Source organism: Saccharopolyspora sp. NPDC050389, assembly GCF_040655595.1.
In the GTDB taxonomy this organism is placed as follows: domain Bacteria; phylum Actinomycetota; class Actinomycetes; order Mycobacteriales; family Pseudonocardiaceae; genus Saccharopolyspora.
This window is the reverse complement of sequence record NZ_JBFAKG010000001.1, coordinates 35495-93165: the sequence shown is the minus strand read 5'-3', so window position 1 is coordinate 93165 and position 57671 is coordinate 35495. Positions and strand designations below refer to the sequence as shown.

Below are 57671 nucleotides of genomic sequence, written 5' to 3'. Positions count from 1 at the left end.
TTCTGCGTGAGCATCGCCGTCCGCTCGTCCTCGGACATGATCATCGGCGCCTTCGGGCGCTGCCCGGAGAGCACCCGCACCAGGTCGGCCCGCATCTCCGCGGCCGACTGGTAGCGGTTCGCCGGGTTCTTGCTCAGCGCCTTGAGCACCACGGCGTCCAGCGAGGCCGGCGTCGTCGGGGTGACGTCGGAGGGCTTGCGCGGTTCCTCCCGGACGTGCTGGTAGGCGACCGCGACCGGCGAGTCACCGGTGAACGGCGGCTCCCCGGTGAGCAGCTCGAACAGCACGCAGCCGGAGGCGTAGACGTCGCTTCGCGCATCCACCGCCTCGCCGCGGGCCTGCTCCGGCGACAGGTACTGCGCGGTTCCTATCACCGCGGCGGTCTGCGTCACCGCAGCCTGCCCGTCGGCCAGCGCGCGGGCGATGCCGAAGTCCATCACCTTCACGGCGCCGCCGCGGGTGATCATGATGTTGGCGGGCTTGACGTCCCGGTGCACGATGCCGTGCCGGTGGCTGAAGTCCAGCGCGGCCGACGCGTCCGCCATGACCTCCATGGCCCGGCGCGGCGTCAGCGGACCCTCGGTCTTGACGATGTCGCGCAGCGTCCGGCCGTCGACGTACTCCATCACGATGTACGGCAGCGGCCCGCTCTCGGACTCGGTCTCGCCGGTGTCGTAGACGGCCACGATCGCCGGGTGGTTCAGCGCCGCCGCGTTCTGCGCCTCGCGGCGGAACCGCAGCTGGAACGTGGGGTCGCGGGCGAGGTCGGCGCGGAGGATCTTCACCGCCACGTCGCGGCTCAACCGGGTGTCGCGGCCGCGGTGCACCTCGGACATACCGCCGTAGCCGAGAGTCTCACCGAGCTCGTAGCGGTTGGACAGAAGTCGAGGTGAACTCATCGAAGCGTCGTTCCGATCCTTGTCAATGATCGTCCCATCATGCCGAGTCGGCCCATCCGGTCGATGCCAGGCGGGCGACCGGCGGTGTTCCCCCGAGGTTCGTGTCCGGCCAACCCGCCGGCGCCGCCCCGATCCCGGGCGCGAGCCGTAGCGAAGTCTGGCCCAAAGCCGCTGCCGAATCCAGGTTGTGCGTTGTCACATTGCCGGATCCGACCAATCCCTCGTCGCGGTTGACCACCCAGTACGTGGCCACGCCGACGGCGACCAGCAAGGCTATCGCGAGCACCGCCACCAGTAGCCAGACGACGATCTTGTTCGTGCGCGGCGCCGCCGCCTGCGGAGGTGGCAGTTGCGGGGCCGGTGCCTGCGGCGGGATCAGCCCCGGTGGGTAAGTGTTGCCCATCGGCGGCAGTTGCGCGGGCATCTGGTGCACGCCCGTGTTCGGCACGGCGACGTTCAGCTGCTGCTGCCGCTGCTGCGGCACCACCAGCGAGGACGGCGTGGGCAGCGGCCGGCCGGCGCGCACCGCGGCGACGGCGTTGGCGAACTCGCCGCCGTCGGCGTAGCGCCGCCGCGGGTCCTTCGCCAGCGTCGCCTCGATCAGCGCCCGCACGCCCGGCGGCACGTCCGGCGGTAGCGGCGGCGCGATCTCGCGGATGTGCATCATCGCGACCGTCACCGCGTTCTCGGACAGGAACGGGCGGTGTCCCATCAGGCACTCGTAGCCGACCACGGCCAGCGAGTACACGTCGCTGGACGGCGTCGCGTCGTCACCGAGCGCCTGCTCCGGCGCGATGTAGTGCGCGGTGCCCATCACCATTCCCGAGCGGGTCACCGGTGCCGCGTCGGCCGCCTTCGCGATGCCGAAGTCGGTCAGCTTCACCTTGCCCTCGGGCGTGATCAGGATGTTGCCCGGCTTGACGTCCCGGTGCACCAGGCCGCGTTCGTGCGCGGCCTGCAGCGCCCGCCCGGCCTGCTCCAGCATGTCCAGCGTGTGGTCGGTGTTTATCCGGCGCTCGCGGGCCAGGATCGCGGCCAGCGGCTCGCCCTCGACCAGCTCCATCACCAGGTACGCGGTGTCCTCCGGACCATCCGGGATGGCGGCGGTCTCACCGTAGTCGTGCACCGCGGCGATCCCCGGGTGGTTCAGCGACGCGGTGGTGCGGGCCTCGGTGCGGAAGCGGTGCAGGAACTCGGCGTCGCCGCACAGCTCCGCCTTGAGCACCTTTATGGCGACGGTCCGGTCCAGCCGGACGTCCACCGCCTGCCACACCTCGCCCATCCCGCCGACGGCGATCCGCTGGCCGAGCCGGTACCGGTCGGCGAGTAACTGGCCGGTGGTCAGCACGGGTCAGCCACCCCCCTGCAGACCGGCCCGGATGACCGCGCGGCCGATCGGGGCGGCGATCGAGCCACCCGTGGCCTCGGTGCCCTCGTCGCCGCCGTTCTCGACGATCACCGCGACGGCGATGGACGGGTTCTCCGCCGGGGCGAACGCGACGTACCAGCCGTGCGGCTGGTCCTTGGCGTCGCCGTGCTGGGCGGTACCGGTCTTCGAGGCGATCTCGACGCCGGAGATCTTGCCGTCGCCCTTGGTGTTCTTCTCCGACTGGATCATCATGTCGCGCAGCATCGCGGCGACCTCCGGCGAGACGGCCTCGCTCATCTCTTCCGGCTTGAGGGTGTCCAGCTCGGACATGTCCGGGGCGCGGGTCGCCTTCACCAGCTGCGGCTTCATCAGCTTGCCGCCGTTGGCGATCGCGGCGGCCATCATCGCGTTCTGCATCGGCGTGACGCGGACGTCGCGCTGTCCGATGCCGCTCTGGTACAGCGAGGCCGAGTCGGCCATCGGGCCGAGGTCCGACTTGGCGACGGTCATCGGGATCTGCAGGTCCTGACCGAAGCCGAACGCGGCGGCGGTTTCGCGCATCTTGTCCGGCCCGAGCTCCCCGGCGATCTTGGCGAACGCGGTGTTGCAGGAGTGCGCCAGCGCCTTGGTCAGGGTGTTGCCCGCGCACTGCTTGCCGCCGTAGTTCGGCAGCTGCGTGCTGCTCTGGGGCAGCGTGATCGACGCGGCGTCCTCGACCGTGCTGTTCGGGTTGTACCCGTTCTCCAGCGCGGCGGCCGTGGTGATCAGCTTGAACGTCGAACCGGGCGGGTAGATCTCGGACACCGACCGGTTCGCCATCGGCCGGTCCTTGTCGGCGTCCAGCTTGTTCCACTCCGAGGCGACGGCGTTGTTGTCCACCGCGGCCAGCGGGTTCGGGTCGTAGGACGGCGCGTTGACCATCGCCAGGATCTCGCCGGTCGACGGGTTCAGCGCCACGACCGAGCCCTGGAAGCCCTTCTTGGTCAGCTGGTCGTAGGCGACCTGCTGCATCGCCGGGTTGATGGTCAGCTCCACGCTGCCGCCGCGCGGCTCGCGCCCGGTGATCATGTCGGACAGCCGGCCGAACGCCATGCTGTCGTCCGTGCCGTTGAGGATCTTGTCCTCGGCGCGCTCGATGCCGTTGGAGCCGTAGTAGAACGAGTAGAACCCGGTCACCGGCGCGTACACCGGCCCGTTCGGGTAGGTGCGCAGGAACTTGAAGCGGTCGTGCTCGTTGGCGACCGAACTGACCAGCGACTGGCCGTGGGCGGTGATCTGCCCGCGCTCCCGCGCGTACTCCTCGTACAGCGTCCGCTTGTTGAGCGCGTGGTCGCGCAGCTCATCGGCCTGGATGACCTGCACGTACGTCGCGTTGCCCATCAGCAGCACGACCATCACCATCATCGCCAGCGCCACCCGGCGCAGCGGCTTGTTCATCGGGGACGCTCCACCAATTCGGTATGTGCCTCCGCGATCGGGGCCTGCTTGGGCTTCGGCTTCGCGGGCGCCTGCGGGCGACGCGCGGCGTCGGAGACCCGCAGCAGCAGCGCGATCAGCATGTAGTTGGCCAGCATCGACGAACCGCCCGAGGCGAGGAACGGTGCGGTGAGACCGGTCATCGGGATCAGCCCGGTGGAACCGCCGGTGACCACGAACAGCTGCAGCGCCATGGTGAACGACAGGCCGCCGGCGAACAGCTTGCCGAACGAGTCGCGCACCGCCAGCGCGCTGCGCAGCCCGCGCATCATCAGCAGCAGGTACAGCATCAGCAGCGCCATCAGCCCGGTCAGGCCGAGCTCCTCGGCCAGCGACGGGATGATGAAGTCGCTGAACGACAACGGGGTCAGGTTCGGCATGCCCGAGCCCAGCCCGGAGCCGCCGATCCCGCCGTTGGCCATGCCGAACAGGCCGGAACGCAGCTGGTCGTTCGCCGGCCCCTCGGACAGCGGGTCCAGCCAGGTGTTCACCCGGGCCTGGACGTGGTCGAACAGGTTGAAGGCGATGACGCAGCCGAGCGCGAACATCGACAGGCCCAGGAACACCCACACCGCGCGCTCGGTGGCGATGTAGATCATCACCAGCACGATGCCGAAGAACAGCAGCGAGGTGCCCAGGTCCTTCTCCAGCACGACGATGCCGATGGACAGCAACCACGCCGCGATGACCGGAGCCAGGTCCCGCGGGCGCGGCCAGTCCACGCCGAGGAACCGCTTGCCTGCCGTGGTGAACAGCTCCCGCTTGGACACCAGGAACGAGGCGAAGAACACCAGCAGCAGGAGCTTGGCGAACTCGTTCGGCTGGATGGACACGAAGCCCAGGTTGATCCACAGCTTCGCGCCGTTGGCCTCGGAGATGCTCGCCGGCAGCAGGCCGGGCAGCGCCAGCAGCGCCAACCCGACGAAACCGCAGGTGTAGCCGTACTGCGCCAGCGTCCGGTGGTCCTTGACGAACACCAGCACCAGGATGAACAGCACCACGCCCGCCGTGGTGAACACGATCTGCTTGGGCGTGTACGGGGCGCCCACCACCGGTGCCAGGTCGAGCCGGTGCAGCATCACCAGGCCCATCCCGTTGATCAGCGACACCAGCGGCAGGATCAGCGGGTCCGCGTACGGCGCCCAGCGGCGCACGCCGAAGTGCGCCGCGCCGTAGAGCGCGAGGAACGCGAACCCGTAGTAGAAGAGCTCCCGGGAGATCGTCTGCTCCTGCGCGAGTTCCACGAGGATCAGCGCGAAGGTGACGATCACCGCCGAGCAAACCAGCATGAACAGCTCGGTGCCCCGCCGAGTATCGACTCGGGGGGCCCCGCTGGCAGCTCCGGTCGTAGCGGCCGGTTGTGCCATCAACTCACCATCCGGCAGGTCACGCCCGGTTTCTGCTCCTCCGTCTGCAGCGGGGTGGCGTCCGGAGTGGACTCGGGCGGCCGAGGCTGGCCCGGCTGCCCCGGCGGCGGCTGCGTCACCGGTGGCGGCGGCGGCGACGGGGGTTCCGGCTGCTGGCATTCCGGCAGCAGCGCCGTCATCCGAAGCCGCCGCATCGCGTCGCGGGCCTCCTGCAGCCCGTTGACCTCAGTGATGCCGTTGCGGACGTCCGGCCGCTGCGCTTCCTGCAGGTCGGTCACCTTGATCGGCGTGCAGTCCTGTGCCGAATCCGACGGGCAGGACGTCTCGACCTGCCAGTTCAGCGAAACGCCCAGCATGCTGCCCTGCACGCCTTGGTAGATCACCACCTCGTCGGCGCGGTTCGCGCCGATGTAGTACTGGTTGAGCACCCACCAACGCCCGACCAGTGCGATTGCCGCCAACACGATGAGCACGCCGCACATCACCAACAGCGAACGCAGCCAGCGACGCTTGCGCGGCTGCTCCGGAGGGGGTGAGGTGGGCTCGAAACGCTGCGGCTGCGGCCGCGGCATGGTCACCGCGGATGCGCGCGCCGCCGACGAATCGGGTTGCGGATGCTCATCGCCATTTCCCGCCGCGCCCCCGACGATCGGGGCGTCGTCGCCGAACTCGACGTCGACGACGTCGGCGATGATCACGGTCACGTTGTCCGGACCACCGCCCTTGAGGGCGAGCTCGATCATTCGGTCCGCGCATTGCTGCGGGTCCGGGATGCGCAGCGCCTCCGCCATCGTCTCGGTGCTCACCGGCCCGGTCAGGCCGTCCGAGCAGAGTAGGTAGCGGTCGCCGGCGCGGGCTTCCCGGATCGCCAGGCTCGGTTCCACCTCGTGGCCGGTCAACGCGTGCAGCAACAGCGAGCGCTGCGGGTGGTTGGCGGCCTCCTCCTCGGTGATCCGGCCTTCGTCGATCAGCGACTGCACGAAGGTGTCGTCGTGGGTTATCTGGGTCAGCTCGCCGCCGCGGACCAGATAGGCCCGGGAGTCGCCGATGTGCACCAAGCCCAGCTTGCTGCCTGCGAACAGCACAGCGGTGAGCGTGGTGCCCATCCCCTCCAGGTCCGGGTCGTTGGCCACCAGCTCGGCGATCGCACCGTTGCCGGCCAGCACCGCACCGCGGAGCTGCCCGAGCAGGTCATCGCTCGGCTCGTCGTCGTCCAACGGCGCCAACGCCGCGATGACGACCTTGCTGGCGACCTCACCGGCGGCATGTCCACCCATGCCGTCCGCGAGGGCGAGTAGTCGTGGGCCGGCATAGACCGAGTCCTGGTTGTTGGAGCGCACCAGGCCGCGGTCGCTGCGGGCTGCGTAGTGAAGGACGAGGGTCATGAGCGCAGCTCGATCACCGTCTTGCCGATTCTGATCGGAACGCCGAGCGGGACCTTGGTCGGCCCCGTGACCTTCGCCCGATCGAGGTATGTGCCGTTAGTGGAGCCTAGATCCTCCACGTACCAATCGGAGCCTCGAAGTGACAATCTCGCGTGTCGTGTCGACGCGTAGTCGTCGTCGAGGACCAACGTGGAGTCGTCGGCGCGGCCGATCAGGATCGGCCGGCCGTCCAGGGAGATGCGCGTGCCGGCCAGAGCGCCGTGCGTCACCACCATCTGGCGGGGCGCCTTGCTCTTGCCCCGGGCCTGCTTGCCCGGGAGCCGACTCGCACCTGGAATCGGGACCCGCATCCCGGACGCCGAGTAAAGATCCGAGCGAACCACGCGAAGCGCAGCCAGCACGAACAACCAGAGCAGGGCGAGAAACCCTGCTCTGGTCAGCTGAATCACCAGCTCTGGCACTTGTTGTGAACGCTCCTACTCGTGTCCGGACGCGGATTCCGCGCTCAGGCCTGCTGAGCCCGGAAGATCAGGGACGAGTGGCCCACCCTGATCACGTCGCCGTCTGCCAACTGCCAAGTTTGCACCGGCGTGCCGTTCACCGTGGTGCCATTCGTCGAACCGAGATCGGCCAACATCGCGCTCTGGCCGTCCCAGGTGATCTCGATGTGCTTGCGCGACACACCGGTGTCCGGCAGGCGGAACTGACCCTCCTGGCCCCGGCCGATGATGTTCGAGCCGTGCTGCAGCGTGTACGAGCGGTTCGAACCGTCGTCGAGGTGCAGCGTCGCGGTCATCTGCGCGCGCGGGCCGCCCGCGGCGAAACCGCCGCTCTGCGGGAAGGCACCGCCGGGCTGCTGGCCGTAGCCCTGGTCCGGGAAGCCGCCGGACTGCGGGTACGCCCCGCCCGGCTGCTGGCCGTAGCCCTGGTCGAAACCGGGCTGCGCGTAGCCCTGGTCGTAACCCTGCTGCGGCGGCTGGCCGTAGCCCTGGTCGTAGCCCTGCTGCGGCGGCTGACCGTAACCCTGGTCATAAGCGGCGGGCTGGCCATAGCCGCCCTGGTCGTAGCCCTGCTGAGGCGGCTGGCCGTAACCCTGGTCATAGCCCTGAGGCTGCTGGCCATAGCCCTGGTCGTAACCGGCGGGCTGGCCGTAGCCGCCCTGGTCGTAACCGGGCTGCTGCTGGCCGTAGCCCTGGTCGTAGCCCTGCTGAGGCGGCTGGCCGTAACCCTGGTCATAGCCCTGCTGCGGCTGCTGGCCGTAGCCGCCCTGGTCGTAACCGGGCTGCTGCTGGCCGTAACCCTGGTCATAACCGGGCTGCTGCTGCGGCTGCTGGCCATAGCCGTAGTTGGGGTCTTGGCCTTGGCCGTAACCCTGGTCGTAGCCGTACTGCCCCTGCTGGTTGTACGGATCTCCCTGGGGGTAGTGGCCTGGTGGCTGGCTCATGGGTCGGTCTCCTGCGGTACGCGGTTGTGCCGGCCGTCGAGTCACGTCGGGGTCGACGGTCGAGCTGATTCGAAACTGTCCCGTGTGCAGCGTCTCAGAGCGCTCCAGGGAGACTACGACGTCACCATATGTGTCCCACCCCTGCTCGGTGAGATGCTCCTGAACGCAGTCGGCGAGGAGGTCGGTCACCCGGGCCTCATCACCAGTGAGTCGATCGTGGTCGGACGGGCTCAGTTGCACAACGTAGTGGTTACAAGCGAGCAACCGTCCCCCGGCGAGCTCCCGAACCTGCAGCTCGGCTTCCCGCTGCAGAGCCTGGGCGACCTCCTGAGGGACGACCTTTCCGCCGAACACGCGCGCAAAGCCGTTACCGACGATGCCTTCGAGTCGGCGCTCAAAGCGCTGCACGAGGCCCACGGCAAAATCCCTTCACGCGTACGACTCCTAGCGACCATCGTATCTGGGCCAACGGGTCAAGACACCGCCCTGTTCCCAACTCGTCCAACCCCCCGCCGAACCCCCTCGTCAGCCCGTGCTAATCTTCTTCTCGCCAACAGGGCAGCGGGAAGCGAAAGCGACCCCGGTGCCAAGGGCCGGAAGTGAGCAAGGTAAGCTTCCAGCCAGCCACGGGCGAGTGGCGGAATGGCAGACGCGCACGGTTCAGGTCCGTGTGTCCGAAAGGACGTGAGGGTTCAACTCCCTCCTCGCCCACTCGGAAGGCCCCTCCCGGCTCATGCTTCGCCGGGAGGGGCCTTCCTTATTATTTTGCGGGGGCCGAGCCCCCGCAGACCCCCACGGTGCGGTGGGCGCTTCTCGTGGTGCTCCTCCCTTTCCGGGCGTTCCCGGCCTGCTCAGCGACCAGCCTGTGGGGTACGTCGCTTCCTTCCTCCTTATTCGGCTCTTCGCTTGGCTCTTCGCTTGGCTCCTTGCCTGGCTTCGTGTCTCGGTCCTTGCTGCTCTTCGTCGTTTCTCTCCGGTGGCTTGCCTTCTTCGCCTCGTTTTCCTCGTCGCGTGCTTCGCGCTCCTCGGCTGGCCGGCTTCTCGCTGCTTGCTTGTCGGGTTCTTTGGTGGCGGGTTTTGTGGCGCTTCTTTCCTTTCTTGGTGCTCTGCTGGTCCTGCCGGTGCCGGGTCGTGAGTGTTTTGGGCTGCTGTAGCGCTCCAAAGCGCTCACGGCCCCGTGACCAGCGGAAACTTCGCCTTTCTGTGCTCGGGGTGTGGTGAAGGTCGCTTTTCCTGCTCGTTGTTGGGTTTTTCGTTCGTCGGCCCTCTCTTCTGCGGGTGGTTTGGGGGGTTTGGGGCTTTGGGGTCGGGTTCTTCTTCAGCGGACAGCGAACAGGTTTCTTCGTTGCGCTCGGTTGTACGGTTTCCGTGTGGTCGGTCCGGTTCTGGGGCTTGATGAGGTTGCTTCCGTTGCCGCTCGCGCACATCTCGGGCAGGTCGACAAGGCCGGGCGGCCTTACGTCGAGCACTTGGCCGCCGTTGCCTCCGGTGTTCAGGCCCGGGGCGGCAGTGATGCGCAGGTCGCCGCGGCCTGGTTGCACGATGCCGTCGAGGACGACGCTCTTTCCGAGGAGTGGTTGCTGGCCGCTCCGCTGTTGCCCGAGACCAAGGCGATCGTGCTGGCTGTGACGAAGCGGGCCGGCGAGGATCCCGGCGACTACGCGGCCCGGATCTTGGGAACTCCTGGAGCGTTGCTGGTGAAGGAGGCCGATCTGGCGCACAACGCCGATCCCGCGCGGTTGGCCGTGCTGGACGCGGCGACGCGGGAGCGGCTCGAACGGAAGTACGCGCGGATGCGGTCGCTGCTCGGGTTGTGAGCTGACGGGAGGACTTCCGTGACTCGGTGGGAACAACTCGGCCTGGAGTGGCAGGAGACCGGGCATCCCGACGCTCCCGTTCTCGTGCTGTCCAACGCCCTCGGCTGCACCTGGGAGATGTGGGATCCGCAGCTCGACGCGCTCAACAGCGCGTACCGCGTGGTTCGGTACAACCAGCGCGGGCACGGCGAATCCCCGGTGCTGCCCGGCCCCTACACGCCCGCCGGCCTCGGTGCCGACGTTCTCGCGCTGCTCGACCACCTGGCGGTGCCGAGGGCTTCGTTCATGGGTTCCTCGCTCGGCGGGATGATCGGGTTGTGGCTGGGTGCGCACGCCGGCGACCGCATCGAGGCGTTGACCATCTGCTGCAGCTCAGCCTGGTTGGGGCAGAAGCAGGTCGAGCTCGACCGGGCCACCGCCGCCCGCGAGCACGGCACCAACGAGCTGGTCTCGCCGACCATCGAGCGGTGGTTCACCTCGTACTTCCGCGAGTGGCACGTCGAAACCGCCATCTACTCCGCGATGATCGCCAGCACCGACGACGAGGCGTACGCGCTGTGCTCGGAGCTGATCGGCCGCGTTGATCTGCGCGCCGACCTGCCCGCCATCACCGCGCCGACGCTCGTCGTCGCCGGGGCCGAAGATCCCGCCACGCCGCCGGAGCACAGCGCCGCGATCGTCGCCGGGATCGGCGCCAACGCCCGGCTGGAAGTGCTTCCGCACGCCGCGCACCTGGCGAACGTCGAACAGGCCGAGGCGTTCACCGAGCTGCTCGGCCTCGCCTGATGATCGCTGGCGATACCTCGTCGGTGCGACGTAAAACAGATCTTGGCGACAGCCGCCGACTGTGCTGGGCTTTGCGCATCGTCCGGGTCGAAACCGGAGGCGGGCATGTGGATGTCCTCGCAGCCGCCCAGCCCGCCCTCGCAGCTTGCTCCGCTACGGCACCGCGACGCAGAAGAGTTCGGCGACAGCACCTGCACTGGAGGAAGTCATGGCGGGCAATAGCCGGGATCCTGGCCGGTCGGTCACGGCTCGGGCGCTCAGCGTCCTCACCGCCTTCGACATCGACCACACCCGGCTCACCCTCACCGCCATCGCCCGGCGCGCGGAGATCCCGCTGGCCACCGCGCACCGGCTGGTCCGCGAGCTGGAGATGTGGGGCGCGCTGGAGCGCGACGGCGAAGGCCGCTACGCGATAGGCCTGCGGCTGTGGGAGATCGGGCTGCTGGCTCCGGTGAACAGCCGGCTCCGCGAGATCGCCCTGCCGTACATGCAGGAGCTGTGCCAGAACACCCACGACAACGTCCACCTCGCGGTCCGCGACGGGATGGAGGTCGTGTACGTCGAGAAGCTCACCACGCCGCGGGCGGTGCCGATCATCTCGCGCAGCGGCGGCCGGCTGCCGCTGCACTCGACCGGCGTCGGCAAGGTGCTCCTCGCGCATGCGCCGAGCGCGGTGATGCACCAGTACTGCGAACGCGGGATGTCCCGGTACACCGCTTACACCATCACCGAGCCTGGTCGGCTGGGCCGCGAGCTGCAGACCGTGCGAAGCCGCGGATTCGCGCAGGCCAACGAGGAGATGACGCTCGGGAACTGCTCCGTCGCGGTCCCGGTGCACGACGCCGACGGCGTGGTCGTCGCGGCGCTCGGGGTGGTGGCGCACAGCGTCCGCGCCGAGGTTTCGAAGCTGGTCAAGCCGCTGCTGCCGGCCGCGGAAGGCATCCGCCAGCGGCTCGTCGAGCAGGATCGGATCAACCTCGACCTGCTGTCGCACTGACGGTCACACCGGCCGACCCACTTACTGCTCCACTGGCTGGTCCAGTAGCGGGCTCCGCTGGTCGTTTTGCGAAGGTGGCCGAAATGGGCTTGGCTGGTCGCGGAAAACCCGATTGGCAGGCGCCGTACCGGCATCACCTGAATGGCGGCATCGCTGGGCTGAAGTCCTGATGTCATTCGTCGACCAGTCACCGACCGATGCCCGCCGCCGGTCGCAGGGACCCCCGTTGAGCAGCGCAAAACCCGCTCCGAGCTGTTTAAGTCGGCAGTGGCCCCGTTGTCGGAGGCCGCGGAGTGCAAGCGCAGTGCGTGAGGGAGGCGGAACGCCGTGACCGGAATGCCGGGACGTGCCTGGACCGAGGACGAGCTCCGAGCCTGCTCGACGACGCAGCTTCGGTCCCCGCTGGGGCTCGCCGCTTCCATGGGCCGGCTCGCCCAGCGGTCGGTGGACACGTTGGGTTGGGCGGGCAGCGTGCTGCCGCCCGTGAAGCTGCTCGGGCGGCAGATCATCGCGACCGCCGAACTGCTCCCCGACGCGCACGCCGAGCGGCTGTGCTTCGGCAGCGGGCCGGTGCTGGACCGCGCCGAGATCGCCACCTGGGTGTGGCCGGAGATGGACGGGCGGGTTCCGCCGCCCGCGGCCCGGGTCACCGGCGTGCTCGCCCCGGCCCGGCACTGGCGCAGCGCGCTGACCGCCGCCGTGCCGTTCGCCCGGTTCGCCAGCGCCGCCATCGTGGTGCCGCGCAACGTCGCGGTGGCCCCGGACTTCACCTCGACCTGCCTGATCCGTGCCCGCCAGTTCGGCATCGCGGTGCTCAGCGCGGACGGCGACGACGTGCAGGTGGAGCTGGACGGGCGGTGCTTCGACGACGCTCCGCCGGTCGAGCACACCGCGGTGTCCCGCTGGGTGAACGAGATCGTGTACCAGCAGCTGCTCGCGACGGAGGCCCCCGCTCCGTCCCGCCGTTGAACCCCGAAGCCAGCCCCTGGGGTCGGGTCGTGAGTGCGTAGCGCAATCGGGCGCGCCACCCGGCTACGCACTCACGACCGACGAGCCGAGTTGTCCACAGCCTGTGGCCAGTTGTCCACAGGCTGTGCGGGCGCGTGTGGCCTACGTTGGACGTCATGCGAATCGTGATTGCCGGGGCGCACGGGAAGATCGCGCGGCACCTCGGGGCGATGCTCGTCGAACGCGGCGATGCCGTGCTCGGGCTCATCCGGAACCCCGACCACGCCGCCGATCTCCGCGCCGATGGAGTGCAGCCGCAGCCGGCCGATCTGGAGCAGCTCGACGCCGCCGAGCTCGCCGCTCTGCTGTCCGATGTGGACGCCGCGGTGTTCGCCGCCGGGGCCGGGCCGGGCAGCGGCGCGCAGCGCAAGGACACCGTGGACCGCGCGGCCTCAGCGCTGCTGGCGGATGCCTGCGAGCGGGCCGGAATTCGCCGCTTCCTGCAGGTCAGCTCGCTGGGCACGACGCGGCCGAACCCGCCGGACGTGGACCCGGTGTTCGGCGCGTACCTGGACGCCAAGCGGGCGGCCGAGCAGGACCTCCGGCCGCGGCCGCTGGACTGGACGATCCTGCGGCCGGGCCTGCTGACCGACGATCCGCCCACCGGCCGCGTCACGCTGGCCGCGTCGGTCGACCGGGCCGAGGTGACCCGCGCCGACGTCGCCGCGGTGCTGCTCGCGCTGCTCGACGAGCCGGCCGCGTCCAGGCGTGCCCTGGAGGTCGTCAACGGCGAAACTCCGATCCCCGAAGCCGTCCGTTCGGCCCTCACCTGACGCGGAGTTATCCACAGGCGTCGAGAACCCGGTCCAGGTACGGATTGCGGAAGACCCCGGTGGGGTCGACCTCGGCGCGCACCCGGCGGAAGTCGTCGAAGCGCGGGTAGCGCTCGCGCAGCGCCGTGGCGTCGAGCCGGTGCATCTTGCCCCAGTGCGGCCGCCCGCCGGTGGCACCGGCGATGTCCTCGAACGCGTCGAACCAGCGCCGGTGCGGCATTCCGCGGAACTGGTGGATCGCGATGTAGGCCGACGGGCGCTGGTACGCGGTCGACAGCCACACGTCGTCGGCCGCCGCGACCCGCACCTCCACCGGGAACATCACCGGATCGTCGAGCCGGCCGACCGCGGCCCGCAGCTCCTGGAGCACCTCGCGCAGCGCCTCCCGCGGCACGGCGTACTCGCATTCGACGAACCGGACGTTGCGCTGCGTCGTGAAAACCCGGTGCGAGCTGTCGCTGTAGGAACGCGCGGACCAGGTCGCGGCGCAGAACCGGTTGAGCGGCCGCACCGACGCGGGCACCGCGCGCCCCAGCCGGCAGACCGCGCCGAACAGCCGGTTCTCCAGCACCTCGTACTCCAGGAAGTGCCGGATCGGGTGCAGCGGCCGCGGCGATTGCCCGGCAGGCAGCCGGTTGTTCCGCTTGACCAGCGTGTTCGAGGCGTGCGGGAACCAGTAGAACTCGACGTGGTCGTTGTCGGCGGCGAGCTGGTCGAAGCCGTCCAGCACGTCGTCCAGCCGCGCCGGCCCTTCCTCGGCGACCAGCGAGAACGCCGGTACGCAGCGCAGCGTCACGGTCGTGATCACCCCGAGCGCGCCGAGCCCGAGCCGGGCGGCGGCGAACAGCTCCGGGTTCTCCGTGGCGGAGCAACGCTTCTCGGTGCCGTCGGCGAGCAGCAGTTCCAGCTCCTCGACCTGGGTCGCCAGGCCGCCGAGCCCGGCGCCGGTGCCGTGGGTGCCGGTCGAAATGGCGCCGGCGATGGTCTGCCGGTCGATGTCGCCGAGGTTCGCCATCGCCAGGCCGAGCCCGTCTAGCTCGGCGTTGAACCGGTGCAGCGGCGTGCCGGCGCGCACCTTGACCAGGCCGGTGTGCGGGTCGGCGTGCACGATCCCGGACCAGTGCGAGAGGTCCAGGGCGCAGCCGGTGTCCGGTGAGCCGATGCCGGAGAACGAGTGTCCGGTGCCCAGCGGCCGGACTGTGCCGCCGCCGCGCGCCGCGTCGCGGATCGCCGCCGCGGCCTCCTCGGTGTCGCGCGGTGCCACCAGGGCGCTTGGGGTGGCGGTGGCAGTGCCCGCCCAGTTGGTCCAACGCTGCATCGCCAACCCTCCTTCGGGTGTCGTCGCGGAGAAATTATGTGAATGAGATTCACATAACAAGAGTTTTCGGCCTACTGTTGTCGCCGTGCGCCGTTTCGACGAGATCACCAACGAGCTCGACCCACCATTCGCGGTGGTCGACCTCGACGCGTTCGACGACAACGCCGCCGACCTGGCGAGGCGGGCCGCCGGGCGGCCGATCCGGGTGGCCACCAAGTCGGTGCGCTGCCGCGAACTCCTGCACCGGGTACTGCGAGTTCCGGGCTTCGCCGGGCTGATGTGCTACAGCCTGGCCGAGGCGATCTGGCTGCACCGCGAAGGCCTCAGCGACGACATCCTCGTCGCCTACCCGACAGTCGACCGCGCGGCGCTGCGCGACCTCGCGGCCGACCCGGCCGCCGCCGCGTCGATCTCGCTCATGGTCGACTCCGTCGACCACCTCGACCTCATCGACGCCGCGCTCGGCCCCGACCGGCCCGTCATCCGGCTCTGCCTGGAGGTCGACGCGGCCTGGCGGCCGCTGCCCGGCCTGCACGTCGGCACCCGGCGTTCTCCGGTGCACACCGTCGCGCAGGCTCGCCGGCTCGCCGAATCCGTGTTGCGCCGCAAGGGTTTTCGCCTGGTCGGACTGATGGCCTACGAGGGCCAGATCGCCGGGCTCGGCGACGCGCCGCACGGCCGGCCGATGAAGGCCGCCGCGCTGCGCTGGATGCAGCGCCGGTCGGCCGCCGAGCTCGCCGAACGCCGGGCCGCCGTGGTGCGCGCGGTGCGGTCGTTGGCTCCGCTGGAGTTCGTCAACGGCGGTGGCACCGGAAGTCTGGAGGGCACCGCCGCGGAACGAGCCGTCACCGAGGTGGCCGCCGGCTCCGGGCTGATCGGCCCGACGCTGTTCGACGGCTACCGCGCCTTCCGGCCTCGGCCGGCGGTGTTCTACGCGCTGCCCGTCGTGCACCGCCCCACCGCGCGGATCGCGACGTTGTTCGGCGGTGGCTACCTCGCTTCCGGCCCGGTCGGCGCGGATCGGGTGCCCGTGCCGCACTCGCCGGGCGGCCTCCGGCTGCTCGCGACCGAGGGCGCCGGCGAGGTGCAGACGCCGGTGGTCGGGGCGGCGGCCGGGCGGCTCCGGCTCGGCGACCGGGTGTGGTTCCGGCACGCCAAGGCCGGTGAGCCTGCCGAGCGGTTCGCCCACTACCACCTGGTGGCGGCCGATCGGCTGACCGCCACCGTGCCGACCTATCGCGGCGAAGGCAGATCCTTCGGCTGACCTTCGGGCATCCGGTTGGACAGGTAGCCGCGCACCAGTTCCTTCGCCTCCGCGACGAGCGTCGGCTCGCCGGCGGGATCACGCCGGAAAGCCAGGTGCAGCACCGCATCCGCCGCCTCGACCGCGACCGCCAGCGGCAGCAGCAGATCCGCAGGGTCGAGCCTGAACTCCTCGGCGATCAGCCCGGTGAGCTTCTCCGCGATCACCGCGTTGTTGTCCTTGCTCGGATCCAGCAGTCGCAGGTCGACCACGTCGCCGAAGTGCAGCCTGCTGAACGCCGGGACTTCGCGGTGCATCGTCAGGTAGACGTCGAAGACCGCGTCCACCGCGTCCCACCAGTGCGCCAGCTCCAGCTGGTCGAACCGGGCCGACACGGTGCGCACGAAGCGATCCAGGTTGCGCAGCGTGAGTTCCTGGACCACGGCGCGCTTGTCCGGGAAGAACTGGTACAGCGAGCCGACCGCGACGCCGGCCCGCTCGGCGATGAGCGTGGTTGTTAAACCGTCATAGCCCACCTCGTCGATCAGCTCGGCGCAGGCCGAGAGCATCTTCTCCACACGTTGTGCGCTGCGTTGCTGGACCGGCTTCCGGCGCAACGGGGCTACTTCGGCAGGCAAGGCGACTCCTTGATCATGTTCACTGACCATCTTGCCGACCACGACCGTTGATTCTCTTTCAGGGGAGCCCTGGGGGAGATGGTGCCGAGTTCGACTCGGCGGTCTGGTTCACCGGCTGGTCGCGGGGGTTTTCCCCGGCACCGGCGATGTCCACAGTTTCCCGGCCCGCGGGCGGTCGTGCGCTCCGGACATGCCGGGGACGGTATCAGTCGTTCGGGTGATTTCTTTGTTGATGGCTTGACCAGACCCCCTCGGTTGGTCATTGGGGGCTTCTCGGGTACGTCTCTGACCTGCGAATCTTTTCGCGTTACACCGTTGGTATATGCAGTGAGTCATGTTGTCAGCGCGCGCGGTCGCTATCTAGTGTGATCCGAGTCGTCATTCTCAGTGACAGAAAGGTCATCGTGGGTTACTGCCCGGCCGCCCCTCGTTTTCCCGCCGTGCCACGTGCTCTTCTTTCCAGGTGGACATCGACTGGGGGAAGAGCCGGGTGCGGTGGCACACCTGCCGCCGGTACCCGTGTCTGTTCGGCTGCCACGCGCACGACGCGCACCGCAGCCCCGTGACCGCGCGACTGACCCCGGAGCTCGCCGCCCCGGCGGGCCCGCCCCGCACGGCCGCGGACGTGCCGCCCGGGCTGTGGCACCCGCTGACCATTCCGGCCGCGAACGACCTGCTCTCCGCCGGCGGCTACGGCCTGCGGGTCGAGCGGTCGGCCCGGGGATCGCTGCAGCTCAGCGGTGCCGGGGCCGGCGCGGGGCTCCCGCTGGGGCACGACCCGAACTGGTCCGATCTCTACCGCGCCCTGGTCCGGCTGCGTCGCACCCGCCGGGTGTTCGACCCGGCGTGGCTGCACCGGCTGACCCGGTCGCTGGCCGCCGACCGAGACACCGGCGGATCGGTGCCGCTGCCCGCCGACCGCGCGGACCTGCTGACCTCGACCCGGCGGCAGCTCGCCGAAGACTGCCTCACCGCGGTGCTCGGCCCGAACCGCAGCGTGCCGTTCCCGGCGGAGCGGATCACCGTCAGCGGGCCGGAACGCACCGTGCAGCTGCAGGCCGCCGGTCCCCGCGAGCGCGCCCTGCGCCAGCTGCGCGGTTGGGAACGACTTTCGTCCATTGTGGAATCCGATCCGGACCTGCGGATGCACTGCGCCACCCAGCCGGTGCCCGCGGCCGTGGTGGACACCGGCACCGGTTCGGCCGCTCTGACCCGCATCGCCGAGCCCGCGCCGGCCCACCCGACGCATCCCGGCGGCACCATCGCGGCCGATCTGGCCACGCTGCTGCAGCCGGTGGACGACGGCACCCCGGGACTGCTGCGCGTGGTGCTCGACAACCGCTTCGAGCGGCGCGAGGGCGAACTCGAGTACTTCCTGGAGCACTTCGTCCGACCGCTGCTGCGCACCTTCCGGCTGGCCCTCGACGCGCACGGGATCGGGCTGTTCGCCCTGGGCGGGGCCGGGATCGCTTTCGAGCTCTCGCCGGAACTGCAGGCCACCGGCCGGATCGTGGTGACCGACTACCTGCGGGTGAGCCACGAGCCGACCCGCGCCGAGGTGTCGGCGGGAGTGCGCGCGCTGGTGGAGACCCTCGACGAGCTCAGCGCCGGATTCAGCCGCCTCGAATCCGAGCGGCGGGAGAGCCGGGTGCGGCGGGCCGTCGACCGGGTGATCGCGGAGGAACTGCGCTTCCTGGCGCCGCGCACCGCGGAACTGCTCTCCGGCGAACAACCGCTGCAGTGCTACGTCCACACCGTGCCGGAAGCGCAGGACGCGGTGCTGAAATCGGTGCTGGACCGGGTCCAGCAGCGCACCCGCCGGCGCCGCTGGGACGACCGGTTGCCGCAGCCGGCGGTCGTGATCGACGTCGACCTTTGCGGGCTCGTGCCGCTGCAGCGGATCCTGGACGCCGCCCGTTCGGTTTCGGGGCCGCGACCGGGTGCGCCGGGCGGCATCCTGGAGCTGGCCGGGCCCGGCACGCTGCCGGTTCTGCCGACCCACGCCGCCGCCACCTGGCACAACTTCGTGACGCTCAGCGGGCTGCGCGAGCGCTACCCGTCGGTCGACTGGGAGGAGGTGCGCGCCGACTTCACCCGCGCGTTCCTGGCCCGGCTGCGGGAAAAGCTGCGCACCGACAGCGTGAACGCCGGGCTGGCCCGGTTCGTCTGGGACGTGCAGGACGCCGGCGGGCGGGTCGTGTTCTGCACCGGCCGGCGCGAGCGGTTCCGCGAGCACACCGAGGAGGTGCTGGCCGCCGCCGGAGTGCCGGACGCGACTCTGCTGTGCTTGTCCGAGGACGGCGGCCGACCGCGCTCCGAGCTGAAGGTGGAGAAGCTCCGCGAGCTCGGCGAGGTCGACGTCGTGGCGGTCTTCGACGACGAGCTGGCGAACCGCATCGCCATGACCAAGGAGTTCGGTGGGGCGCTCCCGGTCGCCGTCGAGATTCCCGGCCTGGCAGCCGAACGCCTCCCGACGCAGCCGGTGGTCGACGCCGCCGCGGTGATCGCCACCTTCGAGACCACGCCGCGCCCCGGAACGCGCAGCGGTCAGCGGCTGTCCAACACGCACTCGCTGGAAGAACTGCAGATCGGCGCGCTGCGCAAGAACCGCCTGGCGCAGCGCTGGGCCGTGCACCTGACAGAGCAGGAGTCGTTATCCATTGTGGACTCGGTGCTGTCCGACGCGGACCGGGCGGCGGCGCGGACCGGGCGCAGCGCGGTCGCGAAGTTCGGCATCGACGAACGCAGCGAACCCGAGCAGGTCCTGGCGGCGCTGCACCACGTGTTCACCCGCAAGCAGTTCATCAAGGGCTCCCGCGCCAACTACCAACCGGCCGACCTGCGGCGTGACGCCGAACCGTTCGTGCGCCGCGGCGAGCCCATCGAGGTGGTGCTGCTCGGCTTCCCGGTCAAGCAGTGCCTGAACCGGCTCAAGGCCGGCGGCCCGCTGCCGGACTTCGCCGAACTCGGTGCCATGGCGCGGCTGCGGGAGCTCCAGCGGGCGGTCAGCGCAGTGCACCGGCCAGGCCTGCACTTCAACATCCTCACCGACGGCAGGCACTTCCGGACCCGCCCGCACGCGATCACCGAGGCGTACCAGAAGAAGCTGCGCGAGTACGTCGACCTGGTCGGCATCGGCGACCGGACCACCGTCGGGGAGATCGACGCGGTCGCCGAGCAGCGGCTGGGCCTGCCCGGCCTGAAGGCCGAGCACGCCGCGCGGGTCGCCCGCTACCGCCGGCTGCTCGCCGAGTCGCTGCGGTCCTTCGACATCACCGACAACCCGCTGCGGACCCTGGAACTCGTGCACCTGCGCACCGCCGCGATGGGCGAGTTCGCGCCGCACGTCATCGGGCTGTTCCGGGAAATCCTGATGTCGCTGGTGTATTCGGTGCCGGTCGTGGTGCCCGCGGGCACGGACCGGCTGGAGTGGTCCACGGCGGTCTACGCGGACATCTACAACGTGACCGACCAGAGCGTGTCGGCCGAGGTGCGCCAGGCGCGCTGCGCGGTGCTGCGCCGGGCGTGGCACACGGTGCTCCGCTACATGGCGACGATGCAGGTCGACGAGGAGTTCGGCTACGAGCAGATGTTCCCGAACCGGGTGCGGCTGACGCTCAGCGCGGTCCGCAAGGGCTGCCTCGGGTTCACCTACCTCGGCGGATCCGGCCTGCTGCCCTGGCAGGGCACCGGAGTGCTCGACGACCGCGGCAATGTGGCGGTGGATTTCGCGATCTCGCTGCTGGACCAGGGCTTCGTGCCGGTGTACTCGCCGCTGCTCGGCCCCCGCCAGCCGTGGCTGATGGTCCCGTCCCAGCGAACCCATCTGACGGGCGCGATCGGCGCGGCGGTCCCGGCCCCGAGAGGAACGCGGACCCCGCCGGGAATCCGGCTCGACCCGGACTTCGCCGCGAAGGCCCGCCTCCGCCGGAAGTGACCGAACGCGGCAGCGTTTCTGCAGGCACGGGGCCGTGAGTCTTTTGGGCTGCCATAGCAACCCAAAGGACTCACGGCTCGTCGGAGTCGGGCCCTGCGCGCGAGGCGTGCCAGTGGCCGGTGGTGTCGAGACTGCGGGTGGCGGTGGCGGCGGCGCGGTCAACGTCGCCGGCGCGGAGCGCGTCCAGGAGGTCTTCGTGGCCGTGGGGGTCGGCGCCGTCGAATCCCGGGTCTGACCAGTGGTGGCCATCGAGCGCTGCAGCGCTGGGCCGAGGGCGGTGTCCTTCGTCGAACTCCAGCGAACAGTCCAACTGGACGACTTGGAGGCGGACGCAATCACCAGCGACCTGCGGCAGCGCATTGGAAAGGCCCTGGGCTCGGTCGGGGAATCGAGCTCCAGGGCCTTTCCAGACTCCGGGGCCGTCCGGGGAAACGGCGTGACCGGAGTGGTTGGAGTCCGCGGACCGGTACCGGTCGGGGGGAGGGGAGTGCGTCAGCACCGGCCCGCGGAACTTGGGGTGACCGCGCTGGCTTTCCAGCCGGTCCGATGTGGAGTTTTCGCGGCGGCGGCCGGTGATCGAGTGGTCGAGGTCGGGGAATCACGACCAGACGCTCATCGGCCGCCGCCTGGCGGTTTCTCGGTGACCCGGGTCGGGGAGGAGGTAATGCTGTCCGGGGCCGAGTCCGCCGGCTTACGGCACCGGCGCGGCCGGGCGCAGAGCGTGCGCCGGGCGCTGGTGCCGTGCGGGACGGGGTGCCAAGGCACCTGCCACCAGGTGCTCATAAGCCGTGCGCCACACCGAGCACGGTGCTTTCTGCGGGCGCCAACGGCTTGAGCACTCCGGGCAGTTGCCCTTTTCGTCGGCGTCGTGCGCGGTGAGCAGCGTCCGCCATCCCTCGGTGAGCCGGGGGAGTTCGGAACGCGCAACGGAGAGCAGGGAAGGGGCGTCCGCGCGGTTCGCCAGCTCGCTCAACACGTCGAGCCGCTCTCGCACCGCACTTCGCAGCACCTGCCCCAGGATCTCATCCACCGAAACGTCACCGTCACTTTCTCGCCTGCACAGCGGCATCCCGCAACGCGACCGACAACTGGCCGAGGCCGTTGGCCGACAGCGCCGCGGAGTGGCCGGGCGGTCCGACGAGCACCACCCTGTCCCGGTTGACCAGCACGTCCAGGAATCGGTGCGAGTTCGCCACGTCTCGGCAGTCCACTCGCCACCACCGGCGGCGGTCCGCGGGTGCTGAGGGGAAGCCGGCGGACCGGCCGTTCCCGCTCTGTGCTGCCCGCATCTCGTCACCGTTCCCGTTCGTGCTCGGTTGCCTGTGCTGACTAGATTGGAACGGGTCGGGGCGCCGCGCCTAGTGCGTAGGCGATAACCGGGCCAACGGCAACGACGAGCGGTCGGTGGACTTCACCGCCGCCGATCACCTCTACCGATACGCGCTTCACCGGGATGCAGCAGTGCCCTTACTCTGCGACCAACGCCCGAGCAGAGCGTCAGGGGGTCTAAATGAACATCATCGGTTCTGGCGGCTCTCCCGTTACACCCGACGTTTGGAACGAGCGGGACATGCGGGATGCACTGGCCCGGCGGGACGTCAGTGAGATCTACCGGCAGCTACGCCGGCACGGCGTTTCGCAGCGACAGATTGCAGCCTCGACGGGGCAGTCGCAATCCGAGGTGTCCGAGATCCTCAAGGGGCGGCAGGTCATGGCTTATGACGTGCTCGCCCGAATAGCCGACGGGCTGGGTATCCCGCGGGGCTACATGGGCCTCGCGTACGACGGGGCGACCGCGATGCGGGTCGCGAAGGCGACCAACGCCCCCGACGCTGAGGAGGACGAGTCGGTGAAGCGCAGGAAGTTCCTGTCCCACGCCGCGGCGGTGACCATGGGCGCCGCGGTTTTCGGCACCGAGACCAGTTCCTGGTTGCCGGCCAACGCCCAGACCCCGGCGCCGACGCGGATCGGCATGACCGACGTGCAGCAGATCCACGCCGCCACCAAGGCCCTGCGCGACCTCGACTACCGCTACGGCGGCGGAACCTGCCGGGATGCCGTCGTGGCCCAGCTGTCCTGGGCGCAGCAGCTCCTCGAGTCCAGTGCCGCCGATCCCGTGCGCAAGCAGCTGTTCGTGGCGCTGGCGGACATGCACAGCCTGGCCGGCTGGACCTCGTTCGACGTCGGCCTGCTCGACCCCGCCCGCGGGCACTTCGGCAAGGCGCTGGAGTTCGCGAAGCAGGCGGAGGACGACGGCCTGGTGGCCAGCGTGCTGTACCGGATGGGCCGCGTCTACCTGCACTACGAGGAGCCCAACGAGGCGCTGAAGCTGTTCCAGCTGGGCCAGATCGCCGCGCAGGACTCCGGTTCCGCGCTGACCGTGGCCGTGCTGTGCGCCAACGAGGCCTGGGCCTACGGCATGCTGAACAAGCCGGACCAGGTGCAGAAGATGGTCGGCCGCACGAAGGACGAGTTCGCCCGCGCCCGCGCCGACGAGGCGCCGGACTGGGTGCGCTTCTTCACCGAGAACGACCTGCACGGCATGATCGGCTCCGCGCACGACGCGCTGTCGGTGTTCGACCCGAAGAAGCACGCGTCGATCGCCGTCGCCGAGACCATCAAGTGCAACGAGGCCTACGGCGCGGACATGGCGCGCACCCACGTGTTCGGCCTGAGCCTGCAGGCCACCAACCACATCCGGGCCGGCGACCTGCAGGAAGGCGTCAAGGTCGGGCGGCGGGCGCTGGAGTTCGGCGAGCGGGTCAAGTCCGCGCGCGTCGCCGACCGGCTCAAGCCGCTGGAGCTGGAATCGGGCAAACACCGGATGAATTCCGACGTCCGCGACCTGTTCGAGGCGGTCCGGCGGTTCCGCCGGGTGTGAGCTCGGCGCGCCGGGACAGCAGTGCCGGTGCTGTCGGTTCGAAACGATGAGCATGAAGACACAACCACTGGAACAGGGTCGGTGCATCCCGCCGGAGCTGGAGCTGGCACTGACCGAGATCTGCGCTGCCGTCGGCCTCGATCCGACCGGCGCGCGATTGCTCCGAATCGTCAACAACGGGGTTTTCCTGCTTCGCGACCAGCACGTGGTCGTCCGCGTCGTGCTTTCCCCGTCGTTCACCTATCGAGCTTTCAACGCCGTGGAAGCCGCGCGTTGGCTGGCCGCGCACGGAGTTCCCGCCGTGCGCCTGCTGCCGGGTCTCGAGCAGCCGGTCCAGGTGGGCGAACACCTGGCGACCTTCTGGGAGTACGTGCCCGAGACCGGGCCGATGCCCGGCGGCGCCGACCTCGGCGTGCTGTTGCGCCGGATGCACTCGAAGCTGCCGTCCCCGACGTTCCTGGACTGGCAGCCGATGGCGGACATCCGGCGTCGGCTGACCGATGCGGTGGACATCGATCCGGACGATCACCGGTTTCTCGCGCAGCGCTGCGACGCGCTGGAAGAACGCCTGGCGGCGCTGCGGTTCCCGCTGGCGCGCAGCGTGATCCACGCGGATGCGCACCTGGGCAACGTGATCGGCGGCCCGGACGGACCGCTGCTGTGCGACCTGGATTCGCTGTGCATGGGCCCGCCGGAGTGGGATCTGACGCCGATCGCGGTGGGGCGCCTGCGGATGGGGCACCCGCCGGGCTGGCACGACGACCTGGCCCGGGCCTACGGATTCGACATCACGCGCTGGGAAGGCTTTCCCGTGCTGCGCGAACTGCGCGAGCTGAAGATCACCACCGGGGTGCTCCCGATCCTGCGCAGCAATCCCGGGGTTCGCGAGCAACTGCACCAGCGGTTGCGCACGATCAGGGACGGAGATCTCTTCACGCAATGGGTGCCGTACAGCTGATCCGGCCTATTGCTAGGCCGAACGGGCGATGTTGGGTCGATCACCGCGTTCGTTCGGCCATTTCTGGTGACGAGCGTTCGCTGGAAGGGGTAAACCATACGGGCGAACTGGTGCATCGGTGCGTTGCTACGGGACGGGCTGTCGATGAGGATCGCGAAGTTCTTGCCGCGGATGCCGCGTTGGCGCCGAGCGTGCGCGTTGCGCGCTGCGCAGGTGCTCGACGAGGTGGTGGACAGCCAGGCCGGATCGCTGCCCCGGCTGCCCGAAGACCTCCGGCTCCGCCACGCCGATCACCTGGCGGAGCTGGTCCTGCTGGCCCAGGCATACCGCCATTACGCCGCCGGCTGGATCACCCGGAGAGAGCTGGAGCGGTGCGGCCGGGTCGCGGTGCAGCGGTTGGAGGGGGACTGTTGCGTCCCGCTCGTGCAGCTCGCCGATGGTGAATGACCACTCGGCGACGGGCGCGTCATCGGCGGGCCGTTCCCGTGTCTGCTCGCTGACGCGCCGGTTGAACTGGGGGTTCGACGATCGGTGCGGGCCGTTTCGGTCGGGGCGAATTCGACGTTTTCCCTGCTAGCAGCCGATATTCCCGGCGTCGCGAGCCGGTATTGCCCGCGGTGCCGGTGTTTCTTGCCCGAGCGGCTGGTGCGAATGCTCGGGCGCGATCGCTGAATTCTCTTTCTGTCCGCTCGCGTAGGCGAGCGGGCTTCGTGGTGCGTGCGTTTTTTCCGGAATTGTTGGATTGGAGATGGTTTTGTGCGATCCGGATGTCCGGGCGGAGCGGCTACGGGAATTGCTGGGCGAGGATGCGCTGCTTCGGCTCTACTGCGTAGCGGCGGCCGAGACCGGCGAGCACCGGGCGGTGGGAGAGCTGTCCGCGGCGCGGAACGCGATCCCCCTGGGTGAGTTGGCGCGCTGGGAATTCCCCGGCGATGTGCTGCCGTTGAAGCGGATCGTGGCCGGCCGACCGCCGGTCTGGACGGCGCCGGAGCACCTCGCCGAATTCGTGGTCCGGCCGCTGCTGATCACGTTCCGCGGGCTGCTGGCGCGGGGTTTCCTGCCGGTCGGCGAGCTCGGCGTCGAACTCGACTCGGCGGCGACGGCCACCGGGCGCATCGTGCTCGGCGGGATTCGCCGTGCGCGGTCCGCGGTGCCGGACGTGATTGCCGCGCTGGACAAGCAGTTGGACGAGCTGGCGGCCGCGTGCGTGCTCATTAGCGGCGACGAGCAGGCCCGGGTTCGGGCCGCCTTCGACCGCGTCATCGCCCAGGAACTGCGCCACTTGGCCGAGTCGACCGCGGCCGCGTTCGCCGGCGACCACCCGTGGCGGCGTTTCGTGCACGTCGTCGCAACGGAGCAGCACGAGATCCTCAGCCGGGTCATCCGGTTGGTCCGGGCGCGCAACGCGCGGTGCCGGCACGATCCCGGCCTGCCGCGTCCGCTGGTCGTCGTGGATCTCGACTTCTGCGCCTTGCACCCGAAGCACCGGGTCGGCGAGGCGTTGCGCCGGTTGGGCGAAACGCACGGCATCGACGAGTTCGCCGATCCGGCGCGGCTGGACGTGCTGCCCGGGCTGTACCGGCCGGGCTGGCGCCCGTTCCTGGCGGCCAACGGGCTTCTGGCGAGGTATCCCGAACTCGAATGGGACGCGTTGTACGCCGAGTACCGCCGGAACGTCCCGTGGCACCGGGAAGCCCTGTCGACCGACGACCTGGCGCCTGGACTGGTCGGATTCGTCCGGGACCTGGAACAGGCCGGCGGCCGGGTCGTCTGGCTGACCGGTCGCCGCCACCGGATGCGGGCCGCCACCGAAGAGGTCCTGGCCCGCCACGGGCTCGGCCACCTCGATCTGCGCACCACCGATGACGGGCCGGTGACCGGCATCGCGGGTCAGAAGGTCGCGGCGCTGCACGACATGCCGGGGCACGAGCTCGTCGCCGCCTTCGACGACTCGGCCGCCAATCGCGACGCGCTGCAGGCGGCGTTCCCCGCTGCCGTGGTGGTCGCGGTGCGCCCACCTGGGTTCACTGTGGACGGTGCGGATCGAACCGGTTGCGGTATAACGACGTTCGAGTCGCTGCCGCAGCCGCTGCCGTTGGGCCGCGGGCACCGGGCCGGTGCGCCGCAGCTGTCGCACGTGACGTCGCTGAGCAGGCTGCGGATCCGGGAGCTCAGCACCCGCCCCACGATCTGGTCGCACGGCGTCGAATTGACCGGGCAGGAGCAGTCGCGGATCGTCGAGTCGCTGGCCGCGACCGCGGTGGCGAGCGGGCGGCGGCTCGGCCGCGAGATCGGTTCCCGGGCCGATCCGGCGGCGATCTGCCGGGCGTTGTGGCGGGTCGTCACGGCGAAACCGTTCGGCGCGGTCAAATCGGCGTATCCGCCCGAAGCGGCCGAACGGGACATGCTCGCCTCGATCGAGGTCGGTGACCGCATCCCGTTCGTCGTGGTGGGGCCGTCGCTCAAGCAGGACGGCTCCCGGCTGAAGGCGCTCGGCGGCCTGCCCGACCTCGCCGAGCTGGCCATGCTGATCCGGCTGCGGCAGCTCGACGAGGCCGTCCGGCAGATCCACCCGCCAGGCATCGCCGTGCGGGCGCTCACCGACGCCAGCCACTTCAGGTTCCGGGAACCGCGCCGCTACGCGGGCTACCACCGGGAGCTGGCGGAACAGGTGGAAAGCGCCGGGCTGCGGCACGTGGTGTCGGTCGAGGACTTCGACGACGCCGCCGACGCGCATCCGCGGTGCGGCGACCGCACGCAGCGGCCGGAGCTGCTGGCGAAGCACCGCGACAGGTACGAGACCGCGTTCGCCGGGCTCGACGTCCGCCGCGATCCGCGGGCGGCGCTGGGCGAAGCCGACGCCCGGGATCCGGCAGGGCCGGGCCGGCCGCGGTTCGCCGAGCTGTTCCGCTCCGTGCTGCAAGCCGTCGACATCCCCTGCCCCGGCGGCGATCCGTTCGCGTGGTCGCAGCGGATCTACGCGGATCCGTTCGAGCTGACCGATCCGGCGGTGCCGGCCGAGATCCGCCGGGCGCGCGGCGATCTGCTGGCGACGGCCTGGCGGGAAACGATCACCTACCTGGCGAACAAGCACGTCGACGAGGAACTCGACTACTCGGTGCTGTGGCGGGAGAACTGCGTGCGGATGAGCCTGTCCATCCGCCCGGCACCGGGCAGGCTGCGGTTCGTCCCGCTCGGCGGCGCCGGGGTGATGCCGTGGCACGGCACGGCCGCGCTCAACGACCTGTGCGAGGTATCGGTCGACTACGCGATTTCGCTGGTGGACCAGGGTTTCGTGCCGGTGCGCGCGGCGCGGGAGAGCGGCCAGCCGTGGTTCATGGTCCCGGCCCGGGCCGTGGACCGCGCCGGGACGCTCGACCCGGCGGTCTTCGAACGCATCCGGTTGCGCGGCAAATAGCGAGGCGCCCCCGGCCGAGTCGCTCGGCCGGGGGCGCCTCCGTGTTGCGTCAGTTCTTCGGCTTGCCCAGGCGCAGGGCGAGGACCAGGCCGAGGGCGACGACGATCACCGCGCCCACGATCCACGGCCAGATCGGCGCGCCGCCGGACTCCGCCGACTCCGCCTGCTGGCCGGGCTGCTCCGCGTTCTGCGGGGCTGGGGCGGGGGTGCCCTTGCCCGGCGCGGTCAGCGTGAAGGTGACCTTGCCCGGCACCGGGTGGCCGTCGTTGGACAGCACCCGGTAGCCGACCGTGTAGACACCCGCCGGGCCGAGCTCCCGGACCGGCACGACGACCGAGTTGCCCTCGACCCGCACCTCCCCGTCGGTCCAGTACGTCCCGTCCGGGCCGACCACGTTGACCGTGTTGTAGCCCTCGCCGGTGCGCACCGGCTGGTCGAAGGTCAACCGGACCTCACGGGGCCCGGTGGCCAGCTGCGCGCCTTCCGGCGGGTCGCTGCTGACCAGCACGTTGTGCGCGAGCGCGGTGCCCGCGCCGCCGAGCAGCGCGGCCAACGCCAGCACCGCGATCGCCATCAACCGCTTCACGACTCGTCCTTCCCGGATTCCTGCTTCCCGGATTCCTGCTGCGTCGCAGCCTGTCCGGCGTTCCGGCTGCGCGCGAGGGCACCGGCCCCGACGCCGAGGCCGAGGGCGCCGACCAGGAGTCCGGCGCCGCCCAGCCAGCGGGCCGTGTCGTCACCGGTGCCGGCGGCCTGCTCGCCGGCCTCCTGGCCGTTCGAGCTCCCGCCGTGCGAGTGCCCCTCCTCGGCCTCCTCGGCCTCCTCGGCCTCCTCGGCCTCCTCGGCCTCCTCGGCCTCCTCGACCAGCTTGAGCGTCGGGGCCGGGTGCTCGGGCTCCTCGCCGTTCGCCGGCGTCGGAGCGTCCCAGTTCACGACGTCGCCGTTGTCGTAGGTCTGGATGGTGGGCAGCAGCAGTTCGTCGGTGTTGGTCGGCAGGGCGCCGAGCGTCGCCTCGAACTCGTTGAACTCGTTCGGCCCGATCCGGTTGCCCGGCTGCGCGGTCCACGTGATGCTGCGCACGGTTTCGGTGACCTGCGAGCCCGCCACCTCGACCGGCGCGATCTTGACCCGCTCCACCTGGACGGTCCAGCCCGGCATCGGCTTGGTGCGCACCGAGCTCAGCGGGTACTGCTCCGGCAGGTTCACCTTGACCTGCACGGTTCCGGCGTTCGGCCGCTCGTTCGGCACCCGGAAGGCGACCTTGGCGTAGCCGCCCTTGGCGGCCTCGCCGGGCTGTGCGGAAACGTGCGCGGACGCCGTTCCGGCACCCAGCAGCGCAACAATCCCGCAAGCGGCGGTCAGCGCCGCGGATCGCACCGCGAATCGATTTGTCGACATGTTCACTTGAATCTCCTGCGTTCGTGTTTTTGCGCGCGCAAATACGCGGCGAAATGACGAAGCGGCAACGATCAGGTGGCGAATTCCACTTGATCGCGGCCTGCGACAAGAGATTCCGGCGGCCCGCGACGGGCATGGATGCGCTGGTAGATCAGCTGCGCGAGGGGACGCACCGTGACCACGGAGACGCACACCGTGCGCGGCTGCGCAACCACCGGTAGCGGAGTCGACCTGCGGGGCAGGATGGATCCGAGGAGGCGGGCGACTACGAAGAGTGCCCGCTCGGCGCGGGCCATCACGAGCCCGGTCAGCAGCACCACGGCGGCGTGTCCGAGCGTCATGACCAGTGGCGAGAACCGCATCCCGGCATAGCCGGCGCCGTCCTGGTGAGACGCCACGAGCTGGAGAAATACGTGAAGTGCGAGCTGGCTGACGCTCAAGGCCCCTAGAATGCCCCACGACCCGCGCTTGCGATCAGCGAGTGCCACACCGGCACCGGCCAACAGGCTGGTGATCACCAAGGTCGTACCCGGATCGGGTAACGATCCCCCGGCGGCCGCGTGTGCGGCCACGGACAGTGACGCCGACGTGGTGGCCAAACCGGCACCGCGCAGGACGCGCAATGCGCCCTGCGTAGGTGCGAGTTTGGCTGCCACGGCAGCCAAGTCTAGGTGTCGGTTCGGCCACGCTGACCGCAGGTGAGCTTGCCTTGTTCACCCGATTGGGTCACGGTTTACGGGTTGCAGACGGTCCGGAGCTACCACCTGCACACATGCCGGCCGCTTAGTTCCAGATCGTCGTGACTGACGACGGAGAGGAGGGGGCGTCGCCGAAAGTCGGCGCCGAAACCTGTGTCGACCGAAACAAAACAAAGTGGTGACCCCACTGAGGGTCACCATACAACTGGATTGACTGGAAGCCCCGAGTTCCTCGGGAAACCGCGTACGGACTGGGTCGTGTTCGGAGTCACCGCGGCCATCATGTTCGCCGTGGTGCTCTGGGGTGCGGTGGGTACCGACTCGCTGAGCACGGCGTCGAAGGCGGCGCTGGACTGGCTGCTGACCAACACGGGCTGGGGCTTCGTGCTGGCGGCCACCGCCTTCGTCATCTTCGCCCTGTACCTGGCCTTCAGTAAGTTCGGCCGGATCCCGCTCGGCAAGGACGGGGAGCAGCCGGAGTTCCGGACGATCTCCTGGATCGCCATGATGTTCAGCGCCGGTATGGGCATCGGTTTGATGTTCTTCGGCGTTAGCGAGCCCCTGGGCCACTTCGTCGATCCGCCACCGGGGACGTCCCCCGCGGAGAGCGAAGAGGCCATCAAGACGGCCATGGCGACCTCGCTGTTCCACTGGACGCTGCACCCGTGGGCGATCTACGCCGTGGCGGGTCTGGCGATCGCGTACAGCACCTTCCGCCGCGGGCGTCGCCAGACGATCAGCGCCGTTTTCATCCCGCTGATCGGCAAGCGCAACGCGGAGGGGTGGATCGGCAAGCTGATCGACATCCTCGCGCTGTTCGCGACGCTGTTCGGCTCCGCCGCCTCGCTGGGCATCGGCACCCTGCAGATCCGCAGTGGTCTGGAGAACGCCGAATGGCTGCCCAAGGACGCGGCCGGGAGCACCGTGCTGGTGGGGATCATCGCCATCCTGACGGTGTGCTTCATCCTGTCCGCGGTGTCGGGCGTGGAGAAGGGCATCCAGTGGCTGTCCAACATCAACATGGTGTTGGCGGGCGTGCTGGCGCTGTTCGTGTTCGTCGTGGGCCCGACGGTGTTCATCCTCGACCTGCTGCCCACCTCGGTGGGGTCCTACATCAGCGAGTTCGGTGAGATGGCCTCGCGCGCCGGCGCCACCGGCGGCGACGAGATGCAGAGCTGGCTGGCCAGCTGGACGATCTTCTACTGGGCGTGGTGGATCTCGTGGACGCCGTTCGTGGGCATGTTCATCGCCCGCATCAGCCGCGGCCGCACCATCCGGCAGTTCGTGGCCGGCGTGCTGCTGGTGCCCAGCGGCGTCAGCCTCGTCTGGTTCGCGATCTTCGGCGGCGCTGCGATCGACGCCCAGAAGGCGGGTGCCAACGTCTACGGCGAGGGCTCGGCGGAGGCGCAGACCTTCGACGTGCTGGGAACCATGCCGTGGGCGACGGTCACCTCGGTGCTGGTGATGGTCCTGGTGGCGATCTTCTTCGTCTCCGGTGCCGACGCCGCGTCGATCGTGATGGGCACGCTGTCCCAGCGGGGCGCCATCGAGCCGAGCAAGTGGGTGGTGGTCTTCTGGGGTGCCGCGACCGGTGCCGTGGCCGCGATCATGCTGGTCATCGGCAGCGCCGGCGGTGATGAGGAGAAGGCGCTGGACGGCATCCAGAACCTGACCTTCATCGGGGCACTCCCGTTCGCCATCGTCATGGTGTTCATGTGCGTGGCCATGCTCAAGGACCTGCGCAGCGACGACGTGACGCTGCGCGACGCCAAGGGCGCCGAGGTGCTGGAGCAGGCCGTCATCGCGGGCACCGAGGAGCACGACGGCGAGTTCCAGCTGGTGACCACGCCGGCCGAGGCCGAAGAGGTCGACGAGGCCGACGCCACCGCGAAGGCACCTGCCGGCGGAAAAGAGTAAGAAGCGTGAACTTCCTGGACTACGTCGCATCCAGGTGGCAATCGCTGCTGGTGGACTCCTACCAGCACGCCAGCATGGTGGTGCAGTGCATCGTGCTGGCGACGATCGTCGGCGTCCTGGTCGGGGTTGCGGTCTACCGCAGCCCCGCCGGGGCGGCGATCGCCACCGCACTCTCCAGTGCGATCCTGACCGTCCCGTCGTTCGCCCTGTTCGGCCTGCTCATCCCCGTGCTGGGGCTGGGCGTGGCGCCGTCGGTGGTGACGCTGGTGCTGTACGCGCTGCTGCCGATCATCCGCAACACCATCGTCGGGTTGTCTACAGTCGACCAGCCGATCTTGGACGCGGCCCGCGGCATCGGCATGAGCCGGTTCGGCGTGCTGACCCGCGTCGAGCTGCGGCTGGCCTGGCCCGCGATCCTCGCGGGCATGCGGGTGAGCACCCAGATGCTGATGGGCATCGCCGCCATCGCCGCCTACGCCAAGGGCCCCGGCCTCGGCAACCTGATCTTCAGCGGGCTGAGCCAGCTGGGCGGCGCGAACGCGCTGAACATGGCCGTCGCCGGCACCGTTGGCGTGATCATCCTGGCGCTGCTGCTGGACGCCCTCTTCGTGCTGTTCGGGCGGTTGACGACATCGAGAGGTATTCGTGGCTGACGACAAGAACACCCCGGCCAACGGGCACGGCGTCGAGATCTGCCTGGAAGAGGTCTCCAAGCGCTACCCCGGGCAGAAGCTTCCCGCGGTGGAGTCGGTGACCATGACCGTCCCGGCCGGTGAGACGGTGGTGCTGGTCGGGCCGTCCGGCAGCGGCAAGACCACCACCATGCGGATGATCAACCGGCTGATCGAGCCGACGTCCGGCAAGATCACCATCGGTGGGCAGGACGTCCTCGGCCTCGACCCCGACAAGCTGCGCCGCGAGATCGGCTACTCGATCCAGCAGGCCGGCCTGTTCCCGCACCTGACCGTCGGTGAGAACGTCGGCATGGTGCCCGGCCTGGTCGGCTGGGACAAGAAGCGCATCCGCGAGCGGGTCGACGAGATGCTCGACCTGGTCAACCTGGACCCGGGCGAGTACCGCGGCCGCTACCCGCGGCAGCTCTCCGGCGGTCAGCAGCAGCGCGTCGGCGTGGCGCGGGCGCTGGCGGCCAACCCGCCGGTGCTGCTGATGGACGAGCCCTTCGGAGCCGTGGACCCGATCACCCGCGGGGTCCTGCAGGACGAGCTGATGCGCCTGCAGGCGGAGCTGGGCAAGACGATCGTGTTCGTGACGCACGACTTCGACGAGGCCGTCAAGCTCGGCGACCGGATCGCGGTGCTGGGCGAGCGCTCCAAGATCCTGCAGTACGACACGCCGGAGGCCATCTTGGCCAATCCGGCGGACGACACCGTGGCCGGCTTCGTCGGCGCCGGTGCCGCGCTCAAGCAGCTCACCCTGCGGCGGGTCCGCGAGATCGAGGTGGGCCAGGTGCCGACGGCGACCGTCGACGAGTCGCCCTCGGTGCTGAAGGAGCGCTTGGGCACCCGCCGCGGCGCGATCGGCCTGGTGCTCGACAAGCGCAACCGCCCGCTTCGCTGGGCGACCGCCCGCGAGGCCGGTGCGGTGTCCACCTTGGAGCGGGCCGGGCGGCCCGTGGAGGACAGCGTGGCGCTGGCCTCGACGCTGCAGGACGCCCTGGAAGCGATCCTCACCGACGACGACGGCGTCGCGGTGGTCACCGGCAACCGCGGCGAGTACGTCGGCGTGGTCGACATCGACACGGTGATGAACACGATCAAGGCGCTGCGCGAGGAGCACGCCGACGACGAGCCGACCGGGGACCAGTCATGAGCAGCCAGTTCGCTTCGGACTCCGGGTCCCGCAGGGCGGAGCGGTTGCGGCTGCTGGCGCAGCCGATCGCGGTCGTGGCGCTGGTCGCCGGGGTGCTGGGCTGGGCGTTCAGCCAGGACAACGACGAGGTGACCGCGCGCAGCATCAACTCGACCACGATCCTGAGCCTGACCTGGACGCACTTCCTGCTCAGCCTCGCGGTCGCGGTGATCGTGGTCGTGGTGGCGGTGCCGCTGGGCGTGGTGCTCAGCCGCGGCTGGGCGCGCAAAGCGGTGCCGCTGGTCATCGGCCTCGCCAACATCGGCCAGGCCGCGCCCTCGGTGGGTCTGCTGGTGCTGTTCTTCCTGATCACCGGCGGTTCGACCGGGTTCTGGATCGCGGTGCTGCCGATCGCCTTCTACGCGCTGCTGCCGGTCCTGCGCAACACGATCGTCGGCCTGCAGCAGGTCGATCCCTCGCTGATCGACGCGGGCCGCGGCATCGGCATGTCGGCGACGGGCGTGCTGGCGCGCATCGAGCTGCCGCTGGCGGTGCCCTACATCCTGGCCGGCCTGCGCACCGCGCTGGTGCTGGCCGTCGGCACCGCCACGCTGGCGCTGTTCGTCGGCGCGGGCGGGCTCGGCGAGATGATCAACACCGGGTACAAGCTGAACGACTGGACCGTCATGGTCGTCGGCGCGGTGCTGGCGATGTCGCTGGCGCTGCTGGTCGACTGGCTGGGCGCGCTGGCCGAGACGTACCTGTCGCCGAGGGGGTTGCGATGAACCGGAAGATGTCGCGCCGCGGCGCGCTCAAGCTGGCCTCGGTGGCGGTGACCGGCGTGCTGCTGACCGGCTGCGGGCTCAGCTCCGGCGGCTCGGTGCCGCTGGCGGTGGAACCCGGCGCCATCCGGCCGGTGCCGGAGCTGCAGGGCGTCACGATCACCGTCGGCTCCAAGGACTTCACGGAGCAGCTGGTGCTCGGCTACATCGCCGAGTTCGCGCTCTCCGCGGCCGGCGCCGACGTCCGGGACCTGACCAGCATCGTCGGCTCCGCCAGCGCCCGGAAGGCGCTGGAGAGCAACCAGATCGACATCCTGTGGGACTACACCGGGTCGTCCTGGATCAGCTACAACGGCAACACCGATCCGATCCCGGACGCCCGCGCCCAGTACGAGGCCGTCAAGCAGCTGGACCTGGAGCGCAACGGCGTCGCCTGGACGGCGATCACCTACAACGTGGACAACACGTACGCGTTCGCGGTCAACCAGGACGCGGCTCGGCGGCTGGGCGTCGAGAAGCTCTCCGACATCCCGAAGATCATGGCGGAGAAGCCGGACGAAGCCTCGTTCTGCGTGGACACCGAGTTCGCCAGCCGCAACGACGGAATGCCCGGCGTGGAGAAGGAGTACGGCTTCACCGCGGACCGGTCGAAGACGGAGGTGCTGACCGAGGGCAGCATCTACCAGGCCACCCAGAACGGGACCTGCACCTTCGGCGAGGTGTTCACCACCGACGGGCGGATCCAGGCGCTGAACCTGAAGGTCCTGGCGGACGACCGCCAGTTCTTCCCGAGGTACAACGTCGGCATCACGACCCGCGACGAGCTCCTCAAGCGCTACCCGCAGATCACCTCGGTCTTCGAGCCGGTGTCGGCGAAGCTGACGAACGAGGAACTGCTGAAGATGAACGCCCAGGTCGACGTCTACGGCCGGGACCCGGCGGACGTGGCCAGGGAGTGGATGGTCCAGCAGGGCCTGGTGAAGCTCCCGGGCGGCGAAGCCGCTGGCCGCTGAGGCTCAGAAGCCGAGGGCGCCCTCGACCGGATCGGCCGAGGGCGCCCCTCGCTATCTGCGCCTGGCGACGCCGAAGCGGCTGAGCAGGTCGTCCTCGATCCGCCCGAGCTCCGCGTCGACCGCGCGGTGCGCGGACTTCCGCCGCTGCGCGGGCATCCGCTCCGCGGCCCGCACCGCGCTGGTCAGCTGCGCCAGCCGCGCCGCCGTCCGCTCCGCGTACTGCTCCGCGACGGCAGCCTCCTCGCCGCTCGCCGACTGCTCGCGAAGCTCGCGCAGCGCGCCGGCGTCGCCGGCGATCCGCGCGTGCAGCGCCGCGCCCCGGCCGGTGAAGCTGCCCAGCTGGTCCACCGGCACCCCGAGCCGATGCGCGCGCATCCGCTCGTAGCGCTCGCGCGCCACCGACACCGCGTGGATCGCGAACGGCGCGAGCACCGGGCCGACCACCTTGGCCACTCCGATGATCTTCTTGGCGTTGCCCGGGGTGATGCGCCCGTGCTCGCCCTTCTTGAGGGCCTTGGCGGCCTTCTTGTCCGCCTTCTTCGCCGCCTTGACGACCTTGCGGGAGCCGTTCGGGCCCGTTTTCCGGATCTTGCGTCCGGTCGTGCGTTTCCTCACCGCGGCCGACACCTCCCTGTCCTGCGGTTGGCGTTTCGATCACCTTAAGACCGGACCGCGGGCGGCACGACATCGAGCGGCGCCCGTTCGAGCACGGTGCGTAGTCGCGTCGGGGCCGTGTCACCGGGGTGATGGGCGCGTCTGTCGGAGCGACGGCATACGCTTCACACGTGAAGGAGAAGGTGCTGCTCGACGCGGGCGTCGTAACACGGTGCCGTCGACGCGTGCACCTCGAGAACGATCCGGCGCAGGATGAACCGCCTGCGCAGCTGGATCTGGGCATCGAGCAGCGCATCGCCGACGCCGCGGAACATCGCCGGTATGTCGTGAAACTGCTGGGCAACACGCTCGGCGAGGACTGGGCGGAGATCCCGCGCGGTGCCGTGGCGAGCCGCGAGGAGCTGACGCTCGACGCGATGCGCGCCGGCACGCCGTACATCTCCTCCGCCCAGCTGCCCGCCGACGCTTCCGGCGGCCGGCGCGGTTCGGTCGACCTGCTGGTGCGCAGCGGCGACGGTTACGTTCCGGTGCTGGTGGTGCGGCACAAGATCACCGATCCGGGCAACGGCGCCCGGGTGTCGCCGATCGACCGGCCGGTGCCGGCGGCCGCGCGGCTCGACCAGACCCGCAAGGTGCGGGCGCAGCCCCGCGACCAGTTGCGCCTGGCGCACGCCTTGCGGCTGCTGCAGGCGTGCGGGATGGGCGCGGCGCCGAACCTCGGCGGCGTGGTCGGCGTCGAGGCCGACGTGGTGCTCTGGCACGACCTGAACGTGCCGAACTGGCCCGGCGGCCGCACGGCGCTCGCCGAGTACGAGGCGCGGTTCGCCGATCGCCTGGCGGTGGCCTCGGCGGCCGCCGAGGGCGCGGAACCGCTCGCGCTGCCTTCCCGGATCACCGAGTGCAAGGGCTGCCCGTGGTGGCCGACCTGCGAATCACAGCTGCGCGAGAGCCGGGACGTCAGCCTGGTGGTGCGCGGCGAGGACGCGGTGGCGTTGCGCGAGGTCGGCGTGTCCACAGTGGATGAGCTGGCCGCGATGCCGCTGGCGGAAGCCGAATCGCTGCCGCTGACCGGCGTCCGCAACACCGACGCGATCCTGCTGGCCAAGGCGTGGCTGCGGAACCTGCCGCTGGTGCGGCGCGTCCGCGACCTGTCGGTGCCGCGCGCGGACGTGGAAGTCGACGTGGACATGGAGAGCTACGCCGACGCCGGGGCTTACCTGTGGGGCTGCTGGCTGTCCGGCGTGGACATCGGCGAGGAGCCCGGCTACCGGGCGTTCGTCAGCTGGGAGCCGCTGCCGTCCGACGACGAGGCGCGGTCCTTCGCGGAGTTCTGGACGTGGTTCTGCTCGGTGCGCCGCCGCGCGTACGAGCGAGGCCTGAGCTTCCGCGCCTACTGCTACAACGAGCTCGCGGAGAACCGCTGGATGCTCGCCTCGGCCGAGCGGTTCGCCGGCAAACCGGGCGTGCCGTCGGTGGCGGAGGTGCGCGAGTTCATCGGCTCCGCCGAGTGGGTCGACCTGTTCGCATCGGTGCGGGAGCAGTTCCTGTGCCCGAACGGCAAGGGCCTGAAGGTGATCGCGCCGAGCGCCGGGTTCGGCTGGCGGGACGCCGAGGCCAGCGGCGAGAACTCGATGCGCTGGTACCGAGACGCGGTGGGCCTCGGCGGCGGCGTGCCGGTGCTGTCCCAGCGAGACCGGATCCTCGACTACAACGAGGACGACGTCCGAGCGACCTGGACGATCCGCCGCTGGATGACCTCCGAAGCGTCCAACGAAATCCCCTACGCCGCCGACCTCTAACACCTACAGCGCATCCGACGAGCCTGGTTACCGGGGGTGGCCGGGCGCCGGGTCGGGGGCGAAGCGCCCGGCCACCATGCGGTCCGGCGAGGGGGAGGGGGATCCGCCGGACCAGGTCTCGCGGTCAGATGCGCAGCCGCGCAAGGGTTTCGGTGTTCAGGCAGTGCCGCCCGGTGGACTCCGTTTCCCGTTGTCGCTCGGCTTCGACGTCTTCGATCAGCTGCCACACGCTCAATGCGCCATCCCCTGCGCCGGTGTGCTGCGCGCGCGGAGCGCGGACCAGCAGCATGCTCGCGATCAGCACGTTGACCAGAACCAGAGTGCTCACCTGAAGCCAGAACATTGTTGTCTCCCTATCCGTTGAAGTTGACGTTTCCGCTGGTCAGAGCCCGTGCGTACTTTGTGTCGCTATAGCAGCAATAAGTGCTCACGGGCCTGTGGCCCACCGGGCGCTGATGCGCCGCCAGCAGTCCATGCAGGTGTCCTCGTCGATCCATTCGAGCTCCCGCGGCAGCCGCTGCACCTGCCACGCACCCACCTCCACGCCGCAGAACGACGTCACCGACGCATACGGCTCCGCCCGCTTCGCGGCCATGCCGAACGCATGCCGCCCAACCCCCACCGGCCGCCAAAACCAATCCACCTGGGCAAACTCCGACATCGCATCCTCCGAATCAAAGGACCGACAACCGCTTCTCGAGGTCCGATCATGGCATTGAAGAACGGTCATGGTTACCGGTAGCCAATACTGTTCGTCACATTGTGTGATCCACTGATCGGGACCGGTGCGGCAAGATTCGATCCATGTCTGAGAGCCCGACAGCACGTCGCCGAGCCCAGGGCCAAGCCCTGCGCGAACTTCGAGAGGCCGCCGGAAAGTCCGCAAAGGACGCTGCCGACGAGCTGGAGTGCTCCGAGTCGAAGATCAGGAAGATCGAGCTCGGAGACGTGCCGACCAAGCGGGCCGAACTCGATGCGCTGCTGCGGTTCTACGAGGCATCGCAAGAAGACGTCGACGAGGTCAGAACACTTGCGAAGGGCGCGAATCAGCGCGGTTGGTGGCAGGCCTACCGGGGCGCCGTGCCGCGATGGTTCCGCCGCTACGTCGGACTTGAATCAGCAGCCGTCGAGATCCGAACTTTCGAAACCGAGCTCATTCCAGGGCTGCTGCAAACCGAGGCCTACGCAACGGCCATCATCGAGGCCTTGAACCCGGAACTCTCCGACGACGAACGCGATCGCCAGGTCAAAGTCCGCGCGGAGCGGCAAGAACGGTTGCTGGCCGACGGGCAGACCCGGCTTTTGGCGGTCATCAGCGAAGGAGCGATCCGACGTGTCGTCGGCGGCCCCGAGATCATGGGCGAACAGCTTCGCTTCCTGCTCGAAGTCAGGCGGCCCGCGCAACTTGAGGTCCAAGTCGTCCCGCACGAAGCAGGTGCTCACCCGGCAACCGGTTTCCCGTTCGTTCTGCTCAGGTTTCCGAACGACGCAGCGCCGACGCTGGCGTACACGGAGAGCCTCACATCCGCCGCTTATCACGATCGCCAAGCGGACGTTGACACTTATACCCTCACCTTTGACCGCTTGCGGGCCGCGGCCTTGAGCCCAGCCGACAGCTCAGCTCGCATCGAGCAGGCGGTTAGGGAGTTGCAGAGCGACTAGTGGAAAGGGGCGCGGCATGGACGAGTTAGACCGCGTCGTTTGGCGGAAGAGCAGCCGAAGCGGCGGGAACGGTGGTAATTGCGTCGAGGTGGGATTCGCGCCGGGGGCGATCGGTGTTCGGGACTCGAAAGACCGCGACGGCGGGCGGTTGACCCTCGCTCCCACTCAGTGGCGCGCCTTCCTGGTCGCGCTCGCCGCCGATCGGATCGGTTGATGTGCGAGGGGAGCCTCCTGCTCGGAGGTGCCCCTCGCCGCATCCGCCTACGGGACGATGACCGCGCGGCCCTTGATCTGGCCGTGGTGGAAGCGCTCGTAGACCTCGGGCGTCTCGTCGAGGCCGAACGTCTCCACGTGCGCTCGCAGCGCGCCCGACCGCGCCAGGTCGAAGACCTCGAGCAGCTCCGCTCGGGAGCCCCAGTACGGGCACGCCACCGAAACCTCGTGCGGCAGCAACCCGAAACCGACCGGCAGCGGCGCTCCCGCGATTCCGACGATGGTGATGTCGCCTTCCACCGCGACCGACTGCGCCGCGATCTGCACCGTCGGCGCGATGCCGACGAAGTCCAGCACCACGTCCGCGCACAGCCCGCCGGTCAGCTCGCGCACGCGCTGCGCCGCGTTCTCGTCCGAGCGGGCCACGTCGTGCGCGCCGACCTCGCGGGCCAGCGCCAGCTTGTCGTCCGCCACGTCCAGCGCGATCACCCGCGCCCCGGTAGTGGCGCGCAGGATCTGCACCGCGAGGTGCCCGAGGCCGCCGGCGCCGATGACCACCGCGGTGCTGCCGCCAACCAGCTTCGGCAGCGATCGCTTGATCGCGTGGTACGGCGTGAGCCCGGCGTCGGTCAGCGGCGCGGCCTGCACCGGGTCCAGCCCGTTCAGCGGGACCAGGTGGCGGACGTCGTCGACCAGCAGATATTCGGCCATCGCGCCGGGGCTGCCGAGGCCGGGCGGACGGATGCCCAGCTCGGCGGCGCGGGTGCAGTAGTTCTCCTTGCCCTGCGCGCACTTCCAGCACACGCCGCAGCCCCACGGCCCGTACACCGCGACGGAGTCGCCCTCGGCGACGCCTCGCACGCCGGGCCCGAGCTCGGCGACGGTGCCGACGCCTTCGTGCCCGAGGGTGAGCGGCAGCTCGAACGGCAGCTGTTCGGCGGGCCAGCTCATCACCCCGATGTCGGAGTGGCACATCCCGGCGGCGGTCACCTTCAGCAGCACCTGTCCAGGCCTTCATGACCCCGCCCATGATCGAGCTCCCTTCGACGTTCACCTGAATCGGTGCTCATCCTCCGGCGGATCGCCACCCGGCGCAGCATGTGATCGGCGGCGTTTTGCCAGGTGAATGCCCGTGCGTACTTTGTGTCGCTATAGCAGCACAAAGTACGCACGGGTCCTGAGCGGTCAAAACCCGCTCCCGCATCCGAAAGTCCCGGCGGGGGAGCGGTTTTCGGAATTACCGCGGCGCCATCCGCAGTGCGCCGTCCATCCGGATGACCTCGCCGTTGAGGTAGTCGTGCTCGACGATGTCCAGCGCGAGTTGCGCGAAGTCCTCGGGCGTGGCCAGCCGCTTCGGGAACGGCACGCTCTCGGCCAGCCCGGCGCGGAACTCCTCGTTGATGGTCGCCAGCATCGGCGTGTCCACGATGCCCGGCGCGATGGTCATCACCCGGATGCCGGAGGACGCCAGATCGCGCGCGGCCGGCAGCGTCAGGCTCGCCACGCCGCCCTTGGACGCCGAGTACGCGGCCTGGCCGATCTGCCCGTCGAAGGCGGCGACCGAGGCGGTGTTGATCACCACGCCGCGCTGCCCGTGCTCGCCGGGCTCGGTCTGGCCGATCGCCGCAGCGGCCAGCCGCAGCACGTTGAAGGTGCCGATCAGGTTGACCTCGATGACCTTGCGGAACAGGTCGAAGTCGTGCGGGCCCTTGCGCCCGACGATCCGCGCCGACGGCCCGATGCCCGCGCAGTTCACCACGATCCGCAGCGGATTCGCGGCGCCGGCCGCCTGCTCGACGGCGGTCTGCACCTGGTCCGCGTCGGTGACGTCGGCGGCCGTGTAGGTGACCCCGTCAACGACCGGCGCGTTGGCCACCGAGTCCGGCAAGTCGACCGCGAACACCTGCGCGCCGCGCGACGCTAGCGCTCGTGCCGTGGCCGCGCCAAGGCCGGAAGCCCCGCCGGTGACGATCGCCGCGGTGTCGGTGATCAGCATCTGCTCGTTCCTTTGCGTTCGTTGCTGGTGTCCCGGCATGTCTAACACCTGGGAACGGTCGTGCCCAGCACCTGACGCGGAACGGGCAGGCGGCGAACCTGCGCTCAATGATGGCGGCGCACCCGTCGTTGCGAAGTCACCTCGACGAACGCAAGCAGCGCGACCAGCGGCAGCGCGGCCAGCAACGCGAGGCCGGCGAACATTGCGGCGATCCCGATCAGCTCCATGTTCAGAGCCTGGTCCGCGTAGCCGGTCCGCCGCGTCGGCCACCGGTGCAATTCTCCGGTCCGTCCGAGCGAAAGCGCCGTCACCGACCGTGCTCGCGCGGCCCGCGGCGCCTAGCGCTGGGTGGGCGGGCAGATCGCGTCGATGGCGTCCAGGTCGGCTTGGGTGGGGCGCCATTCGCCCGCCGCCGCGTTCGCCTGCACCTGCTCCGGCGTGGTGGCGCCGGTGATCACCGAGCCCACCACCTCCTGCGCCGCCAGCCAGCCGACCGCCACCGCGGTCATCGGGATGCCACGCTGCTCCGCGAAGGTGCGCAGCTGCTCTATGCGTTCCCACGGGGCGTCGGCGAGCATCTGGTTCCGGTTCGCCAGCCGGCTGCCCGCCGGCGGCTCCTGGTCCTGCCGGTACTTGCCGGTGAGCAGGCCGTTGGCCAGCGGGAAGTACGGGATGATCCCGACGCCGAATCGCTTGCAGGCCGGCACGACCTCGCGTTCGGCCTCCCGCGCCAGCAGCGAGTAGTGGTTCTGCGCCGACACCGGCGTGTTCAGCCCGGACGAGGACGCCGTCCACGACGTGTCGGCGAGCTCCCAGCCCGCGAGGTTGCAGTGCCCGACGTAGCGGATCTTGCCCTCGCGAACCAGGTCGTCCAGCACCGAGAGGGTTTCCTCGATCGGCGTCAACCGGTCCGGCCGGTGCAGCTGGTACAGGTCGATCCAGTCGGTGCCCAGCCGCCGCAGCGACGACTCGACCGCGCGCCGCACGTAGCGGCGGGAACCGCGCGCGGCGAAGTCGGGCCCGTTGCCGCCCTGCATGTCCATGCCGAACTTGGTGGCGATGATCGCGTGCTCGCGGCGGCCGGACAGCGCCTGCCCCAGCAGCTCCTCGCTGCGCCCGCGCGGCGAGCCGTACACGTCCGCCACGTCGAAGAAGGTGATCCCGGCGTCGAGCGCGGTGTCCACCACGGCTCGAACGCCGGACAGGGATTCGGTGGACGTGCCGGGGCGGCCGAGGTTGTTGCAACCCAGACCGACCGCGCTGACCACCAGACCGGATTCGCCCAAACGTCGCTGCTCCACGGCCGGTGAGCCTAAACGCCGGTTCACCGGTGCGTCACGCAGGACGTACGGCGCGTGAACAGTTGGCGATGCAGGTTCCGCTGTGCGGGCGATGTGCCACGATGCCCAAAGGGGGTGCGACCGAACGGTCGTGCGAGGTGAAGGGGTGTGGGGACTGGTGTTCGCCCGTCGAATCGTCGTAGTTGGCACCGGGTACGTCGGGTTGACGACCGGGGCGTGCCTGGCGTCGCTGGGGCACCGGGTGGTGTGCAGCGACGTGAACGCCGCGAAGGTCGAACAGCTCTCTCACGGCGAGGTGCGGATCCACGAACCCGGGCTGGCCGAGCTGGTGCAGGAGGGCATCGCGGCCGGGCGGCTGGAGTTCGTGGTCGGTTCGGCGGCCGCCGTCGCCGAGGCCGAGGTGGTCTTCCTGTGCGTGCCGACGCCGATGGGGGCCGGCGGCAAGGCGGACCTGGCCGTGGTGGAGGCCGTGGCGCAGGAGGTTCGCGAACTGCTGCCCGCGGGATGCGTGCTGGTCACGAAGTCGACGGTGCCGGTGGGCACGTCGGCGCGACTGCGCGAGCTGGTCGGGCGCGAGGACGTCGCGGTGGTCAGCAACCCGGAGTTCCTGCGCGAGGGCTCGGCGGTGCACGACTTCCTGAACCCGGACCGCATCGTGGTCGGCTCGGACACCCAGGACGCGGCCGAGCGGGTGGCCGCCCTGTACGCGCGCCTCGGCGCGCCGACGGTGCTCACGGACGCGGCGAGCGCGGAAATGGTGAAGTACGCGGCGAACTGCTTCCTGGCGACCAAGCTCTCCTACGTGAACGCGATCGCGGAGCTCTGCGAGCGGCTGGGCGCGGACATCTCGGACGTCACCGAGGGAATGGGCTACGACCGCCGGATCGGGCAGTCGTTCCTACAGCCGGGCCCGGGCTGGGGCGGCTCGTGCCTGCCGAAGGACACCGCGGCGCTGCTGCAGGTGGCGGAGGCCGTGGACTTCGAATTCCCGCTGCTGCAGGCGACCATCTCGTCGAACACCCGCCAGCGCGAGCGGATGGTCGCGAAGGTCGTCGAGGCCTGCGGCGGCTCCCTCGCCGGGGTGCGGCTCGGGCTGCTGGGCCTGACGTTCAAGGCGGGCACCGACGACCTGCGCGATTCGCCGGCGCTGGAGGTGGCGCGGCTGCTGGCGGCGCGCGGCGCGGAGCTGGTCGCCTACGACCCGGGGCTGCGCGGCGACGAGCCGGCGCTGCCGCCGGAGGTGGCGCTGGTGGACGACCCGTACCAGGCGGCGAAGGAGGCCGCGGCGCTGGTGCTGCTGACGGAGTGGCAGGAGTTCCGGACGCTGGACTGGAACCGGGTGGCCGAGGTGCTGCGCGGCCCGGTGGTGGTCGACACCCGCAACCACCTCGACCCGGACGTCCTGCGCCGCGCGGGCCTGTCCTGGCGCGGCGTCGGCCGGACCCCGGTGGCGGGCACCCCCGCCTGAGCTGCGCGCGGTTCGCAGTTTTGGGCAAAACCGGGCCCCTCCCCGCCGGGCATGACCTTCCGCCGGGCTGGTGCTGGGCGTGGGGGATGCCTTCGCTTCGGCTATCGCTCGGACGGGTGATGGCGGCCTAAGGTAGTTGACGTGTTTACGACTCGCCCGGAACTCGCCGGCACGCATGGGATGGTCGCCTCCACGCACTGGCTCGCCTCCGCGGCGGGCATGGCGGTGCTGGAGGACGACGGGAACGCCTTCGACGCCGCGGTCGCCGCCGGGTTCGTCCTGCAGGTCGTGGAACCCCACCTCAACGGCCCCGGCGGCGAGGTCCCGGCGCTGTTCACCACCGCCGACGACCCGCGGCCCCGCGCGCTCTGCGGTCAGGGCCCGGCGCCCGCCGCGGCGACCATCGGCCACTACCGCGACGAGCTCGGCCTCGACCTGGTGCCCGGCACCGGATTCCTGGCCACCACGGTGCCGGGCGCCTGGGACGGCTGGCTGTTGCTGCTGCGCGATCACGGCACCAAGACGCTGCACGAGGTGCTGAAGTACGCCATCGGCTACGCCCGCGACGGGTTCCCGATCGTGGAGCGGATCAGCACGACCATCGACACGGTCCGCGCGATGTTCGCCGAGCACTGGCCCAGTTCGGCCCGGCTCTGGCTGACCGACGGCGCCGCGCCGAAGCCCGGCAGCGTGCTCAAGAACCCGGCGCTGGCCGACACCTGGGAGCGGCTGCTGGCCGAGGGCGAGGCGGCCGGGCCCGGTCGCGAAGCGCAGATCGACGCGGCCCGCCGCGCCTGGTCGCACGGCTTCGTCGCCGAGGCGGTCGAGAAGTTCGTGCGCACGCCGCACCGGGACAACTCCGGGCGGGATCACGCGGGCGTCATCACCGCGCAGGACATGGCCGAGTTCGAGGCGGGCTACGAAAGCCCGCTGACCGTCGACCTCCCCGGCGACTGGACCCTGGCGAAGTTCGGCATCTGGTCCCAAGGCCCCGCGCTGGCGCAGCAGCTGCGCCTCCTCGAGGGCCTGACCGACCGGATCAACTACGTCGACGGCGTCGCCGACGCGGACACCGTGCACCTCGCGGTCGAGGCGGCGAAGCTCGCCTTCGCCGACCGCGAGGCCTGGTACGGCGACTCCGCCGATCCCGGCGTCCTCGCCGACCTGGTGTCCCGCGAGTACGCCGCCGCCCGCCGCGCGCTGATCGGCGACCGCGCCTCGCTGGAGCTGCGCCCCGGCGCGCCGGGCGGTCGCGACGCGATCCTGGCCGCGCATGTCGCCGAGGGGCGCGGCGTGGACGGCGAGAAGGATCCCAGCGGTGTCGGCATCGGCGAGCCCACGGTGTCGCCGACCGGCGAAAACCGCGGCGACACGGTGCACATCGACGTGGTCGACCGATGGGGCAACCTGATCTCGGCGACGCCGTCCGGCGGTTGGCTGCAGTCCTCGCCGGTCATTCCCGAACTGGGCTTCTGCCTCGGCAGCCGGGCGCAGATGTTCTGGCTGGAGGAGGGCCTGCCGAACTCGCTGGCACCGGGCAAGCGGCCTCGGATCACGCTGAGCCCGTCGCTGGCGCTGCGCGGCGGCGTGCCGACCATGGCCTTCGGCACGCCGGGCGGCGACCAGCAGGACCAGTGGCAGCTGTGCTTCTGGCTGGCGCACGTCCACGGTGGACTGAACCTGCAGGAGGCGATCGACGCGCCCGCCTGGCACACCGGCGCGTTCCCGGGCTCGTTCTACCCGCGCGCCTGGGAACCCGGCCGGGTCGTGGCGGAGTCGCGGCTCGGCGCCGACACCCTCACCGAGCTCCGCCGCCGCGGCCACGACGTGCTCGACGCCGGGCCGTGGGCGCTCGGCCGCCTGTCGGCGGTCTCGCGCGACCCGGACTCCGGCCTGCTGCGCGCGGCGGCGAACGCCCGCGGAGCCCAGGGCTACGCCGCCGGCCGCTGATCACGCGGTTGAAGCGAACGGCCTGTTCACCTCTCCTAATGAGGCGAACGGTCCGTTCGCTCCAACCCAATCGGGATTTGTTCCCGCAGCCGGACGTCGCCTTCTCCGAGCACCTGCGGGCATTGAGGATGGAGCGAACGGCCTGTTTGCCTCGTCTAACGAGGCGAACGGTCCGTTCGCTCCATCCTCGACCCCGATCAGGCGGCTCGTAACGTGCGGCCGACCAGCAGCATCCGGAGGGTGCGGGCGGTGGCGTCCGCGATGAGCTCCGGGGCGCGGGTGATCGCGTCCGCCAGGTCCACCGGCCCCGTCAGGATTCCGGTGATCGCGTCGATCCCGTGGTCGTAGCTGGTGTCCGCGCCGGGGCCGATGGTGCCGCACAGGGCGATCACCGGCTTGCCGTGCCGCTTCGCGCGCCGCGCCACCTCGGTCGGGATCTTGCCGAGCGCGGTGGACGCGTCGATCGCGCCTTCGGCCGTGATCACCAGGTCGGCGGCCCGCAGCCGCTGGTCGAGGTCGCTGCTTTCGAGGAACACGTCGAACCGCGAGGCCAGCCGCGCCCCGAGCACTCCCGCCAGCCCGGCACCGAGCCCGCCCGAGGCGCCGCCGCCGGGCAGGTCGGTGAACCTGGTTCCGCTGTGCCGCCGCAGGACTTCCGCCCAGATCTGCATGGCGCCGGCGAGCTGCTCGACGCGATCCGGCGAGGCGCCCTTCTGCGGCCCGTAGCAGCGCGCGACGCCGTTCGGCCCGCACAGCACGTTCGTCGGGTTCACCGCGACCACGAGCTCCACTTCGGACAGTCGCGGATCCAGTCCGGTCACGTCGAGCCGCCGGGCGCGGACCAGTTCCACGCCGCCGTCGCCGATTTCCGCCCCGTCGACGTCGAGCACGCGAACGCCCAGCGCCCGCAGCGCACCGGCTCCGCCGTCGCAGGTACCGGAGTCGCCGCAGCCGATGATGATCTTCTTGACGCCGGCGTCCAGCGCGGCGGCGATCAGCTCGCCGACGCCGCGGCTGGTCGTCGAGCCGGGATCGCGCCGCCCCGGCGGCACCAGGGAAAGCCCGGCGGCGGCCGCCATCTCCACGAAGCCGGTGTCGCCGAGCAGCGCGAAGTGCGACTCCACCGGTTCGCCGACCGGTCCGGTGACGGTGACCGGCACCAGTTCGCCGTCGGTCGACCGCGCCAGCAGCCGCGCCGATCCTTCGCCGCCGTCGATCAGCGGGATGGTGTCGATGGCCGCGGCCGGCACCACCCGGCGGATGCCGGCGCGGATCCCGTCGGCGACGGCCTCGGCGTCCAGGCACTCCTTGAAACCGCTCGGGGCGACGGCGAAACGCAACATGGTCTTTTCCTCCACTTTGGACTGATCAGGTGAGCGGCAGGCCGAGTGCCGGCCATGCGAACAGGGCGAACAGCACGACCAGCGCGCCCAGCGCGGGGCCGAGCAGAGCGGAGAGCTTCAGCAGGTCGCGCGGGGCGTAGGTGTGGTCGAGCCCGGCGAACATCGCGACCGGCTTGGCCGAGGACGGCAGCGTGTGGCAGAAGCCCGCCGCGGCGGTCGAGGCGAAGGCCAGCGCGACCGGGTTCATGCCGACCGCGAAGGCGGCGGGCACGACCAGCGGGATCAGCACCGCCGACCGCGCGGACCGCGACTGCAGCAGCAGGTGCGCGGCGACGCTCAACGCGACGACGGCGATCAGCATGACGCCGGTGCTGTCGCCGACGAGCGCGTTCGCGGCGACCCAGGAAGCGGCACCGGACTCGGTCAGCGCTGCCCCGAGCGCGGTGGTGGCGGCCATGAAAAGCAGCAGCGACCAGGGAATTTCGGAGATCGCGGCGCCGATGCGCACCGTGCCGAACCGCGGCGAGGTGATCAGCAGCGCCCCGGCCAGCGCGATCAGCGCGGGCGACAGGCCGTGCAGCGACTCGGTGCTCCAGAGCAGCACGACGGTGCCGAGCAAGCCGATGGCGCGGATCTCGGCCCGCCGCATCTGCGGCGGCACGTCGAGTCGCTCGCGCAGCGCGGAGGCGTCGACCCGCAGCCGCGCCCGGCGATCCGCGCGGCCGGTGAACAACAGCAGCACCAGCTCCGCGGCCAGGTGCGAGCTGACCACGGCGAACGGCAGGCCCCACAGCAGCCACTGGCCGAAGCCGATGCCCGTGCCGATCGTGCTGTCCAGGATCTGGCTGGTGATCAGGTGCGCCCCCGCGCCGACCAGCGTCGCGATCGCCGACAGCAGCACGACGGTCGGGAACAGCACGGCGAGGGCTCGGACCAGGCTCGGCCGGTGCGCGAAGGCGGCCGCCAGCGCGAGGTAGGTGGGCACCACCAGCGCCGCGCGCCCGCTCGTGCTCGGCACCAGCAGCGCGGTGATCACCAGGCCCGCGGTGATCAGGTGCACCAGGCCGCGAGCCGATCGGGCGCGGCCGACCAGCGCGATCGCCAGCCGGGCGGGCAGGCCGGTCCGGTTGATACCGGCGGCCAGGACGAACGCCGCCACCAGCAGCCAGATCTGGTCCGCGCCGAGCGAGTCGAACAACTCCTCGGCATCGAGCGCGCCCAGCACCACCAGTACGGCCGCCGCCGACAGCGCGACGAAGGTGTCGTCGAGCCGGTTGCTCATCCAGCCGGCCACGGCGGCGGCGAACACCAGGATGGTGATCAGCCCGGAGCGGCCGAGCTGGTCGGCCCCGGCGTCTTCCGGCGCGGTCAGCACCGCCAGCAGCCCGAGCAGGCCGAGCGCGCCGAGGGTGATCCCGATGGCCCAGCCGCGCCCGGCGCTCGGGTCGGACGTCACGCGGGCGGTGCGCACCGGGCTCGTGGCGAACTCGGTGCGCACCAGCTGCTTGGTGTCCTCGTGGCCGTTCACGTGATCCACGATCTGTCCCGCTGCTGAACCGCGCGTGAACCGCCCATGAGGAGCGCTTCATCTTTGCCGCGCAGTTGTCCACAAGCTTGTGGACAACTTTGCTAACGGGGTCCTCAGCTGCGAAAACGCCTGGTTGAGCGACCGGTTTGTGCACAGCTGTGGAGAAAGTTATCCACAGCTGTGCACAGGTTCTCAGCGGCGGGTGCTGACCAGCACCAACCCGATGCCGATCAGGCCGACGCCGCACCACGCCGCGACGCCCAGCCGTTCCCCGACGACGAGCACGCTCAGCAGCGCGGCCACCACCGGCTCCAGCAGGCTCAGCGTCGTCGCGACGCTGGCCGACGTGCGGCGCAGCCCGGCGCCGAACAGCAGGTACGCCAGGCCCATCGGGATCACCGCGAGGTAGCCCGCGACCAGCAGCCCGGACGAGGAGCTCAGCAGCGGGCCGCCGGTGAACGCCAGAACCGGCAGCAGCACGAGAGCGCCGGCACCGAACATCGCGCCCATCACCGCGCGCGACCCGTGGCCACCGCGCATCATCCGCGAGGCCGCCCACGAATAACCGACGTACGTGGCGCCGCCGAGCAAGCCGAGCAAGGCGCCCAGGACGACATCCGCGCCGACGCCGCTCTCGCCGCCGACGGTGATCAGCAGCAGGCCGAGCACCGAAACTGCGGCGGCCAACGCCCACCGTCGATCCAGCCGAACGCCGTCGACGACGCGTTCCAGGATCGCGGCGAACACCGGCGCCGAGCCGAGCGTGACGACGGTGCCGATGGCGACCCCGGCGAGCGCCATCGACGAGTAGAACGCCAGCGGGTAGACCGCCACGGCCAGGGCGCCCACGAGCAGCAGCCCGATCCGGCCGGATCGCAGCACGTCGAACGCCGACCGGCCGGCGATCGCGAGCAGCAGCACGCCGCCGACGCCCATGGTGGCGGCGCCGATCGACAGCGGGCTCGCGGCGGCCGGGGCGAAGCTGGCGGCCGTTCCAGTGGTGCCCCAGAGGAACGCCGCGAGCAGCACCGGCAGTGGGCCGGCGACGAAGCTCCGGGCAGGAGCGGGTGCGGTGAGCAGTTGATCAGTCAAGGTGAACTCTTCCGTTCGCGAACCGTCAGGACTCGTCGAACGGGCGCGCGTCAAGTCACCCCGGCGCAGCTCGACCGAGCTGCGGTGTCATCGGGGTGGTGGAGGTCCGCCGCCCGTCAGCGGGACGGGGGCGGAAGGACGCGATGCCAGTGCGAGTTCACGCCGACCACTCTAACGGGCGAACCTGGCCGGTCGGCGCCGTCGCCCTGCTGGTTTGCCGCGCCCTCGGTAGCGTCGCTGGTTCCGGACGTTTCGCAGGGGAGGGCACCGATGGCGATCCTGCACACCGACATCCCGACGCGGGCGCAGGTCGACGCGCTGCTGACCGCGCGCGAGCCGATCAGCGTCTCGCTGTACCTGCCGACCAGCCCGGCCTCCGGCGGCGACGCCGAGCGCATCGAGCTGAAGAACCTCGCCGGGCAGGCGACCGACCAGCTCCGCCGGGCGGGCGCCGCCAAGGAAGCCGTCGCCGGCATCACCGAGCAGCTGGCCGACCTGGCCGAAGACGAGGCGTTCTGGCGCTTCCAGGCCCGCAGCCTCGCGCTGTTCGCCACGCCGACCGCGCTGACCACCTTCCGGCTGCCGAACCACCTGAACGCGGTGGTCGAGGTGTCCGACCGGTTCCACCTCAAGCCGCTGCTGCGCTCGATCACCTTCCCGCAGACCGCGCTGCTGCTGGCGCTCGCGCAGAACTCGGTGCGGCTGCTGGAGGTGGTGCCCGACATGGATCCGGTCGCCGTCGACGTGCCCGGGATGCCGGCGGACGTGGCGAGTTCGGTGGGCAAGGAGTCGGTCACCGACCGTCTGCCGCGCCGCCGCTTCCAGGGCAGCGAGGGCCAGAAGGTCCGGATGCGCCAGTTCGCCCGCCAGGTCGACCGGGCGCTGCGGCCGGTGCTGCGCGGCGACGTGCCGCTGCTCCTGGCCGCGACCGAGCCGCTGCAGAGCATCTTCCGGTCGGTCAGCACCGCCCCGGAGCTCGCCGCGGTCGGCCTGACCGGCAACCCGGAGGAGAGCAGCGACCGCGAGCTGGCGTCGGCGGCGCGCGAGGTCCTCGACGACCTGCACGCCGACCGGCTGCGCGAGCTGCATGGGCTGTTCGAGCAGCGCACCGGCCAGGGCCGGGCGGTCACGGACATCGCGGACGTGGCCCGGCACGCGACGATGGGCGCGGTCGACACGGTGTTCGTGGACATCGACAACGTGGTGCCGGGCTTCATCGACGAGGCGGGCGCGGTGACGTTCGAGCAGGTCGACGACGCGGTGTCCTACGGCGTGGTGGACGAGATAGCCCGCCGAGTCTGGCTCACCGGAGGCCGGGTCATGGCGGTCCGCAGCGACGACATCCCGGACGGCGGCGCCACCGCGGCGATCCTCCGCTACGCCCCATGACCAGTCTCGTGAGTGTTCGTTCCGGTTCTTACCGGAGTGAACACTCACGAGCTTTCAGGCGCCCAGGCGGTAGCCCATGCCCCGGACGGTGCTGATCCGCTCGCCGCCGATCTTGCGGCGCAGCGCCCGCACGTAGACGTCCACGACGTTGGAGCCAGGGTCGAAGTCGTAGCCCCACACGTGCGACAGGATCTGCTCGCGGGAGAGCACCTGCCCGGAGTGCCGCAGGAACAGCTCCAGCATCGCGAACTCGCGCGCCGTCAGGTCCACCATGCCCTCCGGCACCTGCGCGCGCCGCGTGCGCAGGTCCAGCGAGAGCTCGCCGTCGCGCAGCACCGTGATCTCCGGGACGCGGTCGACTGGCCGCAGCCGCAGCCGCACCCGCGCCAGCAGTTCCTCGAACCGGAACGGCTTGGTCATGTAGTCGTCCGCGCCGCCCTCCAGCCCGGCGACCGTGTCGTGCACGCCGTCCCGCGCGGTCAGGATGATCACCGGCACGGTCACGTGCTGGGCCCGCACCGCGCGCAGCACCGAGAAGCCGTCCTTGCCGGGCAGTCCCAGGTCGAGCACCACCAGGTCGAAGTCGCCGGTCAGCAGGTAGTCCAGGGCGGCGTCGCCGTCGCCGACGACGGTGGTGGTGAAGCCGTTGGCCCGCAGTCCCTTCTCGATGAACGCCGCGATCCGCGCCTCGTCCTCGGCGATCAGGATCTTGCTCATGCGGTGGTCTCCTCGGTCGCGTCGTGGGGTGGGACGGCGGGCAGTTCCAGGGCGAAGGTGGCGCCTTCGCCGGGGCGGGACACGACCCGCACCCGCCCGTGGTGCGCGTCCGCGATGGCCTTGACGATCGCCAGCCCGAGGCCGGCGCCGCCCTTGCCGTGGCTGCTGCCGTGGGTGAAGCGGTCGAAGATCTTCGACACCTCGGCCGGGTCGATGCCGGGGCCGCGGTCGGTCACCCACAGCCGCACCGCGCCGTCGGCGACCGAGGAGCCGATGCGGATCTCCGAACCCGGCTCGGTGTGCTGCACCGCGTTCTGCGCCAGCTGCACCATCGCCTGGGTGATCCGCTGCTCGTCGACCAGCACCTCGCCCTCGCCGATGTCGTCGAGCACCCAGCGGCGGTCCGCCAGCGAGCGCACCTTCGCCTCGATGTCGCTGGTCAGCTCGGCCAGCGAGACCGGCGCGGGGGTGACGAAGTCGGGTCGGTCGGCCTTGGCCAGCATCAGCAGGTCGTTGACGATGCGGGTCATCCGGTCCAGCTCGTCGGTGCACAGCCGCACCACTTCTTCCCGCTCCGCCGGATCGTCGCCGAGCAGCTCCAGGTTGCCGCGCACGATCGTGATCGGCGTCCGCAGCTCGTGCCCGGCGTCGTCGACGAACTGGCGCTGGATGCGGAAGGCGTCCTCCAGCCGGTCGAGCATCGCGTTGAACTGGTCGGCCAATGCGGCGATGTCGTCCCGGCCCTCGACCGGGATGCGCCTGGTCAGGTCGTGCTCGCTGATCTCGGCCGCGGCCTGCCGCACGGCCCGCACCGGCGCCAGGATCAGCCCGGCCACCACCCACGACGACAGCGCCGCGATCAGCACGCCGAGCCCGCTGACCAGCAGCAGCAGCTGCACGGTCCGGTCCGCGTCGGCCGTCGCCGTCGCGGTGTAGCGCTCGACCACGAACCAGGCCCGGCCGCCTTGCTCGGACTCGGTCTGCACCTTGAGCCACTGCATCCGCCCGGCCGGGGTGTCGAGCCAGCCGTAGTTGCTCGGGGCGGCCACGATCTGCTGCAACAGCGCCTGGTCCTTGGCGAACCGGTCGATCTCGTCGTCCTGCTCCTGGGACAGCGGCCGCAGGCCGGTCGGCGTTTCCCACACCCCGATCAGGGCCTCGTCTCGGTCCGGGTACTGGCGCGACAGGTAGGAGTTGAACAGCTGCTCGGGCGCGGTGAACAGCTGCCCGGTGGCCGGGTCGCGGCCCCGCTCGGCGAACGTGACGAACTCGTGCGCCTCCTGCTCCATCGACGCGGTCACCTGGTCGTTCACGTCGTTGTGCAGGAACGTGCGGACGATCAGGATCACCGCCAGCAGCACCACGACCAGCACCAGCAGCAGCCAGCCCATGATCTGCGCGCGCGCCGGGATGCGGGTGCCGCGGCGGCCGGGGAGCTTGGCGAACGACCTGGTCGAGGCGGGCTCAGTCGTCGTCGTGGTCGTCATCGTCGTCATCGTCGTCCGGGGCCGGCGGCGGGAGTTCGGTGGGCACGTCGATCGAGGTCGGCGGCGCGAGCCGGCTGGGTTCGGGTCCCGGTGTGCTGCCGACCTGCACGCTGGCCGGCACCTGCGGGGTGCGCGGCCCATCGGTGAGCGCGAAGCTCACCAGCACTGCGGCGATCGGCAGCGCCAACGCCGCGATCAGCAGAACTGCCTTCGGAACCGACCTCATGGCTCCACTCTCGCCGCCCGCGGGGAGCCGAGCATGAAAACGAGATGAGAGCTTTTTCATCCAGGGCGCCCGCGACAGCTCCGAATCGTGCCGGTCGCCGCCCCGCCGCGTGCGATCGCGCAGCCCGGTTCCGGAGTATCGCTGTGGGGCACCCCAACGGGGCGCTAGCCTGCTGTGGGACTCAATCACGTGGTAAGGGACCGGATGGACAAGCGGCTGATCGACTGGACCGGCGAGCGCTGCGTGCCGTGGACCGATGACGTCCAAGTCATCTACGAGCACTACCACCGCTACGCCCTCGCGGCCCGCTTCGTGCGCGGCAAGCGGGTGCTCGACCTCGCCTGCGGCGAGGGCTACGGCGCGGCGCTGCTGGCCGCCGAAGGCGCCGAGGTGGTCGGCGTGGACATCGACCCGGCGACGGTCGAACACGCCCAGCACAACTACGGCAGCCGCGACGTCAGCTTCCACGCCGGATCGATCACCGATCCCGAGCTGCTCGCCGACGCCAAGCCCTTCGACGTGATCGTCTGCTTCGAGGCGATCGAACACGTCGAAGACCACGACGCGGTGCTGAACCTGGTCAGGTCCCGGCTCGTCCAAGGTGGACTGTTCCTGAGCAGCACCCCGGACACGGCGGTCTACACGCACGAGCACGGCAACGAAAACCCGTACCACGTCAAGGAACTCACCGCGAAGCAGTACGAGGCACTGCTGGAGGACGCGTTCCGGCACGTGGCCGTGCTGAAGCAGAACGTCACCGTCGGATCGCTGCTCACCCCCGCCGACCACGGCGACCGGGACACCGCGATCGAAGGCGTCCGGCTGCAGACCATCCAGGGCCGCGACGGCGAATGGTCAGTCCGGCAGGGCGTGCCGCACACCTACCTGCTCGGCATCGCCTCCGACAAGCACCTGCCGAAGCTGCCCGCCGCGGCGCTGCTGACCGACGCCGACCTCACCCTCATCCGCCGCGGCGGCGACGTCGCGCCGATAATCGAACAACGCGATGTGGCGGTCGCGGACGTCGCCAAGCTCAACGAGCTCTACCAGCGCAATCGCGCCGAAGCCGAGGAGCTCAAGAACTCGATAACGCGGCTCGAAGAACTGCGCAAGAAGGAAGAGCAGCGCGCCGACCAGGGCGTCCGCGAGCAGGCGCAGCTGCGAGCGGAGCTGGATCGCATCGGCGGCGACCTGCACGAGAGCCAGCAGAGCGCGGAGCGCGACGCGGCGCGCATCGAGTGGCTGCGCGACACCGTCGCGCGGCTCGAAGGACGCGTAGCGGACGCCGAGCGGCAAGCGGCGGAGCTCGGCGCCGCGAACGCGGAGCTCGCGGCGCAGAACTCCGCGCTGGTGCAGCGCGCGGTGACGAAGTACCGGAAGGTCGTCGAGCGCGTAGCGCCGCGCGGCACCGCGCGGCGCGATGCGTACGAGATCGCGCTCGGGCGCAAGCCCGGCGTGCCGCAGGCCGGCGAAGCCGTCGAGACCGGGCCGCTTCCGGTGCCGCACAGCGACAAACCGCTGGTCAGCGTGATCGTGCCGGTGCACGGCAAGTGGCCCTACACCCGGCAGTGCCTGCGGTTCCTCGGCGGGCACCTGGTGTCCGTGCCGTTCGAGGTGATCGTCGTCGACGACGCTTCGCCGGACGACAGCGCCGAGAAGCTCGCCGCCTGCGAAGGCGTCCGGCTGGTGCGCGCCGAGCGCAACCTCGGGTTCATCGGCGCCTGCAACCTCGGCGCCGAGCACGCGCGCGGCGAGTACCTGTTCTTCCTGAACAACGATGCCGAGGTAACCGAGTCCTGGCTGGACGTCCTGGTGGACACCATCCGCGGCGACGAACGCATCGGGCTGGTCGGCGCCAAGCTGGTCTACCCGGACGGCCGGCAGCAGGAGTGCGGCGGCATCGTGTGGGCCGACGGCAACGGCTGGAACTACGGCCGCAACACCGCGCCCGGCGGCGCCGAGTTCGACGTCGTGCGCGACGTCGACTACTGCTCCGGCGCGGCGATCCTGGTTCGCACCAACGTGTTCCGGCAGGTCGGCGGCTTCGACACCCGGTACGCGCCCGCCTACTACGAGGACACCGACCTGGCGTTCGCGGTGCGCGCGGCCGGCTACCGCACCGTGGTGCAGCCGAAGGCCGTCGTCGTGCACCACGAAGGCGTGTCCAACGGCACCGACCTCAGCACCGGCGTGAAGAAGCACCAGGAGCTCAACCGCAAGGTGTTCGTGGAGAAGTGGGCCGACACGCTGGCCGCCGAACACCTGCCGGAAGCCTCGCCGCGCAACCTCTGGCTCGCCCGGCAGCGCGGCACCCGCGGCCACCACGGGCCGATCGTGCTGGTCAAGGACCATCAGGTGCCGCGCCCGGACTTCGACTCCGGTTCGGTGCGGATCCGCCGGGTGCTGGAGCAGTTCGTGCAGCTCGGCTGCCGGGTGGTGTTCTTCCCCGGCAACCACGCACGTCTGGAGCCCTACACCACGCAGCTGCAGCAGCTCGGCGTCACGGTGCTGCCGGAACCCGAACTGCAGCAGGCGTTCCTGCACGAGGCGGGCTCGGAGATCTCGCTGGCCCTGCTGTCCCGACCGCAGGTCGCGTGGAGCCTGGTCGAGGAACTGCGCACCTGCGCGCCGCAGGCCGTGATCGCCTACGACACCGTCGACGTGCACTTCCTCCGGCTGGAGAGGCAGGCGGAGGTCGCCGAGCAGCAGGGCGAGCAGGCGCGAGCGGAAGCGCTGCGGCGCAAGGCCTTCGCGTCGCGGCAGATGGAGCTCGGCCTGACCCGCTCCTGCGACGTCACGCTGGTGGTGTCCGAGGCGGAGCAGGTGCTGCTGCGCGAGCTCGTCCCGGACGCCGACGTGCGGGTGCTGTCCAACGTGCACGAGGTCGACTGGAGCCCGGCGAAGCCGGAGGGGCGCAAGGACCTGCTGTTCGTCGGCAGCTTCGACCACCCGCCGAACATCGACGCCGTGCGCTGGGCGGCGCGCGAGATCATGCCGCTGGTGCGGGAGGAGTGCCCGGACGCGGTGCTGCACATCGTCGGCAGCAACCCGACCGACGAGGTTCGCGAGCTGGCCGGGCGCGGCGTGCAGGTGCACGGCTGGGTCGCGGAGCTGGAGCCGCAGTACGCGGCGAGCCGCGTGACCCTCGCGCCGCTGCGGTTCGGCGCCGGGGTGAAGGGCAAGGTCGGCGAGAGCCTCAGCCTCGGGGTGCCGGTGGTCGGCACGTCGGTGGCGATCGAGGGCATGCACCTGACGAACGGCCAGGACGTGCTGGTCGCCGACGACGCGGCGGGGCTCGCGGAGGCGGCGGTCCGGCTGCTCACCGACGACGACGCCTGGCGGCGGATGGCGGAGGCGGGCAAGAAGGGCATCGCGGCCCAGTTCGGCCCGGACGTCTCCCGAGAGGCCCTCAACGGCCTCCTCGCCACCACCGACTACGAGGCCTGAGAAAGCCACGGGGCCGGGGGGGGGTTTTGTGTGGGTTTGTTTGCCAAAAAAAAAAAAACCCCCCAACAGGAGGAAAAAAGATTTTGTGTGGGTGGGAGAGCCCGCGG

Annotated in this window: 51 protein-coding genes and 1 tRNA gene (1 of these 52 cut by a window edge); 25 read left to right on the top strand and 27 right to left on the bottom strand. The window is 70.4% G+C overall.

Features of this window, described 5'->3' with window-relative positions; all coding sequences use genetic code 11:
- The 7 genes in view from pknB to AB0I53_RS00420 are tightly spaced (at most 44 nt apart) and all read right to left on the bottom strand, a layout consistent with a single transcriptional unit that may run on beyond the window.
- Positions 1-899: the start of a Stk1 family PASTA domain-containing Ser/Thr kinase gene (gene pknB / locus AB0I53_RS00450; protein ID WP_358594132.1), read on the bottom strand. 1057 nt of this gene lie to the left of the window's left edge; the window shows 899 of its 1956 coding nt (coding positions 1-899); the start codon lies at positions 897-899; its stop codon lies off the left edge, out of view.
- A gap of 37 nt (positions 900-936) precedes the next feature.
- Positions 937-2247, bottom strand: a complete 1311-nt coding sequence (locus AB0I53_RS00445) for a protein kinase (protein ID WP_358594129.1) — start codon at positions 2245-2247, stop codon at positions 937-939.
- A 3-nt stretch (positions 2248-2250) separates the two neighbouring features.
- Positions 2251-3705 carry a penicillin-binding protein 2 gene (locus AB0I53_RS00440; protein ID WP_358594126.1) on the bottom strand — a complete coding sequence of 485 codons (1455 nt, stop codon included), beginning with the start codon at positions 3703-3705 and terminating at the stop codon, positions 2251-2253.
- Positions 3702-5111: an FtsW/RodA/SpoVE family cell cycle protein gene (locus AB0I53_RS00435; protein WP_358594123.1), complete on the bottom strand. Its 1410-nt coding sequence runs from the start codon at positions 5109-5111 to the stop codon at positions 3702-3704. The genes AB0I53_RS00440 and AB0I53_RS00435 overlap by 4 nt, the downstream gene beginning before the upstream one ends.
- Positions 5111-6496 (bottom strand): PP2C family serine/threonine-protein phosphatase, encoded by a 1386-nt coding sequence (locus AB0I53_RS00430; protein WP_358594121.1) that lies wholly within the window; start codon positions 6494-6496, stop codon positions 5111-5113. Before AB0I53_RS00430 ends, AB0I53_RS00435 begins: the two co-directional genes overlap by 1 nt.
- A complete protein-coding gene (locus AB0I53_RS00425) occupies positions 6493-6957 on the bottom strand; it encodes an FHA domain-containing protein (protein ID WP_132479402.1) in 465 nt (154 codons plus the stop codon). Before AB0I53_RS00425 ends, AB0I53_RS00430 begins: the two co-directional genes overlap by 4 nt.
- Before the next feature lie 44 nt (positions 6958-7001).
- On the bottom strand, positions 7002-8357 hold the full coding sequence (locus AB0I53_RS00420; RefSeq protein WP_358594119.1) for an FhaA domain-containing protein: 1356 nt from the start codon (positions 8355-8357) through the stop codon (positions 7002-7004).
- Positions 8358-8568: 211 nt separating this feature from the next.
- On the opposite strand from AB0I53_RS00420, the gene AB0I53_RS00415 reads away from it, so the two are divergent.
- From AB0I53_RS00415 to AB0I53_RS00390, 6 genes are all read left to right on the top strand, one after another.
- Positions 8569-8651 (top strand) — tRNA-Leu (locus tag AB0I53_RS00415).
- A 659-nt stretch (positions 8652-9310) separates the two neighbouring features.
- Positions 9311-9757 (top strand): HD domain-containing protein, encoded by a 447-nt coding sequence (locus AB0I53_RS00410; RefSeq protein WP_358594117.1) that lies wholly within the window; start codon positions 9311-9313, stop codon positions 9755-9757.
- An 18-nt stretch (positions 9758-9775) separates the two neighbouring features.
- Entirely contained in the window at positions 9776-10543 is a 768-nt protein-coding gene (locus tag AB0I53_RS00405) for an alpha/beta fold hydrolase (protein ID WP_358594116.1), read from the top strand.
- A gap of 208 nt (positions 10544-10751) precedes the next feature.
- Entirely contained in the window at positions 10752-11540 is a 789-nt protein-coding gene (locus AB0I53_RS00400; protein ID WP_358594114.1) for an IclR family transcriptional regulator, read from the top strand.
- 336 nt (positions 11541-11876) lie between these two features.
- Complete coding sequence (locus AB0I53_RS00395) at positions 11877-12509, top strand: hypothetical protein (protein WP_358594606.1); 633 nt, start codon at positions 11877-11879, stop codon at positions 12507-12509.
- 155 nt (positions 12510-12664) lie between these two features.
- Positions 12665-13321 (top strand): SDR family oxidoreductase, encoded by a 657-nt coding sequence (locus tag AB0I53_RS00390; protein WP_358594113.1) that lies wholly within the window; start codon positions 12665-12667, stop codon positions 13319-13321.
- A 7-nt stretch (positions 13322-13328) separates the two neighbouring features.
- Here AB0I53_RS00390 and AB0I53_RS00385 read toward each other — a convergent pair whose 3' ends face one another.
- Positions 13329-14639, bottom strand: a complete 1311-nt coding sequence (locus tag AB0I53_RS00385; protein WP_358594111.1) for a D-arabinono-1,4-lactone oxidase — start codon at positions 14637-14639, stop codon at positions 13329-13331.
- 85 nt (positions 14640-14724) lie between these two features.
- On the opposite strand from AB0I53_RS00385, the gene AB0I53_RS00380 reads away from it, so the two are divergent.
- Complete coding sequence (locus tag AB0I53_RS00380; protein ID WP_358594110.1) at positions 14725-15903, top strand: amino acid deaminase/aldolase; 1179 nt, start codon at positions 14725-14727, stop codon at positions 15901-15903.
- Here the strand turns inward: AB0I53_RS00380 and AB0I53_RS00375 are convergent.
- The gene (locus AB0I53_RS00375; RefSeq protein ID WP_358568496.1) at positions 15873-16451 is read right to left on the bottom strand and encodes a TetR/AcrR family transcriptional regulator; all 579 of its coding nucleotides are present in this window, start codon (positions 16449-16451) and stop codon (positions 15873-15875) included. The genes AB0I53_RS00380 and AB0I53_RS00375 overlap by 31 nt on opposite strands.
- A 532-nt stretch (positions 16452-16983) precedes the next feature.
- Here AB0I53_RS00375 and AB0I53_RS00370 point away from each other — a divergent pair.
- Positions 16984-20457: an L-tyrosine/L-tryptophan isonitrile synthase family protein gene (locus AB0I53_RS00370; protein ID WP_358594108.1), complete on the top strand. Its 3474-nt coding sequence runs from the start codon at positions 16984-16986 to the stop codon at positions 20455-20457.
- A 112-nt stretch (positions 20458-20569) separates the two neighbouring features.
- Positions 20570-20692, top strand: a complete 123-nt coding sequence (locus tag AB0I53_RS00365; RefSeq protein WP_358594107.1) for a hypothetical protein — start codon at positions 20570-20572, stop codon at positions 20690-20692.
- 456 nt (positions 20693-21148) lie between these two features.
- On the opposite strand, the gene AB0I53_RS00360 is transcribed toward AB0I53_RS00365, so the two are convergent.
- Both AB0I53_RS00360 and AB0I53_RS00355 read right to left on the bottom strand, forming a co-directional pair.
- Complete coding sequence (locus AB0I53_RS00360) at positions 21149-21487, bottom strand: hypothetical protein (RefSeq protein WP_358594105.1); 339 nt, start codon at positions 21485-21487, stop codon at positions 21149-21151.
- A gap of 13 nt (positions 21488-21500) precedes the next feature.
- Complete coding sequence (locus tag AB0I53_RS00355) at positions 21501-21746, bottom strand: hypothetical protein (RefSeq protein ID WP_358594103.1); 246 nt, start codon at positions 21744-21746, stop codon at positions 21501-21503.
- Between the two features lie 281 nt (positions 21747-22027).
- On the opposite strand from AB0I53_RS00355, the gene AB0I53_RS00350 reads away from it, so the two are divergent.
- From AB0I53_RS00350 to AB0I53_RS00335, 4 genes are all read left to right on the top strand, one after another.
- Positions 22028-23338, top strand: coding sequence for a helix-turn-helix transcriptional regulator (locus tag AB0I53_RS00350; protein WP_358594102.1), 1311 nt, complete (start codon positions 22028-22030; stop codon positions 23336-23338).
- 52 nt (positions 23339-23390) lie between these two features.
- Entirely contained in the window at positions 23391-24296 is a 906-nt protein-coding gene (locus AB0I53_RS00345; RefSeq protein WP_358594101.1) for an aminoglycoside phosphotransferase family protein, read from the top strand.
- A 144-nt stretch (positions 24297-24440) separates the two neighbouring features.
- Positions 24441-24743 carry a hypothetical protein gene (locus AB0I53_RS00340; RefSeq protein WP_358594100.1) on the top strand — a complete coding sequence of 101 codons (303 nt, stop codon included), beginning with the start codon at positions 24441-24443 and terminating at the stop codon, positions 24741-24743.
- 301 nt (positions 24744-25044) lie between these two features.
- The gene (locus AB0I53_RS00335; RefSeq protein ID WP_358594099.1) at positions 25045-27714 is read left to right on the top strand and encodes a hypothetical protein; all 2670 of its coding nucleotides are present in this window, start codon (positions 25045-25047) and stop codon (positions 27712-27714) included.
- Positions 27715-27763: 49 nt separating this feature from the next.
- Here AB0I53_RS00335 and AB0I53_RS00330 read toward each other — a convergent pair whose 3' ends face one another.
- The 3 genes from AB0I53_RS00330 to AB0I53_RS00320 all read right to left on the bottom strand — a co-directional run bounded on the left by AB0I53_RS00330 (position 27764) and on the right by AB0I53_RS00320 (position 29630).
- Positions 27764-28300, bottom strand: a complete 537-nt coding sequence (locus tag AB0I53_RS00330) for a copper resistance CopC family protein (RefSeq protein ID WP_358594097.1) — start codon at positions 28298-28300, stop codon at positions 27764-27766.
- Entirely contained in the window at positions 28297-29112 is an 816-nt protein-coding gene (locus AB0I53_RS00325; protein WP_358594095.1) for a YcnI family protein, read from the bottom strand. Before AB0I53_RS00325 ends, AB0I53_RS00330 begins: the two co-directional genes overlap by 4 nt.
- A gap of 71 nt (positions 29113-29183) precedes the next feature.
- Positions 29184-29630 (bottom strand): hypothetical protein, encoded by a 447-nt coding sequence (locus AB0I53_RS00320; RefSeq protein ID WP_358594093.1) that lies wholly within the window; start codon positions 29628-29630, stop codon positions 29184-29186.
- 438 nt (positions 29631-30068) lie between these two features.
- Between AB0I53_RS00320 and AB0I53_RS00315 the strand changes: the two genes are divergently transcribed.
- From AB0I53_RS00315 to AB0I53_RS00295, 5 genes are read left to right on the top strand one after another with little or no spacing between them, the layout of a single operon-like run.
- Complete coding sequence (locus AB0I53_RS00315; protein WP_358594092.1) at positions 30069-31727, top strand: BCCT family transporter; 1659 nt, start codon at positions 30069-30071, stop codon at positions 31725-31727.
- A gap of 5 nt (positions 31728-31732) precedes the next feature.
- A complete protein-coding gene (locus AB0I53_RS00310) occupies positions 31733-32380 on the top strand; it encodes an ABC transporter permease (protein WP_358594090.1) in 648 nt (215 codons plus the stop codon).
- On the top strand, positions 32373-33557 hold the full coding sequence (locus AB0I53_RS00305) for an ATP-binding cassette domain-containing protein (protein ID WP_358594088.1): 1185 nt from the start codon (positions 32373-32375) through the stop codon (positions 33555-33557). Before AB0I53_RS00310 ends, AB0I53_RS00305 begins: the two co-directional genes overlap by 8 nt.
- The gene (locus AB0I53_RS00300) at positions 33554-34321 is read left to right on the top strand and encodes an ABC transporter permease (protein ID WP_358594086.1); all 768 of its coding nucleotides are present in this window, start codon (positions 33554-33556) and stop codon (positions 34319-34321) included. Before AB0I53_RS00305 ends, AB0I53_RS00300 begins: the two co-directional genes overlap by 4 nt.
- A complete protein-coding gene (locus tag AB0I53_RS00295; RefSeq protein ID WP_358594084.1) occupies positions 34318-35331 on the top strand; it encodes a glycine betaine ABC transporter substrate-binding protein in 1014 nt (337 codons plus the stop codon). Before AB0I53_RS00300 ends, AB0I53_RS00295 begins: the two co-directional genes overlap by 4 nt.
- A 51-nt stretch (positions 35332-35382) precedes the next feature.
- On the opposite strand, the gene AB0I53_RS00290 is transcribed toward AB0I53_RS00295, so the two are convergent.
- Entirely contained in the window at positions 35383-35946 is a 564-nt protein-coding gene (locus tag AB0I53_RS00290) for a DUF6474 family protein (protein WP_358594082.1), read from the bottom strand.
- Between the two features lie 170 nt (positions 35947-36116).
- Here AB0I53_RS00290 and AB0I53_RS00285 point away from each other — a divergent pair, with 170 nt between their 5' ends.
- Entirely contained in the window at positions 36117-37745 is a 1629-nt protein-coding gene (locus tag AB0I53_RS00285) for a TM0106 family RecB-like putative nuclease (protein ID WP_358594080.1), read from the top strand.
- 124 nt (positions 37746-37869) lie between these two features.
- On the opposite strand, the gene AB0I53_RS00280 is transcribed toward AB0I53_RS00285, so the two are convergent.
- Both AB0I53_RS00280 and AB0I53_RS00275 read right to left on the bottom strand, forming a co-directional pair.
- A complete protein-coding gene (locus AB0I53_RS00280; RefSeq protein WP_358594078.1) occupies positions 37870-38088 on the bottom strand; it encodes a hypothetical protein in 219 nt (72 codons plus the stop codon).
- Positions 38089-38172: 84 nt separating this feature from the next.
- The gene (locus AB0I53_RS00275) at positions 38173-38340 is read right to left on the bottom strand and encodes a hypothetical protein (protein ID WP_358594076.1); all 168 of its coding nucleotides are present in this window, start codon (positions 38338-38340) and stop codon (positions 38173-38175) included.
- 209 nt (positions 38341-38549) lie between these two features.
- Here AB0I53_RS00275 and AB0I53_RS00270 point away from each other — a divergent pair, with 209 nt between their 5' ends.
- Entirely contained in the window at positions 38550-39407 is an 858-nt protein-coding gene (locus tag AB0I53_RS00270) for a helix-turn-helix transcriptional regulator (RefSeq protein ID WP_358594075.1), read from the top strand.
- Positions 39408-39423: 16 nt separating this feature from the next.
- Entirely contained in the window at positions 39424-39621 is a 198-nt protein-coding gene (locus tag AB0I53_RS00265; RefSeq protein WP_358594073.1) for a DUF397 domain-containing protein, read from the top strand.
- 47 nt (positions 39622-39668) lie between these two features.
- On the opposite strand, the gene AB0I53_RS00260 is transcribed toward AB0I53_RS00265, so the two are convergent.
- The 4 genes from AB0I53_RS00260 to AB0I53_RS00245 form a co-directional block, all read right to left on the bottom strand.
- Positions 39669-40622, bottom strand: coding sequence for an NAD(P)-dependent alcohol dehydrogenase (locus tag AB0I53_RS00260; protein ID WP_358594071.1), 954 nt, complete (start codon positions 40620-40622; stop codon positions 39669-39671).
- A gap of 235 nt (positions 40623-40857) precedes the next feature.
- Positions 40858-41616: an SDR family NAD(P)-dependent oxidoreductase gene (locus AB0I53_RS00255; protein ID WP_358594069.1), complete on the bottom strand. Its 759-nt coding sequence runs from the start codon at positions 41614-41616 to the stop codon at positions 40858-40860.
- Between the two features lie 104 nt (positions 41617-41720).
- Positions 41721-41843 (bottom strand): hypothetical protein, encoded by a 123-nt coding sequence (locus AB0I53_RS00250; protein WP_358594067.1) that lies wholly within the window; start codon positions 41841-41843, stop codon positions 41721-41723.
- 111 nt (positions 41844-41954) lie between these two features.
- Positions 41955-42917, bottom strand: a complete 963-nt coding sequence (locus tag AB0I53_RS00245) for an aldo/keto reductase (RefSeq protein WP_358594066.1) — start codon at positions 42915-42917, stop codon at positions 41955-41957.
- A gap of 157 nt (positions 42918-43074) precedes the next feature.
- Here AB0I53_RS00245 and AB0I53_RS00240 point away from each other — a divergent pair, with 157 nt between their 5' ends.
- Together AB0I53_RS00240 and AB0I53_RS00235 are read left to right on the top strand one after the other, a co-directional pair.
- The gene (locus AB0I53_RS00240; protein ID WP_358594604.1) at positions 43075-44385 is read left to right on the top strand and encodes a UDP-glucose/GDP-mannose dehydrogenase family protein; all 1311 of its coding nucleotides are present in this window, start codon (positions 43075-43077) and stop codon (positions 44383-44385) included.
- A gap of 141 nt (positions 44386-44526) precedes the next feature.
- Positions 44527-46335, top strand: coding sequence for a gamma-glutamyltransferase family protein (locus AB0I53_RS00235; protein ID WP_358594064.1), 1809 nt, complete (start codon positions 44527-44529; stop codon positions 46333-46335).
- A gap of 197 nt (positions 46336-46532) precedes the next feature.
- On the opposite strand, the gene AB0I53_RS00230 is transcribed toward AB0I53_RS00235, so the two are convergent.
- The 3 genes from AB0I53_RS00230 to AB0I53_RS00220 all read right to left on the bottom strand — a co-directional run bounded on the left by AB0I53_RS00230 (position 46533) and on the right by AB0I53_RS00220 (position 50298).
- The gene (locus AB0I53_RS00230) at positions 46533-47678 is read right to left on the bottom strand and encodes a glycerate kinase (protein ID WP_358594063.1); all 1146 of its coding nucleotides are present in this window, start codon (positions 47676-47678) and stop codon (positions 46533-46535) included.
- Positions 47679-47703: 25 nt separating this feature from the next.
- On the bottom strand, positions 47704-49206 hold the full coding sequence (locus tag AB0I53_RS00225; protein WP_358594062.1) for an SLC13 family permease: 1503 nt from the start codon (positions 49204-49206) through the stop codon (positions 47704-47706).
- A 192-nt stretch (positions 49207-49398) separates the two neighbouring features.
- Positions 49399-50298 (bottom strand): EamA family transporter, encoded by a 900-nt coding sequence (locus tag AB0I53_RS00220; protein WP_358594061.1) that lies wholly within the window; start codon positions 50296-50298, stop codon positions 49399-49401.
- A 270-nt stretch (positions 50299-50568) separates the two neighbouring features.
- On the opposite strand from AB0I53_RS00220, the gene AB0I53_RS00215 reads away from it, so the two are divergent.
- Positions 50569-51687: a hypothetical protein gene (locus AB0I53_RS00215; RefSeq protein WP_358594059.1), complete on the top strand. Its 1119-nt coding sequence runs from the start codon at positions 50569-50571 to the stop codon at positions 51685-51687.
- 54 nt (positions 51688-51741) lie between these two features.
- Here the strand turns inward: AB0I53_RS00215 and AB0I53_RS00210 are convergent, their stop codons facing one another.
- From AB0I53_RS00210 to AB0I53_RS00200, 3 genes are read right to left on the bottom strand one after another with little or no spacing between them, the layout of a single operon-like run.
- On the bottom strand, positions 51742-52404 hold the full coding sequence (locus AB0I53_RS00210) for a response regulator transcription factor (RefSeq protein WP_358594058.1): 663 nt from the start codon (positions 52402-52404) through the stop codon (positions 51742-51744).
- Positions 52401-53891 (bottom strand): HAMP domain-containing sensor histidine kinase, encoded by a 1491-nt coding sequence (locus tag AB0I53_RS00205; RefSeq protein WP_358594056.1) that lies wholly within the window; start codon positions 53889-53891, stop codon positions 52401-52403. Before AB0I53_RS00205 ends, AB0I53_RS00210 begins: the two co-directional genes overlap by 4 nt.
- Positions 53869-54117 (bottom strand): hypothetical protein, encoded by a 249-nt coding sequence (locus AB0I53_RS00200; protein WP_358594054.1) that lies wholly within the window; start codon positions 54115-54117, stop codon positions 53869-53871. The genes AB0I53_RS00205 and AB0I53_RS00200 overlap by 23 nt, the downstream gene beginning before the upstream one ends.
- A gap of 204 nt (positions 54118-54321) precedes the next feature.
- On the opposite strand from AB0I53_RS00200, the gene AB0I53_RS00195 reads away from it, so the two are divergent.
- On the top strand, positions 54322-57564 hold the full coding sequence (locus tag AB0I53_RS00195; protein WP_358594052.1) for a glycosyltransferase: 3243 nt from the start codon (positions 54322-54324) through the stop codon (positions 57562-57564).
- Positions 57565-57671: the final 107 nt, after the last annotated feature.

Coding starts and splice junctions, on each gene's coding strand:
- AB0I53_RS00440 (WP_358594126.1), bottom strand. CDS start 3,705: ATGAACAAGCCGCTGCGCCGGGTGGCGCTGGCGATGATGGTGATGGTC.
- AB0I53_RS00435 (WP_358594123.1), bottom strand. CDS start 5,111: ATGGCACAACCGGCCGCTACGACCGGAGCTGCCAGCGGGGCCCCCCGA.
- AB0I53_RS00430 (WP_358594121.1), bottom strand. CDS start 6,496: ATGACCCTCGTCCTTCACTACGCAGCCCGCAGCGACCGCGGCCTGGTG.
- AB0I53_RS00400 (WP_358594114.1), top strand. CDS start 10,752: ATGGCGGGCAATAGCCGGGATCCTGGCCGGTCGGTCACGGCTCGGGCG.
- AB0I53_RS00395 (WP_358594606.1), top strand. CDS start 11,877: ATGCCGGGACGTGCCTGGACCGAGGACGAGCTCCGAGCCTGCTCGACG.
- AB0I53_RS00390 (WP_358594113.1), top strand. CDS start 12,665: ATGCGAATCGTGATTGCCGGGGCGCACGGGAAGATCGCGCGGCACCTC.
- AB0I53_RS00385 (WP_358594111.1), bottom strand. CDS start 14,639: ATGCAGCGTTGGACCAACTGGGCGGGCACTGCCACCGCCACCCCAAGC.
- AB0I53_RS00375 (WP_358568496.1), bottom strand. CDS start 16,451: ATGCTCTCGGCCTGCGCCGAGCTGATCGACGAGGTGGGCTATGACGGT.
- AB0I53_RS00355 (WP_358594103.1), bottom strand. CDS start 21,746: ATGCGGGCAGCACAGAGCGGGAACGGCCGGTCCGCCGGCTTCCCCTCA.
- AB0I53_RS00350 (WP_358594102.1), top strand. CDS start 22,028: ATGCGGGATGCACTGGCCCGGCGGGACGTCAGTGAGATCTACCGGCAG.
- AB0I53_RS00345 (WP_358594101.1), top strand. CDS start 23,391: ATGAAGACACAACCACTGGAACAGGGTCGGTGCATCCCGCCGGAGCTG.
- AB0I53_RS00340 (WP_358594100.1), top strand. CDS start 24,441: ATGAGGATCGCGAAGTTCTTGCCGCGGATGCCGCGTTGGCGCCGAGCG.
- AB0I53_RS00335 (WP_358594099.1), top strand. CDS start 25,045: ATGGTTTTGTGCGATCCGGATGTCCGGGCGGAGCGGCTACGGGAATTG.
- AB0I53_RS00325 (WP_358594095.1), bottom strand. CDS start 29,112: ATGTCGACAAATCGATTCGCGGTGCGATCCGCGGCGCTGACCGCCGCT.
- AB0I53_RS00300 (WP_358594086.1), top strand. CDS start 33,554: ATGAGCAGCCAGTTCGCTTCGGACTCCGGGTCCCGCAGGGCGGAGCGG.
- AB0I53_RS00295 (WP_358594084.1), top strand. CDS start 34,318: ATGAACCGGAAGATGTCGCGCCGCGGCGCGCTCAAGCTGGCCTCGGTG.
- AB0I53_RS00280 (WP_358594078.1), bottom strand. CDS start 38,088: ATGTTCTGGCTTCAGGTGAGCACTCTGGTTCTGGTCAACGTGCTGATC.
- AB0I53_RS00275 (WP_358594076.1), bottom strand. CDS start 38,340: ATGGCCGCGAAGCGGGCGGAGCCGTATGCGTCGGTGACGTCGTTCTGC.
- AB0I53_RS00270 (WP_358594075.1), top strand. CDS start 38,550: ATGTCTGAGAGCCCGACAGCACGTCGCCGAGCCCAGGGCCAAGCCCTG.
- AB0I53_RS00265 (WP_358594073.1), top strand. CDS start 39,424: ATGGACGAGTTAGACCGCGTCGTTTGGCGGAAGAGCAGCCGAAGCGGC.
- AB0I53_RS00255 (WP_358594069.1), bottom strand. CDS start 41,616: ATGCTGATCACCGACACCGCGGCGATCGTCACCGGCGGGGCTTCCGGC.
- AB0I53_RS00250 (WP_358594067.1), bottom strand. CDS start 41,843: ATGGAGCTGATCGGGATCGCCGCAATGTTCGCCGGCCTCGCGTTGCTG.
- AB0I53_RS00230 (WP_358594063.1), bottom strand. CDS start 47,678: ATGTTGCGTTTCGCCGTCGCCCCGAGCGGTTTCAAGGAGTGCCTGGAC.
- AB0I53_RS00215 (WP_358594059.1), top strand. CDS start 50,569: ATGGCGATCCTGCACACCGACATCCCGACGCGGGCGCAGGTCGACGCG.
- AB0I53_RS00210 (WP_358594058.1), bottom strand. CDS start 52,404: ATGAGCAAGATCCTGATCGCCGAGGACGAGGCGCGGATCGCGGCGTTC.
- AB0I53_RS00205 (WP_358594056.1), bottom strand. CDS start 53,891: ATGACGACCACGACGACGACTGAGCCCGCCTCGACCAGGTCGTTCGCC.
- AB0I53_RS00200 (WP_358594054.1), bottom strand. CDS start 54,117: ATGAGGTCGGTTCCGAAGGCAGTTCTGCTGATCGCGGCGTTGGCGCTG.
- AB0I53_RS00195 (WP_358594052.1), top strand. CDS start 54,322: ATGGACAAGCGGCTGATCGACTGGACCGGCGAGCGCTGCGTGCCGTGG.